This is a genomic window from Deinococcus aerolatus (genome assembly GCF_014647055.1).
Taxonomy (GTDB): domain Bacteria; phylum Deinococcota; class Deinococci; order Deinococcales; family Deinococcaceae; genus Deinococcus; species Deinococcus aerolatus.
In genome coordinates this window covers 115,343-170,952 of sequence record NZ_BMOL01000007.1, presented here as the reverse complement: position 1 = coordinate 170,952, position 55,610 = coordinate 115,343, and the positions used below count along the sequence as shown (strand labels likewise).

Annotated in this window: 55 protein-coding genes (2 of these 55 running past the window's edge); 27 read left to right on the top strand and 28 right to left on the bottom strand. The window is 67.5% G+C overall.

All coding sequences use genetic code 11. The features are described from left to right. Positions 1-186 carry the final stretch of a replication restart helicase PriA gene (gene priA / locus IEY31_RS09510; RefSeq protein WP_373289142.1) on the top strand. Its footprint begins 2,331 nt before the window's first position, so 186 of the gene's 2,517 nt are visible here — the last part of the coding sequence; the start codon falls outside the window, past its left edge; it ends in the stop codon at positions 184-186. A gap of 64 nt (positions 187-250) precedes the next feature. Here priA and ilvC read toward each other — a convergent pair whose 3' ends face one another. The 5 genes from ilvC to IEY31_RS09485 all read right to left on the bottom strand — a co-directional run bounded on the left by ilvC (position 251) and on the right by IEY31_RS09485 (position 7,316). Next, positions 251-1,261 (bottom strand): ketol-acid reductoisomerase, encoded by a 1,011-nt coding sequence (gene ilvC / locus IEY31_RS09505; RefSeq protein ID WP_188971287.1) that lies wholly within the window; start codon positions 1,259-1,261, stop codon positions 251-253. 152 nt (positions 1,262-1,413) lie between these two features. Further along, entirely contained in the window at positions 1,414-2,022 is a 609-nt protein-coding gene (gene ilvN, locus IEY31_RS09500; protein WP_188971285.1) for an acetolactate synthase small subunit, read from the bottom strand. After that, positions 2,019-3,728 (bottom strand): biosynthetic-type acetolactate synthase large subunit, encoded by a 1,710-nt coding sequence (gene ilvB / locus IEY31_RS09495; RefSeq protein ID WP_188971361.1) that lies wholly within the window; start codon positions 3,726-3,728, stop codon positions 2,019-2,021. The genes ilvN and ilvB overlap by 4 nt, the downstream gene beginning before the upstream one ends. Positions 3,729-4,076: 348 nt before the next feature. Next, complete coding sequence (locus IEY31_RS09490; protein ID WP_188971277.1) at positions 4,077-5,888, bottom strand: DEAD/DEAH box helicase; 1,812 nt, start codon at positions 5,886-5,888, stop codon at positions 4,077-4,079. 285 nt (positions 5,889-6,173) lie between these two features. Next, the gene (locus IEY31_RS09485; protein ID WP_188971275.1) at positions 6,174-7,316 is read right to left on the bottom strand and encodes a GTP pyrophosphokinase; all 1,143 of its coding nucleotides are present in this window, start codon (positions 7,314-7,316) and stop codon (positions 6,174-6,176) included. A 77-nt stretch (positions 7,317-7,393) separates the two neighbouring features. Here IEY31_RS09485 and IEY31_RS09480 point away from each other — a divergent pair, with 77 nt between their 5' ends. Next, complete coding sequence (locus IEY31_RS09480) at positions 7,394-9,340, top strand: N-acetylmuramoyl-L-alanine amidase family protein (protein ID WP_188971273.1); 1,947 nt, start codon at positions 7,394-7,396, stop codon at positions 9,338-9,340. Positions 9,341-9,409: 69 nt separating this feature from the next. Here the strand turns inward: IEY31_RS09480 and IEY31_RS09475 are convergent, their stop codons facing one another. Beyond that, positions 9,410-11,338, bottom strand: coding sequence for a heavy metal translocating P-type ATPase (locus tag IEY31_RS09475; RefSeq protein WP_188971271.1), 1,929 nt, complete (start codon positions 11,336-11,338; stop codon positions 9,410-9,412). A gap of 172 nt (positions 11,339-11,510) precedes the next feature. Here IEY31_RS09475 and IEY31_RS09470 point away from each other — a divergent pair, with 172 nt between their 5' ends. After that, positions 11,511-12,206 (top strand): DUF2259 domain-containing protein, encoded by a 696-nt coding sequence (locus IEY31_RS09470; RefSeq protein WP_188971269.1) that lies wholly within the window; start codon positions 11,511-11,513, stop codon positions 12,204-12,206. 16 nt (positions 12,207-12,222) lie between these two features. On the opposite strand, the gene IEY31_RS09465 is transcribed toward IEY31_RS09470, so the two are convergent. The 3 genes from IEY31_RS09465 to IEY31_RS09455 all read right to left on the bottom strand — a co-directional run bounded on the left by IEY31_RS09465 (position 12,223) and on the right by IEY31_RS09455 (position 15,907). Continuing rightward, positions 12,223-13,887, bottom strand: a complete 1,665-nt coding sequence (locus tag IEY31_RS09465; protein ID WP_188971267.1) for a VOC family protein — start codon at positions 13,885-13,887, stop codon at positions 12,223-12,225. A gap of 152 nt (positions 13,888-14,039) precedes the next feature. Beyond that, a complete protein-coding gene (locus tag IEY31_RS09460) occupies positions 14,040-14,546 on the bottom strand; it encodes a MarR family winged helix-turn-helix transcriptional regulator (RefSeq protein ID WP_188971252.1) in 507 nt (168 codons plus the stop codon). 50 nt (positions 14,547-14,596) lie between these two features. Continuing rightward, positions 14,597-15,907, bottom strand: coding sequence for a PLP-dependent aminotransferase family protein (locus IEY31_RS09455; RefSeq protein WP_188971250.1), 1,311 nt, complete (start codon positions 15,905-15,907; stop codon positions 14,597-14,599). Positions 15,908-16,140: 233 nt separating this feature from the next. Here IEY31_RS09455 and IEY31_RS09450 point away from each other — a divergent pair, with 233 nt between their 5' ends. Continuing rightward, on the top strand, positions 16,141-16,713 hold the full coding sequence (locus tag IEY31_RS09450) for a LabA-like NYN domain-containing protein (RefSeq protein WP_188971248.1): 573 nt from the start codon (positions 16,141-16,143) through the stop codon (positions 16,711-16,713). Between the two features lie 7 nt (positions 16,714-16,720). After that, positions 16,721-17,842: a tRNA preQ1(34) S-adenosylmethionine ribosyltransferase-isomerase QueA gene (queA, locus tag IEY31_RS09445; RefSeq protein WP_188971246.1), complete on the top strand. Its 1,122-nt coding sequence runs from the start codon at positions 16,721-16,723 to the stop codon at positions 17,840-17,842. Between the two features lie 3 nt (positions 17,843-17,845). Here queA and apaG read toward each other — a convergent pair whose 3' ends face one another. Then, on the bottom strand, positions 17,846-18,265 hold the full coding sequence (apaG, locus tag IEY31_RS09440) for a Co2+/Mg2+ efflux protein ApaG (protein ID WP_188971244.1): 420 nt from the start codon (positions 18,263-18,265) through the stop codon (positions 17,846-17,848). Positions 18,266-18,426: 161 nt separating this feature from the next. Between apaG and IEY31_RS09435 the strand changes: the two genes are divergently transcribed. Together IEY31_RS09435 and IEY31_RS09430 are read left to right on the top strand one after the other, a co-directional pair. Then, on the top strand, positions 18,427-19,500 hold the full coding sequence (locus IEY31_RS09435; protein ID WP_188971243.1) for a M42 family metallopeptidase: 1,074 nt from the start codon (positions 18,427-18,429) through the stop codon (positions 19,498-19,500). Positions 19,501-19,621: 121 nt separating this feature from the next. After that, a complete protein-coding gene (locus IEY31_RS09430) occupies positions 19,622-19,978 on the top strand; it encodes a GNAT family N-acetyltransferase (protein WP_188971241.1) in 357 nt (118 codons plus the stop codon). A gap of 30 nt (positions 19,979-20,008) precedes the next feature. Here the strand turns inward: IEY31_RS09430 and rnhA are convergent, their stop codons facing one another. Beyond that, the gene (rnhA, locus tag IEY31_RS09425; protein WP_188971239.1) at positions 20,009-20,563 is read right to left on the bottom strand and encodes a ribonuclease HI; all 555 of its coding nucleotides are present in this window, start codon (positions 20,561-20,563) and stop codon (positions 20,009-20,011) included. Positions 20,564-20,602: 39 nt separating this feature from the next. Between rnhA and IEY31_RS09420 the strand changes: the two genes are divergently transcribed. Both IEY31_RS09420 and IEY31_RS09415 read left to right on the top strand, forming a co-directional pair. Beyond that, positions 20,603-21,064 (top strand): DUF4870 domain-containing protein, encoded by a 462-nt coding sequence (locus IEY31_RS09420; RefSeq protein ID WP_188971237.1) that lies wholly within the window; start codon positions 20,603-20,605, stop codon positions 21,062-21,064. A gap of 55 nt (positions 21,065-21,119) precedes the next feature. After that, positions 21,120-21,875 carry a PIG-L deacetylase family protein gene (locus IEY31_RS09415; RefSeq protein WP_188971235.1) on the top strand — a complete coding sequence of 252 codons (756 nt, stop codon included), beginning with the start codon at positions 21,120-21,122 and terminating at the stop codon, positions 21,873-21,875. A 90-nt stretch (positions 21,876-21,965) separates the two neighbouring features. On the opposite strand, the gene IEY31_RS09410 is transcribed toward IEY31_RS09415, so the two are convergent. The 9 genes from IEY31_RS09410 to IEY31_RS09370 form a co-directional block, all read right to left on the bottom strand. Beyond that, entirely contained in the window at positions 21,966-22,370 is a 405-nt protein-coding gene (locus IEY31_RS09410; protein WP_188971359.1) for an acyl-CoA thioesterase, read from the bottom strand. 2 nt (positions 22,371-22,372) lie between these two features. Further along, entirely contained in the window at positions 22,373-22,660 is a 288-nt protein-coding gene (gene rbfA, locus IEY31_RS09405; protein ID WP_188971233.1) for a 30S ribosome-binding factor RbfA, read from the bottom strand. Positions 22,661-22,779: 119 nt separating this feature from the next. Further along, the gene (locus tag IEY31_RS09400) at positions 22,780-24,102 is read right to left on the bottom strand and encodes a LysM peptidoglycan-binding domain-containing protein (protein ID WP_188971231.1); all 1,323 of its coding nucleotides are present in this window, start codon (positions 24,100-24,102) and stop codon (positions 22,780-22,782) included. Between the two features lie 203 nt (positions 24,103-24,305). After that, positions 24,306-24,788, bottom strand: a complete 483-nt coding sequence (locus IEY31_RS09395; protein WP_188971229.1) for a hypothetical protein — start codon at positions 24,786-24,788, stop codon at positions 24,306-24,308. 89 nt (positions 24,789-24,877) lie between these two features. After that, positions 24,878-27,016 carry a vWA domain-containing protein gene (locus IEY31_RS09390; RefSeq protein ID WP_188971227.1) on the bottom strand — a complete coding sequence of 713 codons (2,139 nt, stop codon included), beginning with the start codon at positions 27,014-27,016 and terminating at the stop codon, positions 24,878-24,880. Between the two features lie 89 nt (positions 27,017-27,105). After that, on the bottom strand, positions 27,106-28,815 hold the full coding sequence (locus IEY31_RS09385; protein ID WP_188971224.1) for a M3 family oligoendopeptidase: 1,710 nt from the start codon (positions 28,813-28,815) through the stop codon (positions 27,106-27,108). Between the two features lie 106 nt (positions 28,816-28,921). Continuing rightward, a complete protein-coding gene (locus tag IEY31_RS09380; RefSeq protein WP_188971222.1) occupies positions 28,922-29,770 on the bottom strand; it encodes a PSP1 domain-containing protein in 849 nt (282 codons plus the stop codon). 184 nt (positions 29,771-29,954) lie between these two features. Beyond that, the gene (locus IEY31_RS09375; protein ID WP_188971220.1) at positions 29,955-30,332 is read right to left on the bottom strand and encodes a RidA family protein; all 378 of its coding nucleotides are present in this window, start codon (positions 30,330-30,332) and stop codon (positions 29,955-29,957) included. A 70-nt stretch (positions 30,333-30,402) separates the two neighbouring features. After that, the gene (locus IEY31_RS09370; RefSeq protein WP_188971218.1) at positions 30,403-31,506 is read right to left on the bottom strand and encodes a PP2C family protein-serine/threonine phosphatase; all 1,104 of its coding nucleotides are present in this window, start codon (positions 31,504-31,506) and stop codon (positions 30,403-30,405) included. Positions 31,507-31,717: 211 nt separating this feature from the next. Here IEY31_RS09370 and gatA point away from each other — a divergent pair, with 211 nt between their 5' ends. Further along, positions 31,718-33,181 carry an Asp-tRNA(Asn)/Glu-tRNA(Gln) amidotransferase subunit GatA gene (gatA, locus tag IEY31_RS09365; RefSeq protein WP_188971216.1) on the top strand — a complete coding sequence of 488 codons (1,464 nt, stop codon included), beginning with the start codon at positions 31,718-31,720 and terminating at the stop codon, positions 33,179-33,181. Between the two features lie 27 nt (positions 33,182-33,208). Here the strand turns inward: gatA and truB are convergent, their stop codons facing one another. Further along, the gene (gene truB, locus IEY31_RS09360; protein WP_188971214.1) at positions 33,209-34,135 is read right to left on the bottom strand and encodes a tRNA pseudouridine(55) synthase TruB; all 927 of its coding nucleotides are present in this window, start codon (positions 34,133-34,135) and stop codon (positions 33,209-33,211) included. A gap of 118 nt (positions 34,136-34,253) precedes the next feature. Between truB and IEY31_RS09355 the strand changes: the two genes are divergently transcribed. The 3 genes from IEY31_RS09355 to sdaAA all read left to right on the top strand — a co-directional run bounded on the left by IEY31_RS09355 (position 34,254) and on the right by sdaAA (position 36,485). Beyond that, positions 34,254-34,634, top strand: a complete 381-nt coding sequence (locus IEY31_RS09355) for a hypothetical protein (RefSeq protein ID WP_188971212.1) — start codon at positions 34,254-34,256, stop codon at positions 34,632-34,634. Then, positions 34,631-35,392 carry a pseudouridine synthase gene (locus tag IEY31_RS09350; protein ID WP_188971210.1) on the top strand — a complete coding sequence of 254 codons (762 nt, stop codon included), beginning with the start codon at positions 34,631-34,633 and terminating at the stop codon, positions 35,390-35,392. Before IEY31_RS09355 ends, IEY31_RS09350 begins: the two co-directional genes overlap by 4 nt. A gap of 202 nt (positions 35,393-35,594) precedes the next feature. Then, positions 35,595-36,485, top strand: coding sequence for an L-serine ammonia-lyase, iron-sulfur-dependent, subunit alpha (gene sdaAA, locus IEY31_RS09345; protein ID WP_188971208.1), 891 nt, complete (start codon positions 35,595-35,597; stop codon positions 36,483-36,485). Positions 36,486-36,591: 106 nt separating this feature from the next. Here sdaAA and IEY31_RS09340 read toward each other — a convergent pair whose 3' ends face one another. Next, entirely contained in the window at positions 36,592-37,209 is a 618-nt protein-coding gene (locus IEY31_RS09340; protein WP_188971206.1) for a helix-turn-helix domain-containing protein, read from the bottom strand. Positions 37,210-37,623: 414 nt separating this feature from the next. Further along, entirely contained in the window at positions 37,624-40,059 is a 2,436-nt protein-coding gene (gyrA, locus tag IEY31_RS09335) for a DNA gyrase subunit A (RefSeq protein ID WP_188971204.1), read from the bottom strand. Positions 40,060-40,595: 536 nt separating this feature from the next. Between gyrA and IEY31_RS09330 the strand changes: the two genes are divergently transcribed. The 4 genes from IEY31_RS09330 to IEY31_RS09315 all read left to right on the top strand — a co-directional run bounded on the left by IEY31_RS09330 (position 40,596) and on the right by IEY31_RS09315 (position 42,317). Next, positions 40,596-40,946 carry a roadblock/LC7 domain-containing protein gene (locus IEY31_RS09330; protein ID WP_188971202.1) on the top strand — a complete coding sequence of 117 codons (351 nt, stop codon included), beginning with the start codon at positions 40,596-40,598 and terminating at the stop codon, positions 40,944-40,946. Beyond that, the gene (locus IEY31_RS09325; RefSeq protein ID WP_188971200.1) at positions 40,943-41,284 is read left to right on the top strand and encodes a roadblock/LC7 domain-containing protein; all 342 of its coding nucleotides are present in this window, start codon (positions 40,943-40,945) and stop codon (positions 41,282-41,284) included. The genes IEY31_RS09330 and IEY31_RS09325 overlap by 4 nt, the downstream gene beginning before the upstream one ends. Beyond that, on the top strand, positions 41,281-41,601 hold the full coding sequence (locus tag IEY31_RS09320) for a roadblock/LC7 domain-containing protein (protein ID WP_188971198.1): 321 nt from the start codon (positions 41,281-41,283) through the stop codon (positions 41,599-41,601). Before IEY31_RS09325 ends, IEY31_RS09320 begins: the two co-directional genes overlap by 4 nt. Before the next feature lie 143 nt (positions 41,602-41,744). Further along, on the top strand, positions 41,745-42,317 hold the full coding sequence (locus IEY31_RS09315) for an RBBP9/YdeN family alpha/beta hydrolase (RefSeq protein ID WP_188971196.1): 573 nt from the start codon (positions 41,745-41,747) through the stop codon (positions 42,315-42,317). 53 nt (positions 42,318-42,370) lie between these two features. Here the strand turns inward: IEY31_RS09315 and trxA are convergent, their stop codons facing one another. After that, positions 42,371-42,730: a thioredoxin gene (trxA, locus tag IEY31_RS09310; RefSeq protein ID WP_188971194.1), complete on the bottom strand. Its 360-nt coding sequence runs from the start codon at positions 42,728-42,730 to the stop codon at positions 42,371-42,373. A 128-nt stretch (positions 42,731-42,858) separates the two neighbouring features. Here trxA and IEY31_RS09305 point away from each other — a divergent pair, with 128 nt between their 5' ends. From IEY31_RS09305 to IEY31_RS09280, 6 genes are all read left to right on the top strand, one after another. Beyond that, positions 42,859-43,194 (top strand): DUF309 domain-containing protein, encoded by a 336-nt coding sequence (locus tag IEY31_RS09305; protein WP_188971192.1) that lies wholly within the window; start codon positions 42,859-42,861, stop codon positions 43,192-43,194. Between the two features lie 100 nt (positions 43,195-43,294). Next, positions 43,295-43,903 carry a LabA-like NYN domain-containing protein gene (locus IEY31_RS09300; RefSeq protein ID WP_188971357.1) on the top strand — a complete coding sequence of 203 codons (609 nt, stop codon included), beginning with the start codon at positions 43,295-43,297 and terminating at the stop codon, positions 43,901-43,903. Next, a complete protein-coding gene (plsX, locus tag IEY31_RS09295; RefSeq protein WP_188971190.1) occupies positions 43,893-44,948 on the top strand; it encodes a phosphate acyltransferase PlsX in 1,056 nt (351 codons plus the stop codon). Before IEY31_RS09300 ends, plsX begins: the two co-directional genes overlap by 11 nt. Before the next feature lie 142 nt (positions 44,949-45,090). Then, positions 45,091-46,845 (top strand): circularly permuted type 2 ATP-grasp protein, encoded by a 1,755-nt coding sequence (locus IEY31_RS09290; RefSeq protein ID WP_188971188.1) that lies wholly within the window; start codon positions 45,091-45,093, stop codon positions 46,843-46,845. Further along, positions 46,845-47,801, top strand: a complete 957-nt coding sequence (locus tag IEY31_RS09285; protein ID WP_188971186.1) for an alpha-E domain-containing protein — start codon at positions 46,845-46,847, stop codon at positions 47,799-47,801. Before IEY31_RS09290 ends, IEY31_RS09285 begins: the two co-directional genes overlap by 1 nt. Before the next feature lie 98 nt (positions 47,802-47,899). Further along, positions 47,900-48,724, top strand: coding sequence for a transglutaminase family protein (locus tag IEY31_RS09280; RefSeq protein ID WP_188971184.1), 825 nt, complete (start codon positions 47,900-47,902; stop codon positions 48,722-48,724). Between the two features lie 68 nt (positions 48,725-48,792). Here the strand turns inward: IEY31_RS09280 and IEY31_RS09275 are convergent, their stop codons facing one another. Then, on the bottom strand, positions 48,793-49,359 hold the full coding sequence (locus IEY31_RS09275; protein WP_188971182.1) for a YIP1 family protein: 567 nt from the start codon (positions 49,357-49,359) through the stop codon (positions 48,793-48,795). Positions 49,360-49,809: 450 nt separating this feature from the next. Between IEY31_RS09275 and era the strand changes: the two genes are divergently transcribed. Both era and IEY31_RS09265 read left to right on the top strand, forming a co-directional pair. Beyond that, positions 49,810-50,715 (top strand): GTPase Era, encoded by a 906-nt coding sequence (gene era, locus IEY31_RS09270; RefSeq protein WP_229723455.1) that lies wholly within the window; start codon positions 49,810-49,812, stop codon positions 50,713-50,715. A gap of 283 nt (positions 50,716-50,998) precedes the next feature. Then, complete coding sequence (locus IEY31_RS09265; protein WP_188971177.1) at positions 50,999-51,208, top strand: hypothetical protein; 210 nt, start codon at positions 50,999-51,001, stop codon at positions 51,206-51,208. Positions 51,209-51,366: 158 nt separating this feature from the next. Here the strand turns inward: IEY31_RS09265 and recA are convergent, their stop codons facing one another. From recA to IEY31_RS09250, 3 genes are read right to left on the bottom strand one after another with little or no spacing between them, the layout of a single operon-like run. Continuing rightward, positions 51,367-52,458 (bottom strand): recombinase RecA, encoded by a 1,092-nt coding sequence (recA, locus tag IEY31_RS09260; RefSeq protein ID WP_188971175.1) that lies wholly within the window; start codon positions 52,456-52,458, stop codon positions 51,367-51,369. Beyond that, entirely contained in the window at positions 52,455-53,408 is a 954-nt protein-coding gene (thpR, locus tag IEY31_RS09255) for an RNA 2',3'-cyclic phosphodiesterase (protein ID WP_188971173.1), read from the bottom strand. Before thpR ends, recA begins: the two co-directional genes overlap by 4 nt. Further along, a complete protein-coding gene (locus IEY31_RS09250) occupies positions 53,405-54,610 on the bottom strand; it encodes a CinA family nicotinamide mononucleotide deamidase-related protein (RefSeq protein ID WP_188971171.1) in 1,206 nt (401 codons plus the stop codon). Before IEY31_RS09250 ends, thpR begins: the two co-directional genes overlap by 4 nt. 172 nt (positions 54,611-54,782) lie before the next feature. Here IEY31_RS09250 and IEY31_RS09245 point away from each other — a divergent pair, with 172 nt between their 5' ends. Beyond that, positions 54,783-55,196, top strand: a complete 414-nt coding sequence (locus IEY31_RS09245; RefSeq protein WP_188971169.1) for a DoxX family protein — start codon at positions 54,783-54,785, stop codon at positions 55,194-55,196. 269 nt (positions 55,197-55,465) lie between these two features. Beyond that, positions 55,466-55,610, top strand: the start of a protein-coding gene (locus IEY31_RS09240) for a phospholipase A2 (protein ID WP_188971167.1). Its footprint extends 566 nt past the window's final position; 145 of the gene's 711 nt are visible here — the first part of the coding sequence; the start codon lies at positions 55,466-55,468; its stop codon lies beyond the right edge, outside the window.

Sequence of the window (55,610 nt, the reverse complement as noted above, 5' to 3'; positions counted from 1 at the left end):
GCCACCGCCCAGGAAGTGCTGGGTCCCGCGCCCAGTCCGGTGGCCCGCTTGCGCGGCGTGTACCCGTACCACCTGTTCCTGCGCGCCCGCAACGACGCCCGGCTGGCCGAGTTGCTCAAGGTGCTGGACACCCGGACGTGGAAGGCGCGGGTGCGGGTGGACGTGAACCCACGCGGTGGGCTGTAGGCACCGGAGAAGCAGAAAAAACCCCCTCCAGACAGGAGAGGGTCATCCTTGAACCGCCGGAAGCCTAGACTTCCAGCTCTTTCTTGCTGATGAAGGGCATCATGTCGCGCAGTTCCTTGCCCACAGTTTCCAGCTTGTGGTCGCGCATCTTGCTGCGCTGCTCGTTCATGTAGGGGAACCCGCTCTCGGCGTCGTCGATGAAACGCTGGGCGAACTTGCCGGTCTGGATGTCGCTCAACACGTCCTTCATGGTGGCCTTGGTGTCGTCCGTGATGATGCGCGGCCCGGTCACGTAGTCGCCAAACTCGGCGGTGTTGGAGATGCTGTGACGCATGCCCTCGAAGCCCTTCTCGTAGATCAGGTCGACGATCAGCTTGACCTCGTGCAGGGTCTCAAAGTACGCGATTTCCGGCTGGTACCCGGCGTCCACCAGTGTCTCGAAGCCCGCCTGGATCAGGTGCGTCACGCCGCCGCACAGCACGCTCTGCTCGCCGAACAGGTCGGTCTCGGTTTCTTCCTTGAAGGTGGTTTCCAGCACGCCCGCGCGGGTGCAGCCGATGCCGCGTGCGTAGGCCAGCGCAATGTAGCGTGCGTTGCCGGTGGCGTCCTGCCCCACGGCGAAGATGCCGGGCATGCCCGCGCCATCGGCATAAACACGGCGCAGCATGTGGCCAGGTCCCTTGGGAGCCACCAGGAACACGTCCACGCCCGCCGGCGGCTTGATGCGCCCGAAGTGAACGTTGAAGCCGTGGCCGAAGGCCAGCGCCTTGCCGTCGGTCAGGTGCGGCTCGATGCTCTCGGTGTAGGTCTTGGGCTGGTTCTCGTCGGGGATGAGGAGCATCACCACGTCAGCTTCCTTGGTGGCGTCCTCGATGCTGGCGACGCGCAGTCCGGCCTGCTCGGCCTTGGCCCGGCTGCTGCTGCCGTCGCGCAGGCCCACCACGACATTAAAGCCGCTGTCCCGCAGGTTCTGCGCGTGCGCGTGCGCCTGCGAACCGTAGCCGATGATGGCGATCAGTTTGTTCTCGATGGGGGCGGTGTCCACGTCTCGGTCGTAATACATTTTTGCAGCCATTGGGGGATTCTCCTACAGGTGAGGGGTTGGGGGGGAATGTGGGCTAGGGGAGGAAGACAGTTCCCCTCAGCTTTGGCTCAGGGCAAGTCAGCTGCACAGGGGGGCTGACTTGAGAGGCACCCCTCCAGCATGCCGGTCAATTCAAGCGCCATTTAGAACAGATTCGGAACTCCACGCGCCCGTTCCTCACGCGCTTCCACACCCTCGACCACGGGGCGCAGTGTCTGCGTCTCGCCCTCATGGTAGATGTGGCTGGCGATCTCCGCGTTGCTGCCGCGCGTCAGGGCAATGCGGCCCGTCCGCATGGTCTCCAGGATGCCGAAGGGGCGCATCTGCTCGATAAAGGCGGTCAGTTTGCCCTCGTCGCCCGTGACTTCAAAGGTTAAGGCGTGGCGACCCACATCCACAATCCGGCTGCGGAAGTCCTCGGCGATCTGGCGCACCTCCACGCGGCTCTCGGGCGTGATGGCCACCTTGACCAGCACCAGCTCGCGGTCCACATACTTTTCCAGGCTGTGGTCGATGATCTTCATCACGTCGTGCAGCTTCTCCAGCTGGCGGATGGCCTGTTCCACCACGCCCCGGTCGCCGTGGACCACGATGGTCATGCGCGAGACGCCGGGGTGCTCGGTGTTGCCCACGCTCAGGCTCTTGATGTTGTAGCCGCGCCGCCCGAACAGCGCCGTGATGCGGGTCAACACGCGCGGTTCGTCGCGCACCAGGATGGACAGCAGTTGATCGTAGGGGACGGGATCGGTCATGCGTCGTTCACCTCGTTCATGGGGGCGTCGGCCAGTTGGGCTTTCAGTTCGACGGCCCGCCCGGGATCGGATTCGATCATCTCGTACAGCGCGGCCCCCGCAGGCACCATCGGGAAGACACCGTGTTCGTGCGGCACCACCACTTCCAGCAGGGCGGATTTGGGGTCGGCCAGCCACGCGTCAATCGCGGCGGGCAGTTCCTCGGCGCTGGACGCGCGGTAGCCCGGCACGTCGTAGGCGTCGGCCAGTTTCAGGAAGTCGGGGTTGCTGTCGCCCAGCCACACTTCCGAGTAGCGCTTGCCGTGGAACATCTCCTGCCACTGCCGCACCATGCCCAGGTACGAATTGTTGATGATGCAGATCTTGACGTTGCGGATGTCGTACATCTTCAGCGTCGCCAGTTCCTGCGCCGTCATCTGGAAGCCGCCGTCGCCCGCGATGACCACGCTGCGGACGCCGGGTTCAGCCATGCCCGCGCCGATGGCCGCCGGGAAGCCAAAGCCCATGGTGCCCAGCCCGCCAGAGTTGAGCCAGCGCCGGGGCCTCTCAAAGCGCGCAAGCTGCGCGGCCAGCATCTGGTGCTGCCCCACGTCGCTGCTCAGGATGTCATCGGGGGTCAGGCGGTCCACCACGGCCTTGACCGCGTAGCCTGCGCCCCAGTGTTCTGGCGTCTCGTTGCGGCCCTTCCATTCGGTGATCTGCGCGGTCCATTCGGGCCAGACGCCCTTCACGGCTCCCTCGGTCAGCCTGGCGGCGGCTACTTTCGCGTCCCCGCGCACCGGGACATGGGTGCGGATGATCTTGCCGATCTCGGCGGCGTCCAGCTCGATGTGGATGATGGCGGCGTTGGGCGCGAAGCCGTTGACCCGCCCGGTCACGCGGTCGTCGAAGCGCAGACCGATGCCCAGCAGCACGTCGGCCTCGCTGATGGCGCGGTTGGCGGCCACGCTGCCGTGCATGCCCGGCATGCCCAGCCACAGCGGATCGCTGGCGGGAAAGGCCCCCAGGCCCATCAGCGTGGTGATCACCGGGATGTCCCAGGCGCGGGCCAGCGCGGTGATCTCGGCCGACGCGTCCAGTGAACCGCCCCCGGCCATGATCACAGGCTTTTTGGCCGTCCTGAGCAGCTCCAGCGCCCGCCCAATGGACTCGTCGGTCGGGGCGGGAATCTCCGGGCGGGCGTGCGGCGTGGGAATCTCGCCTGCGTAGGCGGCCATCTGCACGTCCTTGGGAATGTCCACCAGCACCGGGCCGGGCCTGCCGGTGCGGGCAATGCGGATGGCCTCGGCGATGATGCGGGGCAGTTCCTCCACGTCGCGCACCACGTAGTTGTGCTTGGTCACGGGCAGGGTGATGCCGGTGATGTCAGCCTCCTGAAAGGCGTCGGTGCCCATCAGGTGGCGGGCCACGTTGCCGGTGATCGCCAGCAGCGGCACGCTGTCCATCATGGCGTCGGCCAGTCCGGTGACGAGGTTGGTGGCGCCGGGGCCGCTCGTGGCCATGCACACGCCGATCTCGCCCGTCGCCTTGGCCCAGCCCTCGGCGGCGTGGATCGCGCCCTGCTCGTGCCGTGCCAGCACATGCCGCACTTCCGGGTAATAGGTTAACGCGTCGTACACCGGCATGATTGCGCCGCCGGGATAGCCGAACACGGTGGAAATGCCGTGGTTGGCCAGCGTGGCCCACAGCGCCTTGGCGCCGGTCATCTCGCCCCTGTTTAAATCAACGCTGTTCAGGTCTTGCCCACCCAGTTCCTGTCCGTCTGCTCTACCCATAAAGCCTCCTAAAAAAAATCCCCCGCCTCGGCTGGGGCGGGGGTGTGCGGCATGGCGCGTTGCTCAGCCTCGGAAACCCCCGATGCTGAGAATTACGACCACGAGGTTCGCACTCATGCCGTACAGCTTACGGGTTTGGGGAGGGGGAAAGGCAAGAGGGCTAGATAAGGGAAATACAGGTCCAGGCCAATCGACTGTCGAACGCCGGACTTCTCGGCGGTGCAGTAGAACGCCCCCGCCATCAGGCAGGGGCGCTCTTTTATTTTTATTCCTTACCGCTCAGCGGTTGTTCACAAACTCGCGGTCGGCGAAGTCCTCGCGGCGGGGCTGGCTGTTGCCGCCTTCGTTACGGTCACGGCTCCAGCGGCCCTGGCCTCCGCCCTGTCCGCCGCCACGGTTGCCTCCGCCCTGGCCCTGGTAGCCTCCGCCGCCCTGGTTGCTGCGTCCGGCGTAGCCGCCGCCCTGGCCACGGTAGCCGCCCTCATCGCGCTGGCCGCGTCCACGGCCGCCACCCTGGTAACCGCCGTCACGGCGCTCACGGGTGGGCTGCTCGAACAGTTCAGGCAGTTCCTTGGCCACTTCGATCTGGATGTCGCCTTCCAGGGGATTGGCGGCCATCAGCTTGGCCAGGAACTCGCTGGGAATGTCGGCCACGGTTCCGCCGCGCCACTGGCGTACCTTGCCCAGACGGCGGGTGTCCACGTCGCCGTTGCGGGCCAGCAGGGCCACGGTGCGGGCCACGCTCAGGCGCTCGCCGTGGATCAGGATGGTGGTCAGGCCTTCCTCTCCGCTCAGCAGGCTGGCGGCCTTGGCGGGCTCGGTCACGCCGCTGATCTTGGCCAGGGCGCGGGCCAGGGCGTCCAGACCCAGTTCGTTGAACAGCATCTCGGCCTGTTCCTGGAAGCTGGCGGCCACGGTGGGGTCCACCTTGCGGATCATGTCGGCTCCGGCGCGGGCGCTGGCAGCGGCCACTTCGGCGGGGGTGGGAATGGTGCGCTCGATGAACCGCACGCCGGTCACGCGCTCCAGGCCGGACATCTCGCGGTTCTCGCGGTCGCCGTACATGATGATGGCGGTGCCGGTGCGGCCGGCGCGGCCCGTGCGGCCCGAACGGTGGATGTAGCTGTCAGGGTCCTGGGGCAGGTGGTACTGGACCACCAGATCGACTTCTGGGATGTCCAGGCCTCGGGCAGCCACGTCGGTCGCCACCAGCACGCTGGCGCGGCCGCTGCGGAACGAGCCCAGGGCACGCTCCCGCTGGCTCTGCGCCAGGTCGCCGTGCAGCGCCTCGGCTTCCAGGCCACGGTGAATCAGCTCGTTGGCCAGTTCATCGGCTTCACGCTTGGTGCGGGTGAAGACAATCGCCTTTTCCGGGTTGTAGACGGTCAGCAGGTCGGCCAGCACGCGGGTGCGGCTGCGGCCCACGCGTACCTTAAGGTGCTCGACGGTCTGCGCGGCCTGGTTCTTGCCGGAACCCACCATGTCCACCAGCACGGGATCGGTCATGTACTTCTGACTCAGGCGGCGGACTTCGGGGCTGATGGTCGCGCTGAACAGCATGGTCTGGCGGTCAGCAGGAGCGTTCTGCAAAATGGTCTCGATCGCCTCGGCAAAGCCCACGCTCAGCATCTCGTCGGCCTCGTCCAGCACGGCAAACTGAATGCCGGTCAGGTCGATGTTGCCGCGCTCCAGGTGGTCGATCAGGCGACCAGGAGTGCCGACGATCACGTCGACGCCGCGGCGCAGCGCGTTTTCCTGCGGGGCGTAGGCCGCGCCGCCGTAGACGGTCACGGTGGTCAGGTCCACGCCGGTCTTGGAGAATTCCTCGGCCACCTGCTTGGCCAGCTCACGGGTGGGGGTGATCACGATGGCGCGGGGCAGGCGGCCACGCTCACGGCTGCCTTCCAGCTTGCTGATGATCGGCAGGGCGAAGGCCAGGGTCTTGCCGGTGCCGGTGCGGGCGCGGCCAATCAGGTCGCGGCCTTCCAGGGTCTGGGGCAGGCTGCCTTCCTGGATGGGGCTGGCTTCGGTGATTCCACGTTCGGCGAGACGCGCCGCGAGTTCGGGCGCAATCAGTTGGTCAAAGTTCATTTGTAGTCCTTTCGGGAAAGCACGTTGCCCCAGTGACCACCAAATGCCTTTGTCCCAACGAGCGCGTGGCTCCGAACAGCATATCCGTGGATATTGAAAATGGGGGTACCTTCCGGCTGCCAGGCCCTTCCTGGTCAGCGCACGAAGAAAAAGAATACAGGAAATGCGGAAGGAGTGCAAGGGGGACTGGGCGACAGAATACGGACGCGGCCCGGAGCCTGCCAGGGCCCATCAGCCCTTTCGGCTCAATCTGCTCCCAGGCCCTGTTTCACTCCGAATGGTCTACTACGAATGGCGAGGATCAAGCTCGGTCTCGCCCGCCACCTCGGCGTAGGTTTCCAGCACGGTGTCCACCATCTGGCGCGTGCTCAGGATGCCGGACATGTCCAGCGCGTTGATGATTTCCTGCGGACTCAGGCTGGGGTTGGCGCAGGCGCGCAGCAGGGCGTGATTCACCAGCCCGGTGCCGGGGCGGGCGCCGCCGGCGGGCAGCCACGCCTGTGGCAGACGCGGCAGCAGGCGGACGGCGAAGTCCAGAATGTCGCGCCTGTTGCGCCGCAGTTCGCCCAGCAGCCCGCCCACCGAATGCACGCCGACGTAGTGCAGCAGCGTGGCAAGGCGCTGGGGCCGTTCCGGATCGGGCCAGCGGGTCAGCAGCGGCACGCCCAGCGCGTCGGCCACCGCCTCATCCAGATCGCGCACCGGCGAGACTTCCAGCAGGTGACCGATGCTCTGGGCGTCAATGAACACGCTGTCCGGCTCGGTCCGGACGCGCTCGGGCAGGGTGGCGGCATAGTCGCGCGACAGCCGGTCCAGGGCCATGAACTCCTCGTCGGCCATTTCCAGCAGTCCGGCCAGCCGGTAGAAGCGGCGCTGAACCTCGCGCGGGACGGCCTCGCGGTTCTTGTAGCCCAGGTCATGCTCGATCTCGGCCCAGGCGTGCTGGAGAATCGAGCGGATCTGTACCTCGTAGTGCTGACCCGCAGGGATCAGATCAGGCATGGGCGGCGCTGCCCCGGTGGCGGGCGGCATCACCTGTTCCAGTCCCGGCGGCACCCGCACCACGTAATGCACGCCCATGTATCCGAAGCGGTCCGGGTCATGCATCATGCTCTTGTCCACCGAATGTTCCCAGTTGACCTCGTGGTGGGCCTCCAGCAGCCTGGACACGGCGGCCACGTCCGACTCGAAATAGGTGATGACGCGCACGGCCACCAGATCGGTCACGTCCTCCAGGCTGCGGTAGCGCCCCGGCTTGCGGCGCAGCTTGTCCGCCAGACTCTCGGGGCGTTTCAGCCGGCCTGTGATGTTGTGAACCTTCAGCCCCGCTTCCTCGATCAGCCGGGTGGTGTGCGCCAGCGCGGCGTCCCGCAGCGCAGCGTACTGAGCCTCGCGCGCCCGGTAGGTGGTGACCAGGGGATCAGTCATGGATGGGCGCAGGATACGTCGGGCGCGCCCCGGCGGCGTGAAGTTTTGCCTCATGCCCGCGTGCTACACCTTCGCGTATGCGTTCCCGCCGCGTTCTGCTTGCCCTCGCCGCGCTCTCCCTGGCCTGCGCCGCACGGGCCGCCCTGGACGTGTTCGTCGCCTACCCGGAAAACGGCCACCGCGTCGCCTTTGGTCACGTCATTCTGGAAGGCAGCGTCACCCCCGGCGCGAGCCTGACCGTGGACGGCCGCAGCGTCAACGTTGGGCCGGACGGCCTGTTCATGGAGTGGTGGCCGCTGAAACCCGGCATCAACGACCTGCGGCTGGTGGCCCGTCAGGAGGGGCAGTCGGGCGTGACTGTCCTGAAGGTGATCCGCACCGTGGCACAGGCGGCGGCGGCCCGGCCCACAGTGATTGACGCGCAGAGCGTCCAGCCCAAAGCGGTGCGCGAGTTCTGGGATCTTGCCGGAGACTCGCCCGCCGAGCGCAGCGTGGAGCTGAGTTTCCAGGGTTCACCGGGGGGCCGGGCCGCCTACCGGCTGGGCCGGGCCGCTCCCGCCCCCATGCGCGAGGGGCCAGCCGGGACGTACCGCGCCACCTTCGTTGTGCCCACCGCGGCGCAGTTTCAGCAGGCCATCTTCACCTTCACGCTGACGGGTCAGGATGGCAAAACCGTGACGGCGGTGGCCCCCGGACGCCTCAGCACCGGGGGCGGGGCGCGGCTGGGCACGCAGAAACCCGGCAGCGTGGAGGGGCTGGGCCTGAACCAGTCCAACCTCGCCGTCACCACGCTGGAAGGCCGGGCGCTGGTCTACCCGCGCGGCGGCATGACGTTTGTGCTGATGGGCCGTCAGGGCGGGGACGTGCGTGCGCGCCTGGCCCCTGGTGTGAGCGCCCTGATCACGGCGGAGCAGCTGATTGTAAGCCCCGGCGCCGCCGCACAGGCAGCCGGCGGGGCCATCACGCTGGACCGTCCTGCCCTGCCGGAACTGCCCGCCGGGCCGCCCATGCTGGAGCCTGCCGAAGGGGTGCCGACCCTGCCGCCCGAAGAGATTCCGCCCGTTCCTGCGCCGGCTGTTGGCGTGACTCTGGGGCCTGTCTCTGTGCCCAGGCGCGAGGCAGAGCCCATTCCGGTTGCCCCTGTTGCTGACCTGCGTGTCCGGATTCCGCTGGGCGGCGTGCGGCTGCCGTTCCGGCTGGAGCAGGAGGAGGGGGGCCGCCGGCTGGCCGTCACGCTATACGGCCCTTTCGCGCAGCCGCTGACTGTGCTGGAGGACCGGGACCCACTGCTGGGCGGCGTGGAGGTGCGCCCGCTGGCCCTGGGCGTGACGCGGGTGGCGCTGAACCTGAACGGAACACAGGCCTGGGGCTTTACCGCCAACTACGACGGACCGGATCTGGTGCTGAGTGTCCGGCGGCCCCCGGTGCTGAACCCGGCGCGTCCGCTGGAGGGGCGGACCATCACCCTGGATGCCGGGCACGGCGGCAGCCAGAACGGCGGGGCGGGCAGCCTGCGCGTGCCGGAAAAGGCGCTGATGCTGCCCATCACCCTGCGCGCCGCCGAGGTGCTGCGCAGCCTGGGGGCCAACGTCAACCTGACCCGCATCTCCGACATCACCGTGGGCCTGTACGAACGCGGCCTGAGCGCCGAGGCCAGCGGGTCCGATCTGCTGGTGTCCATCCACGCCAACGCCCTGCCGGACGGGCGTGACCCGCGCGGCGTCCGTGGCCCGGAAATCTACTTCACCCATCCGCAGGCAGCGGCGCTGGCCGGCAGCATTCTGGGGCAGTTGCGCGCCCGGCTGCCGGACCTGGGGCCGGGCGCGGGCCTCAAACCCGGCGCGGATCTGGCCCTGACCCGGCCCACCACCCAGATCAGCCTGCTGGTGGAAACCGCCTACCTGACCGACGCGGGCAACCTGCGGGCGCTGGGCAGTCCTGAGGGCCGCGAACGCTTCGCCCAGGCTATCGCCGCCGGCATTGCGGAGTTCTACGCCGGGCAGGTGGGGAAAGCCGCAGGATAGGGGGCAGGCAGCCAACAGCAAACAGGCCCTCTCCACGGCGGACAGGGCCACCTGGGGTGGCCGGGGGTCTTACAGCCGGTGCCCCAGCAGGCGCAGCCCCATGAACACCACAAATACGGTGCCGCCCTCGTGCGCGATGACACCCAGCGGCAGCGGAATGTGCCCGGCCACCGCCAGCGGCGCGATGATCAGAATGACCCCGAAGGCAAAGGCCAGGTTCAGGAACACGGTGCGCCGGGCGTCCTTGGCCAGCCGTACTGCCCCGGCCAGCTTGCCCAGATCATTTTTCATCAACACCACGTCGGCGCTTTCGATGGCGACGTCGGTGCCGCTGGCCACGGCAATCCCCAGGTCGGCGCGGGCCAGTGCCGGGGCGTCGTTCACGCCGTCGCCGACCATGGCCAGCGGGCCGGGCAACTCGCCCATGATGCGCAACTTGTCCTGGGGCAGCAGTTCGGCGCGGTACTCGGTCAGGCCGATCTGGGCGGCCACGGCCTGGGCCACTTCCGCCTTATCCCCGGTCAGCATCACCTGATGCGCCACGCCCGCCGTCCGCAGGCTGGAAATGGCCTCGGCGATGCCGGGGCGCAGCGTGTCAGACACGCCCATCACGGCCACCACGCGCTTGCCCACGCCCACGATCACGGTGCTGCTACCCTCGGCGTTCAGCTCGCGCAGGGCGGCGTCCTGGGCCGGACTCAGGCTGGCCCCCTCACGCGTCATCAGGCGGAGGTTCCCGGCCCAGGCCAGCTCACCGCTGTCCAGCGCCGCCGTAATGCCCATGCCCGGCACGGCCTGCGCGCCCTGGACAGGGACGGGAAGCACGCCCCGCTCACGCGCCAGCGTTACCACCGCCTGCGCGATGGGATGTTCGCTGTGGCTTTCCAGCCCGGCGGCCAGGGCCAGCGCCCCCGGTTCGTCGTCGGCCACCACGCGGGCCACCTTCATCCTGGCCTGGGTCAGCGTGCCGGTCTTGTCGAAGGCGATGGTATTCACGCGGGCCAGGGTGTCCATCGCCGCGCTGCTCTTGAACAGCACGCCGCCGCGCGCCGCCGCCGCCATGGCGCTGAGCATCACGGCGGGCGTACTGATCACCACCGCGCAGGGGCTGGCCACCACCATGAAGGTCATGGCGCGGTACCACGAGTCGTCCACCGACAGGCTAAACCCGTAGCGCAGCAGCGCGAACACCAGCGGCACCAGCACCAGCACCGCCGTCGCGTAGGGGCTTTCCCAGCGCTCGGTGACGGTCTCGGTGCGGCTCTTGGCGGTCTGTGCCTGTTCCATCAGCGCCACAAGCCGGGCCAGGGTGCTGTCTCCGGCGGGGCGCAGCACCTCGGCCTCCACGCTGCCGTTCAGGTTGACGGTGCCGGAGGCCAGTTCCGCGCCCACCACCTTGTCGATGGGCAGGCTCTCCCCGGTGATGGGCGACTCGTCCACGGCGGTCTGTCCGCGCGTCACGCGGGCGTCGGCGGCGATGCGCTCGCCGGGCTTGAGCACCAGCACGTCCCCGATGCGGATGTCGCCCAGTTCGCACCAGCGTTCGCGCCCGTCACGGCGTACGGTGGCGCCGGCCGGGTTCAGGTCCATCAGGGCGCTGATGGCGTGCTTGGTGCGGCCCATCGCCCAGTCCTGCAGGGTGTTGCTCAGGGAGAACAGGAACAGCAGAATCGCTCCGTCAGCCGCCTGCCCGATGCTCGCCGCGCCCAGGGCCGCCAGCACCATCAGCAGATCCACGTCCAGCTTCTTTTCCACAAACAGGCTGTGCAGCGCCTCGCGCCCGGCGGGAATGCCCCCCGCCAGATACGCGACGAGGTAGCCGCCCCACATGACGGCGGGCTGCTGCAGGAGGTACTGCCCCGCCGCGCCCACCAGCAGGCCCAGCAGGGTCAGGCTGGTCATGACCACGGCAAAGCGCAGCTGCGGCGAGAGGTTAAAGCGCGGTGGGCGGCTGGGTTCGGCAAAACGGGCAGGTGATGCTGCGTTGGGGGTGGTCATGGAGCCTCCTGAGCGAGAATCCTTAACAGGAATTATTCTCAATAAGCTATTCTAGTCCCTGGCCACGCCAAACTCAACGCTCCATCCTGACCGGAGAAGTCGGGATGGAGCGCTGTTTTCCGCCGTTGGCCCTCTTCGGCTTTGCGACGTGGCGCAGGGTGTACGCTCAGTCATGAGACGACTGCCGACGTTGCTGCTGGCCGCCACCGTCACGTCTGCCGCCGCGAACGAGCGCATTCCGGTCAATCAGGTGCGCTTCTCCACCACCTCGGCGCGGGTGATGGTCCTGAGTTCGGGGGAGCGGGATGGCTCGGGTTTCGGCACAGCCAGTCTGAAAGTGTTCAGCACGGCGACGGGGGCGCAGCTGTACAGCCGCCAGAAGACGGGAGACGAGCTGCCCAATACGCTGCGCTGGGGCCTGCTGACCACGCCGCCCACCCCGGCTACCCTGTCGGCCTACGGGCTGACGCCGGGGGCCGTGTCGGCCGCAAAGTACAACCGCGTGTACCCTCAGCCGTTCCCACAGTGGAGTGACGGCCTGGGCGCGGGGCAGACCGGCGTGACCAGTGTGGCGCTGTGGTCCGTTCCGGTGCCGATCACCCTGAACGTGTACGCCCTGCCCTCCACCTGTCCCTATGGCGATCTGCTGGAGCCGGGCGCTGTGCCGGTGGGGTTCAGGCTGACCGTGAACACGCAGACCATCCACCGTGACCTCAGCCTGCCTGCGGACCGCACTTGCGCGGCCCGGTACGCGCTGGAGCGGGTGGACGTGCGCGGCAACCGCGTGCTGGTCACCGTGCGCGCCTACGGCCCGGGCTTCGAGGGGCCGGACGCCACCCCGGTCTTCATCGCGGCAACGCTGCGCTGAAGACCCGTTTGAGGCTTTACGCCTGCGCCGTGATCGCCTGCATCAGCGCCCGCATGGCGTCGAGTTCCTCGGCGTTGATGGCGTGGCCCAGGCCCGGAAACACGCGGGCGTCCACCGCTGCGCCGCGTGAGCGCAGGGCGTCGGCACTGGCCTCAAAACGCTTCAGCGGAATGTGCGCGTCGTCCGGGGCCACGCCCATGAACACGGGCAGGCCACCCAGATCACCGGTGTCCTCCAGCGTGATCAGCGCGCCGCTCAGGGCCACCACGCCGCCCAGCCGCGCCCGACTGCGGCTGACGTATTCCAGCGCCAAGCAGGCCCCCTGGCTGAAGCCGCCCAGCACCACGTTCTGCGGCGGGATGCCCTGTGTCTCCAGTTCGGCCAGCAGGGCGTCCACCGTCGCCAGAGCGGCGTCCAGATGGGGTTGATTCTGCTCCACCGGGGCCAGGAACGACTGCGGGTACCAGCTGTTCCCGTTGGCCTGCGGGGCCAGGTAGGAAAAGGCACTCAGGTTCAGGTCCGCCTCCAGCGACAGGATGTCCTGCGCTGTACCACCCCGTCCGTGCAGCAGGATGGCCGCCACCCGCGCCTCGCCCAGTGGCCGTCCGGCAGTGAACACCTGAATGCCCGGGGCGGCCGGCTCCTCCCGGGCCACGGGGGTGTGGTCCAGCACCCGCGTGCCCAGCGTCACGCCATATTCGGGACTGACAATGCGCGGCAGGTGCGCCTCAATGGTGGGGCGGCGGGCCTCGTACCATGCGGGCAGCTTGAGGTGCCGGCCCAACTCGTCCACCGGCTCGTCGTCAGGGAACCCTGGGGCGTCGGTTGCGATCTCGAACAGGATGCCGTTGCTCTCACGGAAGTAGATGCTGTGGAAGTACTGGCGGTCCTGCACGGGCGTGGGCCGGAAGCCCGCCGCCGTCAGCTGGCCCAGGTACGCGGCCTGCTGGTCGTCGTCGCGGGTCCGCAGCGCGACGTGGTGCACGCTGCCGGCCCCGAAGGAGCCGCGTGCCCCACCGGGCCGTTCCACCACGTCCACGAACAGGCCCACGCCCGCACCACCGTCGTCATCGCCGCTGCCCCGGAAACGGGTGCGCTGGCCCTCGGCATCATCCTCGGTCCCCACTTCTGTAAAGCCCAGCTGACTCACCAGCAGCTCGCGCACGGCCCCGGTGTCCCCGCCCCAGCCGGTGACCGAGTGAAAGCCGCGCAGCGCGTGTTCGTGCGGCACCGGCGAGCCGGCCCAGTTCTCGACAGGCGCGCCGTCCCCGAACACCAGTTCCACCCATGTGCCGTCCGGATCATCTACGGTCAGCACCTTTTGCCCAAAGCGCTGGCCGCCGCGCACCTCCAGTCCCTGCGCGGTCAGGTGGCCCAGCCAGAAATCGTAAGACGAGGCGGGGGCGCTGTAGGCCGTCGCGACCACCTCGCCGTTGCCGCGCACGCCGCGCGCCGCGCCCGGCCAGGGAAAGTGGGTCATGACCGTGCCGGGCTGTCCGGTACGGTCTCCGTAGTACAGGTGGTAGGTGCCGGGATCGTCGAAATTGACCGTGACCTTGACCATACGCTGTCCCAGCACGCGGGTATAGAAGTCGATGTTGCGCTGCGGATCGCTCGCCATCACGGTGACATGGTGCAGGCCCTGCACCGGGGAAATCTGGCCGGAAGAGGAGGAAGTCATGGCCCCACAATAGATTAACGTTAAACGATTTGCAAGCTGAATTTTGACGTATTCCGAGGGGAGATGAGGCCTACTCTGACTTTCCTACCGAGTCAGCGAGGCAGCGCGGACCGTGCCTGAGTCCAGGACGCTGTCTGGCCCTTTGACACGGCCTAAACTTTGCCCCGGCGGGACGATTGTGGGCCGCCGCCCGTGCGCTGGGCGTCCACACGCTGGGCCTCGATGCCCAGCTTGCGGGTCAGGCTGCTGAGCTGCTGCAACTCGTCCGGGTCTAGCACGCCGAACAGCGCCTGGATGCCCTGCACGTGGCCCGGCAGAATGCGCTCGATCAGGGCGCGCCCCTCCGGGGTCAGGCAGATCTGAAAGGCGCGGCGGTCGGCGGGATTGCGCTCGCGGCTGACCTGTCCGTCGCGCTCCAGGTTGTCGATCACCATGGTCAGGTTGCCGCTGGAACGCAGAATCTTGTCGGCCAGCTGGCGCTGGCTCAGCGGTCCCAGGTGGAACAGGGCCTCAAGCACCGCGAACTGGCTGAGGGTCAGGCCATGGTCACCCAGGTGTCGGTTGGCGGCGGCCTCGACGGCATGCGCCGCCCGCCAGAGTTTGATGTAGGCGTCCAGCGCGTCGCGTTCGGCGGCCTTGCCTGAAAAGCGGTTGGGCATGGCAGGCATCCTGACCCACGCGCCGGACCGAAATCAAGCCAGGGGACGGTTCAGGAGCGGACCTGCCCTCCTGCCTGCTGACCCTGCCTGGCGCGGTGCTCCTCGGTGGCCAGCCGGATGCACGCGGCGACGGCCCCCATGGCGGTGTAGACCTCGCCGATCGGCGGACGGGTGGGCGCCAGCCGGATGTTGCGGTTGCCGGGGTCCTTGCCGTCCGGGTAGGTGGCCCCGGCGGGGGTCAGGCTCACGCCCGCCGCGTCGGCCAGCTCCACCACGCGGGCGGCGACGGGGGCGGCGGTGTCCAGGCTGATGAAGTAGCCGCCCTGCGGGCTGGCCCAGGTGGCGAATTCGCCGTTCTCGCCCAGTTCGGCGCGCAGGGTCTCGTCCACCGCGCGGAACTTCGGCGCAATCAGGGCGGCGTGATCTCGCATCAGCCCCTCGATGCCGCCGGGGTAGCTGCCCAGGAACTTGACGTGCCGCGCCTGCTCGGGCTTGTTGGGGCCGATGCTCTGGGCATTCAGGTACCGGGACATCCAGCGGACGTTGTCCTCGCTGGTGGCCACGAATCCCAGGCCCGCCCCCGCCAGCGTGATCTTGCTGGTGCTGGCAAACACGAAGGCCCGGTCGGGGTGGCCCGCGTCGCGGCACAGGGTCACGAAGTTGACGGTCTCGGCAGGCGTGCCCAGGTGATGGACGCGGTAGGCATCGTCGGCCAGAATGGTGAAATCGGGCGCAGCGGCCTGCACGGCAGCCAGCCGTCGGGCCTTGTTGACGCTGATGGTCTCGCCGCCGGGGTTGCTGTAGGTGGGCACGAACAGGACGCCCTTGATCCCCGCGTCGTCCCTGACCAGCCGCTCGATGGCGTCCAGGTCCGGGCCATCGGCCTGCATGTCCACTGTCACCAGCTCAAAGCCCAGCGTCTGCAACAGCAGGAAGTGCCGGTCATAACCGGGAACGGTCACGATGAATCTGGGTTTGGTGTCTCCCTTCACCCAGGGCTGGGCGCTGTTTCGCATGCCGTGCAGCAGCGCGAAGGTCAGGACAAAGCCCTGCAGTTCCAGCGAGGCGTTGTTCCACACGATCATGTTTTCCGGCTTCACGTCCAGGTAGTCGGCGAACAGACGCCGCGCGCTGGGCAGGCCTGTCACCCCGCCCGGGTAGTTGCGCAGGTCAATGCCGTCCATGCTCAGATCGGCCTCTCCCAACGTGGTCAGCAGCCCGTTGGACAGGTCAAAGTCCGCGTCCGAGGGCTGACCGCGCTGCATGTTCAGCTTCAGGCCACGGGCACGGATGGCGTCGTAGGCGGTCTGGGCCGCAGCCAGGGCGTCGGTGGAGCCAACAGGGGAGCCGTCACGGGTCATGCCTGTACGTTATCCGCTGGGCAGGCTGGAGAGGCCAGGGTTGTTTGGCGGGGTGTCTTTCGGGACCCTGCCCGCTGAAGCTCCCGCCCTTCCTCCGTATTCCGCGAAAGCCGGCCCGGTGTTAGACTCGGCCCGGCGAACCCCGGCCGTGCGGCCGTCAGGGAACCCGGATTTCAGGCCCACCATTTCCCGCAACATCCCTTTTTGCCCCATCCACAACAGGAGAACTCTCAATGCACTACGTTGTTCACCGCCCCCGCGTGGGCGTGTTTATCGATACCCAGAACCTGTACCACTCGGCGCGCGACCTGCTGGAGCGCACCGTCAACTTCGAGACCATCCTGAATGTTGCCACCGCGAACCGCGAGTTGCTGCACGCGATCTCGTACACGGTGGAGCGCGAGAACGAGGCCACCGCCCGGCCCTTCATCTACAAGCTGTCCACGCTGGGCTTCAAGGTGCGGCGCATGAACCTGCACCTGCACCACGTGACCGACGGCGGCAAGCCCATCTACGAGGGCAACTGGGACATGGGCATCGTGGCCGACATGGTGCGGCTGATGGACCATCTGGACGTGGTGGTGCTGGGCAGCGGCGACGGCGATTTCACCGACATCGTGGAGGTCTTGCAGGAGCGCGGTAAGCGGGTGGAGGTCATCGCCTTTCGTGAGCACACGGCCCAGCGCCTGATTGACGCGGCGGACCGCTTCTTTCACCTGCCCGACATTGAGGACGCCCTGATGCCTGCCCGCCAGCGCGGGAATGCCAAGGCCGACGAGTCCAAGCCGGAAGAAGCCGTCCAGTAATCCGGAGATGCCCAATCCAGAACTCAATCCAGCACTGGACTGTCCCGGTCCGGACCCCGCCAGCCTGTGCGACGCGGACGCCGTGCTGGCCCGCCTGAACTTCACCCTGCCCCCTGAGCGCATTGCCCAGACCGGGGCCGAGCCGCGAGACGCCTCCCGCCTGATGGTGGTGGGCCGCCCGGACCTCACGCACCGCACCTTCCGTGAGCTGCCAGATCTACTGCGCTCCGGCGACCTGCTGGTGTTCAACGAGAGCCGCGTCATCCCCGCCCGCGTGATGGCCCGCAAGCCCGTCACGCCGGACGGTCACGGCGGCGGCGCGGTAGAGGTCATGCTGCTGCGGGAGGAACAGCACAACGTCTGGAGCGCGTATCTCAAGCCTGCCAGACGCGCCGGCAAAGAGCTGTGGCTGGGCGGCCACCGGGCCGAAGTGGTCGGTGTGCTGGACGACGGTGCCCGCCTGCTGCGCTTCGAGCACGACCTCAAGCCTCACCTGGACGAGATCGGACGGCTGCCGCTGCCCCCATATATCGACGCGGGTGACGACGACGCGGTGTGGCGCGAGCGCTACCAGACCGTCTACGCCCGCGATCCGGGCAGCGTGGCTGCCCCCACCGCCGGACTGCATTTCACGCCGGAACTGCTGGCCCGGCTGGACGCCCTGGGCGTGGAGCGCTGCGCCGTGACCCTGCACGTGGGCGCAGGAACCTTTCGGCCCATCCAGGGGTCAGCAGCGGACCACACCATGCACGCCGAACGGTACGCGGTCAGCGCGTCCACCGCCGCCGCCATCAACCAGGCCAGGGCGCAGGGCCGCCGCGTCGTCGCGGTGGGCACCACCACCGTCCGCACGCTGGAAAGTGTCTGGAACGGGGAGGCCGTGCGGGCCGGCGAGGGCGACACCCGCATCTTCATCACGCCCAGCACGCCCGTACATGTGCCGGATCTGCTACTCACCAACCTGCACCTGCCTGGCAGCACCCTGCTGCTGCTGGTGGCCGCCTTTGCCGGCGAGGGGCGCGTCCGGGCCGCCTACGACGCGGCGCTGGCCGGCGACTACCGCTTCTACTCGCTGGGCGACGCGATGCTGCTGGAAAACCAGAGGAGCGGCGGGGCGGGGCAGAAATAAGGCTCAGTTCAGGGTCCGTTCTCCGGACACGTCGAGCATGAAGGTGGGAATGGGCACCTGCGCCCGCGCCCCCCAGGCGTCTTGCAGCACGTAATAGCCGCCCATGCGGCCCGGCGTGGCCTCCACCGTCACGAAGGAGTCGTAGACGAACAGGCCGCCCGGCGGGAGCATCGGTTGCTCGCCCACCACGCCATCGCCGTCCACGCTGATCTCGTGGCCCAGGGCGTCCACGATGTCCCAGTGCCGCGCCAGCAGCTGCCAGGTCTGATCGCTGCGGTTCTCGATCTGGATCACGTAGGAAAAGACCCGCCGTCCGGGCGTGCTCTGCGCCGGCAGGTGCGTGACCTGCACGCTGACCTGCACATCCGGCGTGGCCTCCGGGCCGGGCGGGTCCGGGCGCTCTGGATCGGGAAGACGGCTCATGGCTTCACAGGATAGCGGAGGCCCTGCGGGTGCGGGCGGGCGCTGTGCAGGGGGCTGTACAGGGAGGCGGCGTTCAGCGTGGGTACGCACCGGGTGACTTGCGCCGCCGCCAGGTCATTTTTGCTAACAGCGCACCAGGGGTCTGCTCTACACTGCCGCGCGTGACTCCGCATACTGATCCGAACACCAGCATCAACAAGGACTTTTTGTTCGCCCTGCTGTCCGAGGCGGCCCCCAGCGGCCTGGAGCGCCGCGCCGCCGATGTCTGGAAGGCCGAGGCCAGCGCCTTTGCCCGCGTCTCCGAGGATCACTACGGCAACGTGTACGCCGAACTCGGCCCCGAAGACGCGCCGGCCATCGCCCTGATGGGTCACCTCGACGAGATCGGGTTGATCGTGTCGTACGTCGGCGACGAGGGCCTGATCAGCTTTCTGGGCGTGGGCGGCTGGGACCCGCAGGTGCTGGTGGGCCAGCGCATCCGCCTGCTCGCGCCGGGCGGCGACGTCCTGGGCGTGATCGGCAAGAAGGCCATTCACGTCATGGAGGCCGAGGACCGCGCCAAGGCCAGTAAACTCGAGGACCTGTGGATCGATGTGGGTCTGGGCAAGGAGGAGGTGCAGCAGCGCATTCCGGTGGGCACCTACGGCGTGATCGAACAGGAACCGCTGATGGTGGGCGACAGGATCGTCAGCCGCGCGCTGGACAACCGCGTGGGCGCGTTTATCGTGCTGGAAGCCCTGCGGGCGCTGAAAGACACGGACCTGCGGCACCGTATCGTGGCGGTCGGCACCAGCCAGGAAGAGATTGGGGTATTCGGCGCGACGGTCAGCGGGCACCGCCTGAATCCCATCGCGGGCGTGGCCGTGGACGTGACGCACGAGACCAAGCAGCCGGGCGTGAGCGAGAAGAAGTATGGCGTGGCCCCCTTCGGCAGCGGCGCGAATCTGGCAGTGGGTCCCATGACCAGCCCGGTGGTGCTGCGCCAGATGACCGAAGCGGCCACAAAAGCGGAGATTCCCTATACCCTGAGCGCCTCTGGCCGCTACACCGGCACCGACGCCGACGCCCTGACCCTGGTGCGCGGCGGCGTGCCGTCCGCCGTGGTGAGCATTCCCAACCGCTACATGCACAGCCCCAGCGAGATGGTGGACGCCCGCGACGTCAAGGCCTGCATCGACATCATTGCCGCGTGGGTCGGGGCGCTGGAAGAACAGCCGGACTTCACGCGCCTCTGACGCGTTGGGGCACTGCCGGGAGCAGTGTCGTGGTGCGGGGCTTCCACCAGTGCTGAGCCCGGCCCCTGAGCTGACACCGGAAATCGCCGCCCTGCTGCGCCGCGCCATGTTCCCTGACCCCGTGAGAATCGCCCTTGCGCTGGAGGCGTACCGCACACACTCGGACCGCCGCATCTTCGTTTGGGACGTTGATGGAAGGCCGGTGTGTGCGGCGGGCGTGCAACTGGCTGGCCGCGAAGCACAGGTGCTGCACATCGGTACGCGGCCGGAGCAGGCCGGGCGCGGCCACGGGCGAAACCTGCTGCACGCCGTCGCCGCGCAGCTTGGGCTGACGCGGTTGACAGCGGAAACGGACGATGACGCGGTGGGTTTCTACCGCCGCAGCGGCTTCGAGGTGGCCGAGGTGGCGGGCAGGGGAGGCCAGCGCAGATATCTCTGCACCTTGAATCTGGGGGAGACGGGCAATCCTGGGGGCTAAGGGTTTCCGGCTTTGCCTTGCCCGCTGCCCCTACCTTGCCCGCAGTTTCTTGCGCTCCTGCACCGCCAGTTCGTCCACCCGCTCGTTCTCACCGTGCCCGGCATGGCCCTTGACCCACACGAAGGTCAGGGCGTGGGTTCTGGCCTGCTCGATCAGCGCCTCCCACAGGTCCTGATTTTTCACCGGTTCCTTGCCTGCTGTTTTCCAGCCGTTGCGCTGCCAGTTCAGAATCCAGCCGTCGGTGAAGGCTTTCCGCAGGTACTGGCTGTCGGTGATCACGCGGATCTGGCAGGGCCGCTTGAGACTCTGGAGCCCTTCCAGCAGGCCGCGCAACTCCATGCGGTTGTTGGTGGTGCCTTCCTCGTGGCCGCTCAGGACCAGTTCGTGCCCGCCCGAACGCAGGATGCAGGCCCAGCCGCCGTGCCCCGCCGCCGTGTCGCACGCGCCGTCGCTGAACAGGTCCACCACGTTGCCGGCCACCGGCGTTTCCGGCTGAATGCCCGCTTTCAGGGGCAGCAGGTCACGCGCCCGGTCCTGCGCCTTGCGGGCGGCCGTTTTCGGGAAGGAGGTTCGGGGGCGCGTCACGCCCGGAACTGTAGGCAGGCCGGGCGCGTAGTGTCAAGTATGAGCCGCACCGCCCTCGCCATTCCCGAAGCGGACCGCACCCCGGCGGTGCTGGTCCATCTGTCGCCGCTGGCCGGCTTCGTGCTGCCCACGCTGGGCAATGTGCTGGGGCCGCTGGTGGCGTGGCTGGCCCTGCGGGACCGCAGCCCGGCGCTCAACCAGCAGGGCAAGGAGGCGCTGAACTTTCAGCTGAGCATGTGGGTGTACGGCGTCGTGATCGGCGTGCTGGCCTTCATCCTGTTCAGCATGGGCATCATCGGCGGGGCGCTGGGCACGGCGGCCGGCGCACAGGATCTGGGGGCTTTTGCCTTCCTGGGCACCTTTGCGGCCTTTTTCGTGTTTCTGGTGCCGCTGCTGCTGCTGCTGAGCATCGTTCCATTCATCTTCATGATCGTGGCGGTGGTCCGGGTCAGCGCCGGGCAGCCGTACCACTACCCGCTGAGCATCCGCTTCGTGCGCTGATCGCCCCAGTCTCCTGAGTCGCCCCGGCACCCGGGATGGCTCTATGCTGTCGCACATGCGAATCATGGCTGTGTTTGCCCACCCCGACGATGAGATCGGCTGCGCTGGAACCCTGGCGAAGCACGCGGCGCGCGGTGACGAGGTGATGCTGGTCTGGACCACGCTGGGCGAACTTGCCAGCCAGTTCGGCGACGCCTCGCACGAGGAAGTCACCCGCATCCGGCGCCAACACGGGGCGTGGGTGGCCGACAAGATCGGCGCGCAGTACCACTTCTTCGACATGGGCGACAGCCGCATGACCGGTGGACGCGACGAGGCCCTGCAACTTGCGAAGCTGTACGCCTCCTTCCGGCCCAACGCCGTCATCACCTGGAGCGACGATCACCCGCACCCGGACCACCGCATGACGGCCAAGATCGCCTTCGACGCGGTCACGCTGGCGCGCATCCCCAAGATCGTCAACGAGCAGGGCGGTGGTCAGGCCATGCCGCCCGCGCCCGATCTGAGCGGCGACGACGCCGTGGAAAGCGGCGAGGATGTGCGCCGCCTCTCGGCGTGGCGCGATCCGGTCCGCTTTTACCAGTACTTCGCCCCGGCCAGCCCCTACCCGGAGGTCTTCGTGGGCATCGACGACACGCTGGAGACGGCGGCGGCCATCGCCTCGTACTACCGCGACTTCTACAAGTGGCAGTGGACCGACGAGCTGTTCCGCGAGGGCCGTGCGGGCGCGGGCCGTCTGGCGGGGGTCAAGTACGCCGAACGCTTCAACCTGCGTGCCAGCCACCTGCGGGCGCGGGATTACCTGGACTGAAGAGGATGGCAGGGGGCTGTGAGCTGTGGGCAGAAGGTTAGGAGCAGTAAAAGAGCCTTCTGCCTCAGCCCTTCTCCACCCTGTTCTCTCTCAATCCGCCCCCTTTTCGCCTCCCAGCGCTGCCAGCACGTCCTGGGGCATGCGGGCCGGACGGTAGGCCTTGTCGGTGGCGATGTGCCGGGTCTCCCCGGTAGCCACCAGTTCCTCGCCGCGCCGGACCTCGTAGACAAAGGTCACGGTGCGGCTGCGGAGAGCCGAGATTCGGGTGGTCACGGTCAGGTCATCATCGTAACGGGCGGCGCGGCGGTATTCCACGTTCAGACCCGAGAGCATGAGGTAGTAGCCGCGCGCCTCAATCTCGGTGTAGGGCAAGCCCAGTTCCCGCATCAGGTCCGTGCGGCCCACCTCGAACCACACCGGGTAGGTGGCGTGGTGAACGACGCCCATCATGTCGGTCTCGGCGTAGCGCACCCGGATGCTGGTCTGGACCGACACGCTCACAGCAGGTTGTCCTCTGCCGAGCGGAATTCCAGCGTGGGCGTGCGGCGCATGCGGACCTGCTGCGCGACCTGACGTTGCAGGTGGCCGCGGGCGTGGTCCAGGGCTTCAAGCAGCTCGGGCATGTCGGCCCCCAGCGCGCTGACATACACGCGCGCCAGACCGAAGTCGGAGGTCAGGGTCACGCGCTCGACGGTCACGATCAGCGGCACGCGCGGGTCACGCAGGCCGCTGATGGCCTCGCTCAGGACGCGGGTGATCTGGGACTGCACCTGTTCGGGCTTCATGCCCGGAACCGGGAGGAGGGGAGACAGGAATGGGTCATTGCGCCATGCTAGAGCAAGACGCGCAAAGCGGATGGCTGGACGCTGAAGGTTCTGACAGGGAAGGGCCCCCGGCCGGCCTGTCAGCGGATGTACCGCCGCCCGGTGTATTCGGTGAATACGCCGATGCCGTAGCTGACCTTGCGGACGCTGTCCAGCACCGGCTTGCCGTTCCAGGCCAGACCGGTGGAACTGCCGCCGTCCAGCAGCAGGGCGTCCCGGATGCCCAGGCGCGACATCACCTTGGCCATCTCGGTGGTGGTCAGCCGCGACCGAGTGCTCACCATCACCAGATCGCGGTTGCTGACCAGCCCGATGGCGCTGCGGGCGGCGCGGCCAAACAGCGCCGGATCGCGGAAGGCGGCGCTGTAGCTGGACTGCACCCGGCCACCCACCAGGATTCGCGGCCCGCTGGCGATCACGGTCTCCATGCCCTGCCACGCGCTGTCCAGCGGGATACGCAGCAGCCCTGTAGTGCTGGCGCGGATGGAGGCGCGGTTGTCGGGTGTGATGGCCAGCGCCTGTGGAATGCGGCCCCAGGTGAGCATGCGCCCCTGCATCACGATGTCCCCGGCCGGCGCGTAGCTGTGCGGGTGGAAGTACGAGCCGTTGATGATCGCCTGCGCGCCGCTGGAGCGGGCCAGCTGACCGATCCGTGCGCCGGAACCGAACTTCAGGCCACCGCTGGGTAGGACAGGCGCGATCAGCACGTCCCGGTACCGCAGGTTCACGTTGATGATCTGCACCGGAATGTTCAGGGGCCGCAGGTGCTTGTGGCTGGCCGCGCGGCCCTGAGGTTTGGGGGGAATAGGCACCGGGATGTGGGCCGGCACCAGCACCTTGGTCCCCGGCACGATGTACTTGTGGCTGGCCAGTTTGTTCAGGCGGCGCAGTTTGTCCACGCTGATGCGGTATTTGCGGGCGATCTTTGCCGCCGTGTCGCCAGCGCCCACGTGAATGTAGGTGTAGAGCGTCCGCACCTCGGTGGTGGGACGGGGGACCGGGGCCGCGCCGCGCACCGGGATCTTCAGGCGCTGCCCCGGGGTGATCAGCGTGCCCTGGATGTTGTTGGCCGCTTGGAGGGCGCCGACGCTCACGCCGTAGCGGCCCGCGATCTTGCTCAGAAAGTCGCCGCGCTGCACGGTGTAGGTGTCCTGAGCGGGCGGCTTGCGTGGTGTGGGCGCAGCGCGGCTGGCCGCCGACCTGTTCAGGCGCAGAACCTGCCCCGCCCGGATGACGTCGCTGCTCAGGCCGTTGGCCGCCTTGAGCTGCGCCACGCTGAGGCCCGCGCGGGTGGCAATCTTGGACAGGGTGTCGCCGGAACGCACAGTCACTGTGTTGGCGGCAGCGGCGAAGGCCGAGCCAGCCAGCAGCACGACGATGAAGAATAGGGAACGAGGAGACATCAGCCTTCCAGCTGAACACATCTGAGAGGCTGGCGGATGAGCTGGGCTAACCGGAGTCAGGGGATGACGGCGTTTTACCGCAACGAGGGCTAGGCCGGGGGGTGTGTTTCAGCGGCTGGCACGCGAATGGAGGACAGCGGACCCGAGGGGCCGCCGCGGTCTACATGGCCTGGTTTTTGCTGACCGTCCTCTGACGGTTCAGGTCAGCTGCCGGGGGTGCTGCCGGGCAACACTGCCACCCGCCCGATCATGTAGGCGACGCCGTACAGAAACAGCGTGGCGACCGGCAGGAATTTCAGGCCACTGCGGTATGGGATCATGCGGCCCCGGACCAGCACTTCAATAACGTACAGGCTCAGCAGCGCGAAGGCCGAGTACATCCAGTGTTCGAGGTCACGGCTGGAGTCGTAGGGCAGGCCGTACCTGGTCAGGCCGCCGCCGACGTCGACGGCGCTGGGCACCTTTGCGCCGCCCAGCGCCAGAATCACCCCCGTCGCTGCCGGAATCAGGGTCAGTACCCAGACCACCCGCAGCCACACCAGAAACGAGCGGCTCACCACCCCCTTGATCGCCGGGGCGACGCTCCAGACCAGCAGGATCAGGGTGGACAGGGCGTAGGGCGTGGGAAACAGCAGGGTCAGCGAGGAGCCGAACTGGTAGCCGTGAAGGGCGCGGAGCAGATCCATATGGGCAGCAGCGTAGCGCGGCGCGGCGAACTTTTCCTGTCGTCCCGCTTTCGGTGAGACCAGAGGCACCGGTGTTCAGCCGGCAGATCTTAACTATCCGGCAGGTCCACCAGGGTCAGGTCCGGAAGGTAGCTGCCGGGTTGCAGCGGAGCCGTCTCGCCGCTGCGGCGCAGGCGCAGGCTGGGCGGAGTTGCCACCAGCAGGAGGTTGGAGCCGCTGAGGGTCACCTTCAGCCCGTCCAGCGCAGGGGCACGGAAGGCGGTGCCCAGATCGCTGGGCCCGGCCGGCAGAATCACGGTGTGCTGGCCGTAGGGTCCGGCGGCCCGGACGCTGGCGGCGTCGTGGCGCAGCGTGAGCGGCAGCCCCAGCCCGGCCAGACTGCCCAGCGGGGGCTGGGGGGCACGGCCCACGCGCCCTACCGCGACGCCCAGCAGCGTGCCGGGCCGGACCACGTCCCCGGCCCTCACCAGCCGCGTGCCCTGACTGACCTCCAGATCGGCGGGAATCCGCAGAATCTGGAGCCCGTCCCGGTGCTGTTCGGCGCGCAGGCCGCTCAGGTGCGGGACGCGTGCCAGCTGGCCCAGGTCAAAGAGGCCGCCCAGTGGAATGGGCACGCCAGTCACGTCGCCGCCCGACGTGACCAGCGACAGCACCCGGCCCCCGCTGTACTCGATGCCTTCCACCGCAGGCGGCTCGGCATGGGCCACCGGACGCTGAAGGGTGGGCCGCCGGCGCCGCAGCGGTCCGGCGGGGCCGGACCAGCGGGTGGGTGCTGCCCCGCTGCGCCCACCCGGACGGCGCCCCGCCCGCCCACGCCGCGCCAGCAGCCAGGCCGCCAGGCCGGCCAGGGCCAGCACGCCCAGGCCCGCCAGCCAGCCCAGCGCAGCCCCGGGCGTGTCGCGGCCCCCCGCGCCCTGCGGTCGGTTCTGCTGGGGCGGCTTTGGCGTTGTTACGGTGGCCGTGCCCCCACGCCCGGAGGCGGAGACGACGGCGTACGGCGCCCGCCCCCCCTTGCGTCCCTGAATGGCAGGCAGTGCCATCTGCGTGTTGCCGGGCAGCGCCAGCTGCGGCCTGACCGTCTGACTGGGAGGCAGGAACCGGTTGGTGATCCGGACGGCGAATTCACGTGCGCCGGGCAGGCCCGAGATCTGGGCGCTCAGACCCGCGGGCAGGCCGGTGACCCTCAGGCCCCGGAGGGACACGCCACGGGCGGCCCGGTAGCGCAGCACGGCGTCCTCGCCTCTCCTCAGCGCGGTATCCGCGCCGGGATTGAGCAGCGTGAGTGGCGACTGCGTGTTCAGGCGCAGCAGCACGCGCTGTGGCCGGGTGCCCACGCTGCCGGCAGCCGGGGTCCCTGGGCCGCTGGCGCACAGCAGCGCCGCCGCGCCGTGGGGCAGGTCACCACGTGCCCGGAGGGTCACCGTGCCCCCGGTCACCACTGCCGGCTCTGGCCGCAGGCCCCAGCGGCGGTCCTGGGCCGAGACCTCGACCCGCGTGCCCTCGGCCAGCGGCACAGCCACCGCCCCCAGACCATTGACGCGCAGCAGGCCGCTGCCCAGCCCCGGCCCGTCCAGTGCCGGGACCCGGTTCAGCGGCAGGGTCAGGCCGTCGGCGTAGTCGCTGGCCTGCAGCGCCTGCCGGGCATCGGCGGGAATCTGGGTGCCCAGGGCCAGGTAATGCAGCCGGTCAAACGGGCCGCGCCCCGTGAAGGCCGCCAGCGCCTGCGCCGCCGTGAAGGGCCGCAGGCCGTCGTTGTCGATGCCGTCGGTCAGCACGAACACGGTGCTGGCGTACTGCGCGCCGTCCCGCAGCGGTTCGAGGGCGGCGCGCAGGCTGCGGTACAGATAGGTGTTGTTGCCGTCGGCCTTTAGGGCGCCCAGGGCCGCGTTCCAGCCGGCGGTTCCGGCGGGCCGGTCAAAGCCCTGGCGCGTCCTGAGCCCCGCGTCGAAGGTGAGCAGTTCCACCCGGTCAGGCCGCGTCTGACGCACGTAGCGGTTCAGCTCGGCCTTGACCCGCTCGAAAATGTCGGCCCTGCCGTCGCCCAGGCCGCGCATGCTGCCGCTGGTGTCCAGCACGAACACCGCCCGCGTGCGCGTGGGCAGGGGGCCGTCCGGCAGGGCGCAGGCGGCGGGAGGTGGGACGGGGGACGACGGCGCCGTGGCCGCCGCTGGACTGAAGGCGGCGGCGCTGAGGCCCAGCGTGAGGGTGAGGACGGTGGCGGGCTGCATCTCTGCCCATTGTGCCCCGAGATTGCGCTGCGCGGACGGCACGGAGTGACCGGGGCCGCGGCCCGGCTGGGCTGGCGGCCCTGCCCCGGCTATGCCAGCTGCTGTTTCAGGAAGTCCATCCGGCCACGGATGTACTCGCGGTCAAAGCGGAACGCCACGCCTGCGGCGCGGTACAGCTCCGGCACGCCCGCCGCGTTGCCCAGGCGAAGCGCGGCCTTGTAGCGTTCCAGGGCGCCTGCCGCGTCGTCCCTGGCCCCCTGCCAGACGCCCACCGCCGCCAGGTAGCACATGGCGTACTCGATGTAGTAGAAGGGCACCTGAAAAATGTGGTAATACTGCCAGCCCTTGGCCCGCACGCCCTCATCCAGCCCGTCCCAGTCGACAAAATTATGGAAGGTCCGGTCCAGTTCCAGCCATTTGGCGTCCAGTTCGGCAATGCCCACCTCCTCGGGGGCTTCGGCGTACAGCCAGTGCTGGAAGGCGTCCATCTGTGCGGCCCACGGCAGAAAGGTCACCACGCCCTGCAACAGGTTGCGGCGGTAGCGGGCCAGTTCCTCGTCGTTGAACACGTGGCCCAGGTGGTCCAGGGTCAGGAATTCCATTGCCATGCTGGGAATCTCAACGAATTCAATCGGACTCCAGCGGTTCCACAGCAGCGGCTGGGCGTCACCGCTGTAAAAGCCGTGGAAAGCGTGGCCCACCTCATGAAACAGCACCCGCAGGTCCTCGGCGCTGCCCACCACGTTCATCAGCACGAAGGGCTCATTGTTCACCGGAAAGTACTGGCAATAGGCGTGGGTCATCTTGCCGGGGCGCGATTCCAGGTCCAGCAGCCCCCCGTCCCGCATCTGGCCGAAGCGGGCGGCCAGATCGGCGTCCAGGCCTGCAAAGGCTGTCTGTGCCAGTGTCTGCAACTGCTCGCCCGTCTGGAATGGCCTCAGCGACGCCCGGCCCGAGGGGTCCAGCAGGTTGCTGCGGTTGTAGTCCCAGGGCCGCACGCTCTCCAGCCCCAGCTGCCGCGCAATGCCGCGCACGATCTCGCCTGCCAGCGGCACCACCTCGTCCTGCACCGCCCCGTGGAAGGCGCGGCAATCGGCGGGGGTGTAGTCCACGCGGTCCAGCTGTTTCCAGCGGAACTCGCGGTAGGTGGGCTCGTCGGCGTTGCGGGCCAGCTGCCGGCGGGTGCGGATCAGGTCCAGCATCACGGCGTCCAGCTCGGGGGCCACCTCCATGTGGCTGACCGTCAGCGCCGTCCACGCGTCCTCGCGCGCCGCCCGGTCCGGGCTGTCCAGGCGCTGCCTCGCCTGGGGAATGGTCAGGCTCTGACCGTCCAGGGTGACCTTCTGGTTGCCGGTGATGACCGAGTACCGGTTTTTCTGCTGCTCGTGCGTTACGCCCAGGTCCACGTTGGCCTCGCGGAACAGCGCGGCGGCGTCGCGGAAGCGGCGGTAATTCAGCGCAAAATCCGCTGCGGGCGTGTAGCCGGGCACTGCCAGCAGCTTCTCGGTCAGCGCCTGACCCATCCGGGCCGCCGGGGGCATGACACCTGCCACGAAGGCCTGGTGGCGTTCCTGCACTGCCGCGTCATCGGTGTGAAGGTCGGCGTGGGTCGACAGTTTGGCTCCTACCTCGCCCAGTTCGGCGTCCAGGGCGCTCCAGCGTGCCAGCCACGACGGCACGTCCGCCGCCGTCAGTCTGGCGTTCAGCAGCACCTCATAGCGCGGACGGTAGGCGTCCCAATGCGTGGCCTGCTGGGGAACGTGCAATTTGTGCTCAACCCTGTCCAGTGGTGCAGTCATGCCGGGGAGTGTAACGTCTGTCCAGCGTCTGGCCGCTGTCCAAATGGCTTAGTGTCCTTCTCCTGTCTGCCTGCAGCGCTGGGCCAGATCGGGGGCGGGCATGCCCTCAGCTGGACGCGTCGGCCCCGCCTTTGCCGGCTCCGGTCCCGCCCTTGCCCTCGGTGTCGGAAGCGCGGCGCAGTTCGCCCGCGGGCACGTTCAGCAGCATGCCCTGGTCGCTGTACACGTCCACGGTTCCGGCCAGCGGGTGCAGCTTGGTGACCTTGCCGCACGCGCCTGTGCCGGTGTGGCAGACCTTGGCGTTCTTGCGCGGCAGGTCGCGCAGCAGATCCTGGTACTGGGTGTGTTCGAACTGCAGGCAGCACAGCAGCCGCCCGCACGGCCCGGACAGTTTTTCCGGGTTCAGCGGAAGCTGCTGGTCACGCGCCATGCGGATGCTGACCGGGGCGAAGTCCTGCAGGTGGGTGCTGGAGCAGTTCTCGCGCCCGCAGGCGCCGAGTGCCCCGATCATCTGCGCCTGCTCGCGCGGGCCGATGGCCGCGAAGTTCACGCGGGCGGTGGTGTGTGCCCGCACCTCGCCGACCAGCCCGCTCAGTTCGATGCGCTCGTCGGCGCTGTAGCTGACCGTGACCAGGCTCTCGTCCAGCGTGAATTCCACCGCCACCAGCTTCACTGCCAGCCCCCGCTCGCGCGCCCGCGCCCGCAGCAGCCACTTCAGGTCCTCGCCCGTGCGGTGCAGGTCGTCCCAGCGCGTCAGATCGTCCGGTGTGGCCGCGCGCAGCACCGCGCCGTAGCGCTCATTGTTTTTCGCCTGTCCCGGCTCGCCGCGCACAGTCGCCACCTCCGGCCCGCGCTTGCCCTGCACAACCACCCGCGTGCCCACGGGAAACGTGTCCTCACTGAGCATGGGGTGAAGGCGGGGGCTGCGCTCGAAGCGGACGGGAAGGACGACCATTGGCCGCAGCATGTCACGCCCGGTGCCGGGGCGTCGAGAGTTGAGGCACAAAGGGCCCAGGGCATTTGCCTGCCGGCCAGAGAGCGAAGGACGGACCGCCAGGAGGAACATCTTCTGGCGGTCCGTCCCTGATGGCTCCGGCTCCCTGGACCCCGGGCGGCTCTCGGTGATCCTCTATGCGGCCTCAGTGCAGTTCGGCCAGAACCTCGATCTCTACCCGCACGTCGCGGGGCAACCTTGCCACCTGAACGGTGCTGCGGGCCGGGGCGGGCGCGAGAAAGTGACGCTCGTAGACGGCGTTCATTTCGCCGAATTCGTTCATGTCCGCCAGAAACACGGTGGTCTTGACCACGCGCTCCAGATCAGTGCCCGCCGCGCGCAGCACGGCCCGCAGGTTCTGCAGAACCTGTTCGGTCTGCTCGGCAATGCCGCCCTCCACGAGCTGGCCATCCGGCGTCAGCGGAATCTGCCCGCTGGTGACCACCAGGTTGCCGAACGTGACGGCCTGGCTGTAAGGCCCGATGGCGGCGGGGGCGTCGGCGGTCTGCACAATCTCTTTCATACCCAGAGCATACCTGTCCGCCTGCGCTGGTCCCAGCTGTCGGGGAAGAGGACCGCACTTCTCAGGTGCCTCAGCTGCCGCCGGTGCCGGTATCAGGGTCACGGGGAGAGTATTTGGCGGCGGTTCCATGCCCTGGACGCGCCCCACCCAGCAGATGGGCCAGCACCGCACTGGGCGCGTCTAACGGGCGGCTGGCCCGGCGCACCAGATTCAGGCGCTGAAACAGCAGAATGCCCAGCAGCAGGGTGGTGCCGGTTACGGCCAGCATCAGGCGCTGGGCGGGCATCAGCATCACCCCCAGCAGGGTAAAATACGCGATCATCAGCAGCAGGTAGGTGACCAGGCTGCTGCCGCGCTGCAGACTGAGCACTGCGTCCACGTATTCAGGGCCCTCGTGCGCTGGGCTGGGCAGGGGGTAGACGGGCAGCCGCAGGTTCTGGCGAACGTCCACCACCAGCGCCGTGATGTTGTCGGGACCGCCCGCGTCGTTGGCGGCATCGATCAGGCAGCGGGTGCAGGACGCCGGGGCCAGCGGACGGGCCAGCAGCTCCAGCAGCCGCTGGTCACTGACCACGCTGCTGAGGCCGTCGCTGCACAGCAGCAGCCGGTCCCCGGCGCACAGCTGCAGCCCGAACAGTTCCAGCCGCACGCGTTCCTCGCCGCCCAGCGCGTTGCTGACCACGCTGCGCCACTGGTGATTGCGCGCCTCGTCCTCGGACAGGTGGCCCAGCCGGACCTGCTCGCTGACCCAGGAATGGTCCTCGGTCAGCCGGTACAGGGCGCCGCCGCGCAGCAGGTAGGCCCGCGAGTCACCGACATGCGCGATCAGCAGTGCGCCGCGGTCAATCAGCGCGGCGATCAGGGTGGTGCCCATGCCCACGTACTCGCCCACCGCGTGCCGCAGGACGGCCACGTTGGCGGCCTGCACGGCCTCGGCCAGCCGCGTGGGCGGGGAGGAGCGCTGCGACAGGTAGTGCAGGCTCAGGGCGTCCAGTGCCAGGGTGGCAGCCAGCTCGCCCGCCGCGTGGCCCCCCATGCCGTCGGCCACCGCGAACAGCCCGCCTTGCGGAAGGTCCACGGCCATGGCAGCGTCCTGGTTCACCCCACCTTGTCGCTGACGGCCCACGTCCGTCAGCAGGCCGAAAGGCCAGTTAGGCGTCCCCGCTGCCTGCATGCCGCACACTATATGTCACCCTTACTTACACAACTCTATAAAACTTCTCATCTTGACTGCTGACCCCGCCCCAGCGCAGGGCAGAAAGACGCAAGTGGAATGTGTCGAGGCGGCGGTGCCCGTCTGCCCAGTGCTTGCTGGGTAGAGCTGGGTGCCAATATCTCAGGCAGGTCCTCTCCGGTACATGGCCGCCCCGCTACACTGGCCCGGTATGTCGCTGCCGCCCACCCATGCCCACTCTGCTTCCGAATTTATCCGCGCCGTGCAGCTGGGTGAAACCACGCCCGCCGACCTGCTGGACGCGGCCCGGACCCGTGCCGACGCGGCAGGTCAACTGAACGCACTGATCAGCCTGAATGATCAGGCCGGGGTGCAGGCGGCGGCGGTGCAGAGCCGGCTGGAGGCGGGGGAAACCTTGCCTCTGGCAGGCTTGCCGATCATCATCAAGGACAACCTCAACCTGACGGGCACGCGCACCACCTGCGGCAGCCGGATGCTGGAACACTACGTCAGCCCGTACACCGCCACCGCCGTGCAGCGCCTGATGTCGGCGGGTGCGGTGATCGTGGGCAAGGCCAACATGGACGAGTTCGCAATGGGCAGCTCCGGCGAGAGCAGCGCCTTCGGCCCGACGCTGAATCCCTGGGACACAGCGCGGGTGACCGGCGGCACCAGCAGCGGCAGCGCGGCGGTGGTGGCGGCGGGCCTGACCCCCGTCAGCCTGGGCAGCGACACGGGCGGCTCGGTGCGGCAGCCGGCGGCGCTGTGCGGCGTATACGGCCTGAAGCCCACCTACGGGCGGGTCAGCCGCTACGGGCTGGTGGCCCACGCCAGCAGCCTGGACCAGATCGGGCCGCTGGCCCGCCACGCCACTGATCTGGCGCTGCTAATGAACGTGATTGCCGGACACGATCCGCGTGACGCCACCAGCCTGGACGCGCCCCCCGTCTTCACTGCCGGAACACCCGAGGATCTGCGCGGTCTGCGCGTGGGCGTGATTACCGAGAGCCTGGGCGGCAACACAGTGGGGGTGGGTGCCGTGCTGGACGCCACGCTGGACGCCCTGCGAGGCGCGGGGGCCAGCGTGGGCGAGGTCAGCCTGCCGGCCCTGAAACACGCCATTGCCACGTATTACCTGATCTCCATGCCCGAGGCCAGCAGCAACCTGGCCCGCTATGACGGCATGGTCTACGGCACCCGTGAGCCGGGCGGCGACGTGCTGGGCAGCATGACCCGCACCCGTGAGCGCGGCTTCGGACGCGAGGTGCAGCGCCGCATCATGATCGGCACCTACGCCCTGAGCAGCGGCTACTACGACGCCTATTACAGCAAGGCCACCCGCGTGCGCCGACTGATCGCGGATGAATTCCGCGCCGCCTTCGGTCAGTTCGACGTGCTGGTCACGCCCACCAGCCCCTTTCCCGCCTTCCGCCTGGGCGAGAAGATGAGCGATCCGCTGACCATGTACGCCGCCGACGTGGACACCGTGGCAGTCAACCTCGCGGGGCTGCCGGCCCTGAGCGTCCCTGCCGGATTCGAACAGGTGGATGGCAAGCGGCTGCCCGTGGGGATTCAGTTCATCGCCCCGGCGTTGCAGGACGAGTTGCTGGTCCGGATTGCGGGCGGGCTGGAAGGCATCGGCGCGGTGCAGGCAGAGGTGGCTCCACCTCAGTAATGCCCAGGAATGTCTTGTGTGGGGCGCTCAGGCCCACGCCCGCACCACCTTCAACTGCTCCCCGTCGCCGTCCACCACGGCCACCAGCTCGCCGTCCAGCGTGACCACATGCCGCCCGACTTCTGACCGCCGGGGGCGCTTGCCCTGGCGCAGCTCGCGGGCCATCTGCACGTCGGCCTCGATGCGTGGGAAGTCCAGCGCGGCCAGATCGGGGAGGCCGGAAGCCTCTGCCAGATCTTCCAGCGTCACTGCGTCCGAGAGGCTGTAGCGGCCCACCCGCGTCCGCACCAGACCCGACAGGTGGGCGGGCAAACCCAGCGCCGTGCCCACATCCCGTGCCAGCGAACGCAGGTACGTGCCGCTGCCCACGCTGGCGCGCAGCAGCATGGTGGGAAAGTCGCCCAGCGCATCGGGCAGGGTGAAGGTCAGGCCTGTTTCGGCGGGGTTCCAGCCCTGCGGCTCGAAGGTGCGCGGGGCGTCCTGCACGCGGCCATAGACGCCCAGCAGGTCCAGCGAGTGGATCATCACGTCGCGGGCGGGCAACTTCAGCTCGCCCCCGGCCCGCGCCACCGCGTAGGCCCGCTGTCCCCCCACCTGAATGGCGCTGTACTGTGGGGGAATCTGCTGCTGGGGGCCGGTAAACTGGCCCAGCATGGCCCTGATTTCTTCAGCGTCCAGCGGCGGCACGTCCGCCGTTTGATTGATCGGCCCCTCGGCGTCCAGCGTCGGGGTGCCTGCGCCCAGGCTGATCCAGGCCAGATAGTCCTTGCTGTCGGCCTCCATGAACTGCACCACCTTGGTGCTGTCGTCCACGGCCAGCACCAGCACCCCGGTGGCCAGCGGGTCAAGGGTACCGGTGTGCCCCACCCGCTTGGTCTTGCGGGCGCGGCGGGCGCGGTTCACCACGTCGTGCGAGGTCAGGTGCAGCGGTTTGTCAACGGCAATCACGGGCATGGGCGGAGTGTAGAGGTTGCAATGTGGCGGGTGAAGGTGAGTGGCGACAGGCAGCAGGTTCGCCGACTGTTCCCCCCCTGCTGCACTGCACGACTGGCAACCGCCTAAACTACCGGGTGTGCTGCGTGCCTCGTTCTGGTTGACCGCCCTGCTGTTCATTCCGCTGGGGCTGCTGTTGTACTTTCTGCCACCTGTTCTGGCCGGTACGCTGGGGGTTGCGCCGCTGTGGCTGCCGCGCGTGGCCGGCGGACTGGTGCTGGCCTGGGGCGCGTTTCAGGTGGCGGCGGGATTCGCGCCGGACGCAGTCAAGGTGGGCGGGCTGGCCGGGGGCAACCTGCTGACCGTGGCCGCGCTGCTGCCGGCGGCCCTGCGGGACGGGGCCCTGCCCCCCACCGTGCGCACGCTGATGCTGGCCCTCTCGGGTGTGCTGTTGCTGCTGGCGGTGGTTGCGATCCTCGCGGCACCATCGCGCCGCAGGTCCGCTAAGGTGGAGCCATGAGCGGCGAGAGACTGCAAAAGCGGCTGGCCCGCGCCGGGGTGGCCTCGCGCCGCGCCGCAGAGGAACTGATCAGGGCGGGCCGCGTGCAGGTCAACGGGGTGGTGGCCGCGCTGGGCCAGACCGTGACCGACGCCGACGATATCCGGCTGGACGGACAGCTGCTGGACACGGGCGCGGTGCAGAAGGTCACCTACGCGCTGTACAAGCCGCGCGGCTACGTCACCACGGCCAGTGACGAGTACGGGCGCAAGAACGTGCTGGATGCCATGCCTCCTGTTCCAGGCCTGCACCCCATCGGACGGCTGGACCGGGATTCCGAAGGGCTGCTGCTCCTTACCACCGACGGGGACCTGACCCTGACCCTGACCCACCCGCGCTACGGCCACGAGAAGGCCTACCGCGCCTGGACGCACGGCGAGATGCCCCCCACGCAGGCTGAGCTGGACAAATTGCTCAAGGGCGTGATGCTGGAAGATGGGCTGTCCACGGCCCTCAGCGCCACTCCGGCCAGCGACGGCGCATTCATCACGCTGGGCGAGGGCCGCAAGCATCAGGTGCGCCGCATGCTGGAGGCCATCGGCCACCCGGTGGGCCGCCTGATGCGCTACCGCGTGGGCGGGTACTGGCTGGGCAATCTGGATGTGGGCGAGTACGCTGAACTCAGCGAGCGCGACCTTCAGGGGCTGCTACATCCGGACAGCATCCCGGCCGGCATCTGGGAAGGTAAGTGGGACCTGATGGGCCGGCGCTGGGGCTGACGTCAGGCTTTGCTGCATACAGCCTGTTAAATGCCTCCTCTGGGTCAGGGAATCGGACAGGCCCTGCGCTGCTGAACCCGTCCCTGGAGACCGGACGATAGTGAGGCAGATGCCTAGGGGACTTGGCAGGGCGCGTTAGACTGTCCTGAACGCTACTTTTTGTAGACCTGACTCGCCCCTTGCCGCCCTGGAGGTGGATGCCATGACGACCCTCGAAGCCCTGATGAACGCGCCTGCTCCGGCCTCGGCCTGGGTGCTGGAGCGCGACTGCCAGGAAACCGGCCTTGACCCCCAGGACATCCGCGACGAGATGGCCCGCCGCATCCGCGAGATGCGTGACAGCATCGAACGCGGCCTGAACAGCAGCGCCAAAAGCATCACCGGCATGGTGGGCTGGAATGCCAAGGGCCTGTGGGACGCGCCTGACGCCCTGAACGCTCCGCTGATCCGTCGCGTTCAGGCCTACGCGATGGCCGTCAATGAGGAGAACGCCCGCATGGGCCGCATCGTCGCCGCGCCCACGGCAGGCAGCGCGGGCACCATTCCCGGCGCGCTGCTGGGCGTGGCCGATCATCTGGGCATCAGCGATGACAAACTGGTGGCCCCCATGATTCTGGCCGCCGGCGTGGGCAAGGCCATCAGCAAGCGCATGTTCATTTCCGGTGCGGCGGGCGGCTGCCAGGCCGAGATCGGCTCCAGTGCGGCGATGGCCGCCGCCGCGGTTGTGGAGTTGCTGGGCGGCACCCCCCGCGCCGCCGTGCAGGCCGCCAGCATGGCCCTGATGAACACCATCGGGCTGGTCTGCGATCCGGTGGGCGGCTATGTGGAAGTGCCGTGTGTTAGCCGCAACGCCTTTTACGCCGTCCACGCCGTCAGCGCGGCGCAACTGGCACTGGCGCAGCTGGAATCCTTCATCCCCCCCGACGAGGTGCTGGGCGCGATGGCCTCGGTGGGCCGCATGATGCCCGCTGAACTGCGCGAAACGGCAGAGGGCGGGCTGGCGCAGACACCGACCGGGCTGGCGGTCACGGCGCGTATGGAAGGTAGGGGCGAGGAAAACGCAACGGGAATGGTTGAACTGCCGATGGCGTAAGGCTGAATGGGCACCCAACGCAGTGCTTCGACACGACTGTAAAGCGAGTGCCGCAAGACAAAAAAGCCGCCCTGGAATCTATCCAGGGCGGCGCAGTTTGCGGGGGTTACGCGGCAGCGATGGTCGCCAGCGCCTTCTCATCCTTGAGGGTGATCTTGCCGTAGCCCGCGCTGATCACGCCTTCGCGGCTCAGCTCGCCCACCACCTTGGTGACGGTCTCGCGCACGCTGCCGACGGCGGCGGCCAGTTCGTCGTGGGTGGCGTAGATCATGGTCTCGCCGTTCTCGGTCTGCGTGGCGAGGGCCGTGTCCCTCAGCTCCAGCAGCTCGCCGGCAATGCGGGCACGCAGTCGCTTGCCGACCAGACGGTAGATGCTCTCGTAGGCCCGTTCCAGCGTCTTGACCAGATGCGTGGTCACGACGAGGTTGTCCTCGGCGCTCATCAGGGCGGGATTGATCACGTCGATGCTGCTGTCGGTCACGGCTTCCGCGAAGTAGGCGCGGTTCACGCCGGCCAGGGCTTCCTCACCGAAGTACTCGCCGGGCTTGACGTAACGCAGGGTCAGGCCGTTGCCGTCGTCGTCCATGGTATGCACGCGCACCAGGCCACTGGCGACGCGGTACAGCATGTCGCTCTTGCCGGGGTACAGAATTACGGCGCCGGGGCGGTAGGTCACGGTGTCGACGAAGGTGCGGGCAGTGTTGGTCAGTTGGGTCTGGGTCATTGTGGTCGCCTCCTGAGGCGGGCTGGGAAGATGGGGAGGTCGGGGCCATTCCCGACGTGCTTACAGTGTAACCCATCTCTACAATTTTGTAAACACTTTTGTTTCTTTAAACAGTGTTTAGCTGACAAAGCCTGATGTGCGGCTGACGCTCAAAAAACCCCTCCTGTACGCCCACAACCTCGTTCCTAGCCTTTCAGGTGCTCTCACTCCGGCTTCATTGACGGTACGGCTGGCGCGTCGAGAAGGTTCAATGGGCAGGGTGGATCGCGCGGAAAATATGGAGGGGACCGACTGATGGGCGGAATTTCCGAGACCGGGAACCGGAAAAAGCGTCCGGAGCTGGGTGCCCCGGACGCCTGTTCTCCCGTCTCCCGGTAAACTGTGGGTTAAATCCCTAGTGGCCCGAGCTGCGGCTCAGACCTCATCTTCGCGGCGGATGGGGAAGGCGCTGATCACGCTGTCCTTGTCGCCGATGTTGATGACCTTGACGCCCTGGGCGTTGCGCCCGGTGACGCGCACTTCCTCGACGCGGGTTCGGATAACCGTGCCCTTCTCGGTCAGCACCATCAGTTCCTCGTCGCCTGCCACGCGGGCCAGGGTGACCAGTCTGCCAGTCTTGTCGGTCACGTCCAGCGTGATCACGCCCATGCCGCCGCGTCCCTTGGCCGGGTAGTCGCCCACCGGCGTGCGCTTGCCCAGGCCGAACTCGCTGACCGACAGCAACTCGCTGGTGTCGTCGCCGCCGGGCACCAGGGCCATGCTGACCACGGCGTCGTCCTCGCCCTCACGCAACCGGATGCCGATCACGCCCTGGGTGGCGCGTCCGGTGTCGCGCACCTCACCGCTCTGGAAGCGCATGGCCTTGCCGTTGCGCGTGGCCAGGACCACATGGTCATCATCCTGCACGATGCCCACGCTAATCAATTCGTCCCCGTTCTGCAGATTGATGGCGATCAGTCCGGCGGACGTGATGTTGCCGTAGTCGGTAATCATGGTCTTCTTGACCACACCCTTGCGGGTGGCGAAGATGAAGCAGCCCTTCTCCTCGAAGCTCTTCACGCTCAGCACGCTGGCGATGTTCTCGTCGTCGCGCAGGCCCGGCAGCAGGTTGCGGATGTGGGTGCCCTTGGCGTCGCGCCCGGCTTCCGGCAGATCGTAGATCTTCTCGTGGAACACGCGGCCCTGATCGGTGAAGAACAGCAGGAAGTCGTGCGTGCTGCCCACGAAGACGCGGGTGTTGATGTCCTCCTCGCGCAGCTTGCCGCCCGAGGCCCCGCGCCCACCGCGTTTCTGCTCACGGTACGAGGTCAGGTTAGTGCGCTTGAGGTACCCGGCCTTGGTCATGGTGATGACCATGTCCTCGACCGCGATCAGGTCTTCCTTGGAAATGTCGTCTTCCAGCACGCTGATGGTGCTGCGCCGCTCGTCGCCGTAGCGGTCACGGATGTCGCGGATCTCCTTCTTGATCTCGCGCCACAACAGTTTCTCGTCGCCCAGGATCGAGCGCAGGCGGGCAATGGTGACGCTCAGTTCGTCGTACTCACCCTGGATCTTCTCGCGCTCCAGACCCACCAGACGCTGCAGGCGCATGTCCAGAATCGCCTGTGCCTGAATCTCGGACAGGGTGAAGCGCTGCATCAGCGCGTCTCTCGCCTCGGCGCTGGTGTTGCTGGCGCGGATGCGGGCAATAACCTCGTCGATGTCGTCCAGCGCTTTCAGGAGCCCTTCCAGAATGTGGGCGCGTTCCTCGGCCTTCTTCAGTTCGTAGACGGTACGGCGCGTCACCACGTCCTGACGGTGGGCCAGGAAGTAGCGCATGGTGTCCACCAGCGGCAGCACGCGCGGCTCGCCGTTCACGATGCTCAGGTTGATCACCGTGAACGTGCCCTGCAGCTGCGTGTATTTGTACAGCTGGTTCAGCACCAGCGTGGGAATGGCGCCGCGCTTGAGCTCGATCACCACGCGCACCGGGTCCTTGCGGTCCGACTCGTCGCGCAGGGCCGAGATGTCGGGAATCTTGCCCGCCTTGTACATTGCGCTGATGGTCTGGATCAGGTTGGTCTTGTTCACCTGATACGGAATCTCGGAAATGATGATCTGGTTGCGCCCGTTCTTTTCCTCGATGCGGGCCTTGCCGCGCACCTTCAGGCCCGAGTGCCCGGTGGCGTAGGCCTCGCGGATGCCCATCTTGCTAATGCGCCCGCCCGTGGGAAAATCCGGTCCCTGAACGTGTTCCATCATCTCATCCAGCGTGATTTCCGGCTTGTCCACCATCGCCAGCAGCCCGTTGCAGATCTCGGTCAGGTTGTGCGGCGGAATGTTGGTTGCCATCCCCACGGCGATGCCGGTGGCGCCGTTGATCAGCAGGTTGGGCACCGCCGAGGGCAGCACAGAGGGCTGAACCGTGGTGTCGTCGTAGTTGGGGCGCATGTCGACGGTTTCTTTCTCGAGGTCCGCCAGCACTTCCTCGGCCACCTTGGTCATGCGGGCCTCGGTGTAGCGCATGGCGGCGGGCGGATCGCCGTCGATGCTGCCGAAGTTGCCCTGCGGATGCACCAGGGGATAGCGGATGTTCCACCACTGGCCCAGGCGCACCATGGCGTCGTAGATCGACGAGTCGCCGTGCGGGTGGTACTTTTTCATGACCTCGCCGACCACGGAGGCGGACTTGGCGTGCTTCTGGTTGCTGTACAGCCCCTCGAGCATCATGGCGTACATGATCCGGCGCTGCACCGGCTTGAGGCCGTCGCGGACGTCGGGCAGCGCACGGTCCACGATTACATTCATGGCGTAGGTGATGAAGTTGGTCTTGACTTCGCTGGTGATGTCAACAGGATGAATTCCAGTCATGTGGCTCCAGTCGGGGCGGCGAAAGATCCGCCCGGCAGTGTTGGGGTGATGGAGGCCTGGCGCGGCTGCCAGGAGTGAAACAATTCTAGCATATTATGTCATATGCGTAATGAAAATCGCTCCGCCGAAGGGCTTCCCTCAATGCCCCCATTGTACCCGAAAATACCGGCAAAGACGGTGATTCGCCTGGCTGGATGGGCGGCCTTCCGGTCGGCATTGGCGGGGTGCTGTGCGTCTGGGGTCAACGGATGGCCTCGCCACTGAATTGCCTGACGGCAGCAGGAAATGGAAAAGAGGCGGGCGGCCAGGGCTGAGTCTGTGCGGCGTCAGATTGCGGCCCACGCTGTCCTCTGCCTTGCGGGGAAAGAAGAGGTGACGCAGTTCATAAAGGAGGGAATTCGCCTATGGAGAGACAGATGTCTGAGCTGCGGTTTCGCCGTCCTGTACGCCCGGTATCCGCGCATGGTCCTGCCTGTCTCGGCAGTGTGTGCACTTGTGCGTGATTTGAAAGGGACCGTTCCTATCATGGGTTCAGAATGCTTGCTCACCTCACCCAACTGGTCAAAGATGTGGACGGCGCGTGGGCGGCGGCCATCGGTGGGCTGGACGGCCTGCTGATCGAGGGCCACGCCACCACCGACACGGATCTCAACCTGCTGATTGCCGAACACGCCGGCCTGCTTCAGGCGGCCGGCCACGCCTACACCCAGACCCTGGGCGCCGGGCAGCCCCGTGAACTGTACCTGCGCGGCGAACGCCTGAGCGTGTACCTGCAACCCATCCATGCCGACTACTTTCTGCTGCTGGCTCTGGACGCCCGCAGCAACCTGGGTCAGGCCCGCCTGTATGGCCGTGAGGCCGCCCGCCGACTGGAGCAAACGCTGTGAAACTTGATGCCCTGAGCAGTCTTCCTGGCGTGGTGGCCAGCGCCCTGGTAGGCCCCGATGGTCTGCCGGTGGAGTCCTACGGCGACGGCGGCGAGGTGCTGGCCGCCGAACTCGCCTCGCTCAGGACCAGCCTGGACCGTACGGGCCGCCGCCTGGGCTCCGGCGAGGTGACCCGGCTGGCATTTACCACTGACCGGATCGAGGTGGTGGCGCTAGCCGTGGGCGACTTCATGATGGGCCTGGCCCTGATCCGCAGCAGCGACACCCGCAGTGCCCAGCAGGCGCTGGCGAAGCTGGCCCTGGACATCGACAACTTGCCGCGCGTGGACCGCTCGTGATCGCCTCGCTGCTGAACGTGCGCGGGGTCCGCCATTCCATTCTGGTGGGTCAGGCGGGTGAGGTGGTGGCCAGCGCCGGCATTCAGGAAGGGCACCTGGGCGGCGAGGTGGGGCTGGTGGCCGCCGGTCGCGCCGTGATCGGCAGCCTGCAAAGCCAGCTGGACAGCGACACCTGGCAGGAGATGGTGCTGGACGTGGACAGCGGCCCGGTGCTGCTGACCCCCCACGGCAATCAGGTGCTGCTGACCGCTTTCGATGAGGTTGCCAACCTGGGCCGTGTGCGCTTCGCAGTGCGGAAGTTGCTGGGCCAGAGCTGACCCCTTGAAGGAGAAGCACCCTACCTGAAGCCCTGACCACGCGCTGAGGCTTTTCAGATGGAGACGGCCCGACTTCCCAGTCCTTTCGCCTCAGTCTCTATTGCATCCTGCGTTTGCCTGCCCTGCCTGCTACGCTCTGCCCCATGACGCCTACCCTGATCATCGTGCCCGGCCTGGGAGACAGCGGCCCTGGGCACTGGCAGACGCTGTGGCAGCACAGGTTCGGTGCCGGGCGCGTGCAGCAGGATGACCCGGACCATCCGCTGCCGGAGGTCTGGGCCGCTCGCCTGCACGAAGTGGTCGGAGCCACGCCGGGCGAACTGGTGCTGGTGGCGCACTCGGCGGGGGTGGCGACAGTGGCCCACTGGGCGCGGCTGTTCGGCGCCGAGGACCGGGTGCGCGGCGCCCTGCTGGTGGCCCCCGCCGATCCGGGGCAGCCGGGCATGGCTGACCTGCATCCCGAGCTTCTGGCCCTGGCCCCGCTGCCGCTGGAGGCCCTGCCGTTCCCGGCACTGCTCGTCTACAGCGAGAACGATCCGTACTGCACACCAGAACGCGCTGAGGCGCTGGCCGGGGCCTGGGGAGCCTCTGCGGTCTCGGCGGGCGAGGCGGGACACATCAACGTGGACAGCGGCCACGGCGAGTGGCCGGACGGCGAGATCCTCCTGAGCGAGGCCCTGCACGCCTGGACCCCGCCCGCCGTCGTCCGCTTCTGAGACCGCAAAAAGCCACCCTGTTTTCGCGGGTAGCTTTTTGCTGAATGGGGGTTTTAGTTGGCGCTGACGGCGTTGCTGTCGCTGGTGGCGGCGGCCGTTCCGATGTGCTTGTCCAGCAGGGTTTCAAACGCGCGTTTGGGCTGGGCGCCCACCACGCCTTCCACCGGCTGGCCATCCTTGAACAGGATCAGCGTGGGGATGCTCATGACGCGGTACTGGCCCTGGGTTACGGGATTCTCGTCCACGTTGACCTTGCCGATCTTGACCCGGCCCTCGTACTGCCCGGCCAGTTCCTCGATCACGGGGGCGATGATGCGGCAGGGGCCGCACCACGGGGCCCAGAAGTCGACGAGCGTCAATCCGCTGGCGATCTCGTCGTTAAAATTGGTATCAGTCAGTTCCAGAGGCTTCATGAAAAAAACTATACCCCTCCTGGCCTCGGGATGGATTTGCCGGGCATGGGCAGCGGCTAAGGCGTTATTCATCCGCAGTGGGCTGGGCCACGTTCGTGCGCGGCCCCCGGTCGGGGTAGGCTGGGGCCATGTTCACCGCCGCCGACCAACAGGCCTTCGAGGCCGGGGCGCGTCTGTTCGATGCCGGGCAGTGGTGGGAGGCGCACGAGGCCTGGGAGGAGCCGTGGCTGGAGGCCGGCGGCCAGGACCGCGCCTTTTTGCAGGCGCTGATTCTGCTGGCGGCGGCCCTGCACAAGCGCTGGCACCACGGCAGCCTGACCCACCGCAACTTCCACAAGGCCGTCCGGTATCTGGACCGGCTGCCGGACGACTACCGGGGCGTTCAGCTGGCCCGGCTGCGTGCGGAGGTCTGGGAGGCGCTGCACACCCCCGGCATCTTTCCCCGGATTCCGCGCCAGGGGTAGGCGGCGGGTGCGTTGAGCGGGCTGCCCCCCGTCCGGTATTCTGCCGGGATGCCGGGGCAAGACCGCCGGACATATTGAGCAGTACGGATCGGGAGACATGATGATGGAACATTCAAAACGGATTGCACTTTTTATTGACGGGGCCAATGTCTACGCGGCGGCCAAGCGGCTGGGGTGGAACTTTGACCACCGCAAGATTCTGGACCATTTTGCTGGACAGGGCACCCTCTACAACGCCTTTTATTACACGGCCGTGCCCATGCCCATCGACGACAAGCAGCGCCGTTTCACCGACGCACTGACCTACATGGGCTACACCGTCCGCACCCGTCCTCTGCGCGAGAGCACCGACGAGAACGGTGACCCGTCCCGCCGCGCGAGTCTAGACATCGAGATCGTCACCGATCTGCTGACCACCACCGCGCTGTACGACACCGCCGTCCTGCTTACTGGCGACGGCGATTTCGAGCGCCCGGTGGAGGTGTTGCGGGCACGCGGCAAGCGGGTGATCGTGGCCAGCATTCCGGAGATGACCAGCTACGAACTGCGCAACGCCGCTGACCTGTACGTGGACCTGGGAGACCTGCGCGCCCAGATTGAGCGCCCTGGCTACCGCCTGCCCAGCGAACAGCGGGGAGCAGAGGTCAAGTCACCCGAAACCCGGCCCTTTTACCTGACCGCCGCACTGGCCGAAAACGATGAGCGCTGAGGCCGGGGCTTCTGCGGCCAGTCTGCCCATCGCGCTGGACGCGGCGGGCGGGGACCACGGCGCGCCGCCCAACGTGGAAGGTGCGGTTCTGGCCGCACGCGGCGGGGTCCGGGTGCTGCTGGTGGGTGACCGGGTGGCCCTGCACGCCGAACTGGGCAAGTTTCAAGGCAGCGCGGGCCTGCCGCTGGAGATCGTGGACGCCCCCGACGTGGTCGGCATGGACGAACACGCCACTGACGTGAGGGGCCGCAGCGGGGCCAGCATCAACGTCTGCACCCGGCTGGTCAAGGACGGACACGCCGCCGCCGCTGTCAGCATGGGCCACAGCGGCGCCACGATGGCCTCGGCGCTGCTGACTTTCGGGCGCATCCGGGGCGTCGAGCGTCCGGCCATCCTGACCCACATGCCCGCGCGCGGGGGCATGACCACGCTGCTCGACGCCGGGGCCAACGCGGATGTGAAGGCCAGCTACCTCGTGCAGTGGGCGCGGCTGTCCACGGTGTACCTCAAGGTGCTGGAAGGCCGGGACAACCCCACGGTGGGCCTGCTCTCGATTGGCGAGGAGGACCACAAGGGCAGCGCCCTGGTGCTGGAGGCCCACGCCCTGCTGCGCGCGCTGCACGGCAACGGCATCAACTTCCACGGCAATGTGGAGGGCCGAGACATCTTCCTGGGCACCACCGACATTGTCGTCACCGACGGCTTTACCGGCAACGTGGTGCTCAAGCTGGCCGAGGGCGAGGCCAGGGTCATGTTCGGCTGGATCAGGGACGCCCTGAACAGCGGCCTGAAGAGCAGGCTGGGCGGCCTGCTGGTCCGCACGTCGCTGCGCGGCCTGGCCGACCGGTTGGACCCCAGCACCTACGGGGCCAGCATCCTGATCGGCGTCAGGGGGCTGGCGTTTATCGGGCACGGCAGCGCCGACGCCACCGCCGTCAAGAATGCCCTGCTGCGTGCCTCCCGCGCCCACGAGGGCCGGTTGCTGCCGCGCCTGGAAGCGGCGTTCGGGGAGCAGGGCGCCGTACCTGCGGCTGCGGGTGAATAGAGAGGCGAGGCCCGCGCCGTTCGCCCGTCTGACCCAGCTGCGCTGTTTCTAAGGGGTTCACCTAGCCCCACGGCCTTTCTCTTGTGCGCCCAGCCGCTATCCTGCGGGCATTCAACGGCACGACATAAGGGGGACAGGGCGCGTGAAATATGAGCCAGGTGACAGCTTTTTTGACGAGATGTACGCGGCGGACGGCAGGGTGCGTCCGCACTATCAGGGTCTGGAGCAGTACATCGATCTGCTGGGCGTCCCCGAGTTCCAGCGGCGGCACGGCATGCTGGACCTGGCCTTTCGCAACCAGGGCATCACGTTCACCGTCTACGGCGACTCCAAGGGCACCGAACGAACCTTTCCCTTTGATCCCGTGCCGCGCGTTATTCCGGCGTCGGAGTGGGCGCACGTCGAGGCGGGGCTGACCCAGCGCGTCAGGGCACTGAACCTCTTTCTGAACGACATCTACGGCGACGCGCAGATTCTCGGGGACGGCGTGATTCCCAGCGAGCTGGTCTACACCTCGGCCCACTTCCGGCGCGAGGTCCACGGCGTCACGCCGCCCGGCGAGCTGTACACCCACATCGTCGGCACGGACCTGATCCGCGACGAGAAGGGCGAGTACCTGGTGCTGGAGGACAACCTGCGCTCGCCCAGCGGCGTGTCGTATCTGCTGTCCAACCGCGACGCCATGCGCCGCATCTACCCGCGCATGTTCGAGGGCCAGGGCGTGCGTTCGGTGCAGCATTACGCCACCTCGCTGCTGACGCTGCTGCAATCGGTCAGCCCGCGTGACAACGGCACGGTGGTGTTGCTGACGCCGGGCATGTACAACAGCGCGTACTTCGAGCACGCCTACCTCGCCCAGCAGATGGGCGTGGAGCTGGTCGAGGGCCGCGACCTGTTCGTGGATTCGGGCCGGGTCTGGATGCGGACCACCGGTGGTCGACAGCAGGTGGACGTGATCTACCGCCGCATCGACGACGACTTTATCGATCCGCTGGCCTTCCGCCGCGACAGTTCGCTGGGCGTGTCAGGGCTGATCGAGGTCTACCGCCAGGGTCGGGTGGCCATTGCCAACGCGGTGGGCACCGGGGTGGCCGACGATAAGGCCGTGTACGCCTACGTCCCGGACATGATCCGCTACTACCTGAACGAGGACCCGCTGCTGAACAACGTTCCCACCTTCCTGGGCACCGATCCGGATCACTTCGAACACATCATGGCCAACGCCGCGAACATGGTGATCAAGGCGGTGGGTGAGGCCGGCGGCTACGGCATGCTGATCGGCCCCTCGGCCACCGAGGAGGAGGTGGCGGACTTTCTGGTCAAGGTGCGGGCCAATCCGCGCGACTTTATCGGGCAGCCGGTGGTGGGCCTGTCGCGCCACCCGACGTTCTACCCCGACAGCAGTGAATTTGAGGGCGCGCACATCGACCTGCGCCCGTACATCCTGTGCGGCAAGGATGAGGTGACCATCGTGCCCGGCGGTCTGACCCGCGTGGCGCTGCGGCGCGGCAGTCTGGTGGTCAATTCCTCGCAGGGTGGCGGCAGCAAGGACACCTGGGTGCTGGACCACGACGGCCCGGTGGCCCCGCAGGGCCTGAGCCAGATCATGCACGGTGACGGTCAGCACGCCCAGACCCAGTTTCAAGGCGGCATCGGTGTGGTGCCCATCGACCTGCCGGTGCCGGACGACGTGGTGCTGGAGGTTATGCCGGATCCCGATCCCACGCTGGCGGGCACCCGTGAACCGGTGCAAATTGACGATGCGGACCTGTCCCACCCCCGCCTGTCCCAGGAGCAGGCGGGCAGCAGCTCGCAGACGCAGCGGCAATCCCAGTCGCAGGCCCAGACGTCGTACCAGCAGGAACTGGAAAAGACCGAGCTGGAGGGAGACAAATAATGCTTCTGTTATCTCGCCTGGCCGAGAACCTGTTCTGGATCGGACGCTACATGGAACGCGCCGAGAATACCGCCCGCCTGCTGAACGTCAACTATTACGCGGGCCTGGAAGTTTCGGGCCGCGCCCGCGAATACTGGACGCCGCTGCTGGAACTGACCGGCGGCGAGGCGCAACTGCGCGCCAAGTACGGCCGCCTCGACGCCCGCAGCGTCAGCTCATGGATGGCCTTTGACCGCGACAACCCGTCGAGCATCGCCAGCAGTCTGGCCCGCGCCCGCGAGAACGCCCGTGGCCTGCGCGACCGCATTCCCAGCGAGATGTGGGAGACCCTGAACCGCTCGTATCTGACGCTGTGCTTCGAGAACGGCGACGTGCTGGACCGCGACGGCCTGTTCGAGTACTGCGCGGCGGCCCGCGACGCCTCGCAGTTTTTCTTCGGCATTGCGTTTGCCACCCTGCCGCGCGACGAGGGCTGGTCCTTCCTGCGCGCCGGGCAGACCCTGGAGCGCGGCGACAACACCCTGCGCGTGTTGCAGAGCCGCTTCAAGGATGCCGACGCCCTGGCCGCCCGCAAGGACCCGGCAGAACGCGCCCTGCAGGACCAGCGCTGGGTCAGCGCCCTGAAGGGGGCCAGCGCCAACGAGGCCTACCGCAAGCGCGTGCACACCGGCATCACGCCCATGCGCGTCACCGAGTTTCTGTTGCTGGACGACTACTTTCCGCGCAGCGTGCGTTACAGCGCAGTGAACCTGAACGACGCGCTGGAGCAGATTGACCGCTTCCACCCCGGCGCGCACCCGGAAATTCTGCGCCTGTCGCGCTGGCTGGTGGCCCGGCTGCAATACGCCCGCGTGACCGACATCATCGAGAGGGAAGATCCCGGCATCGAGGCGCTGCTGGAGGACTTCAACCGCGTGGGCGCGGCGATCACCTCGGCCTACTTCGAGGAGGAATGAGCCTGTTCGTGGCTCCGAATTCGTCTGCCCTGCGCTGCACCCGCTCTGCCCGGGCGTGTCAGACTGCCCGGCAGAACCGCTAGAGGGTTCTCCGACTTATGCACTGCGAAATCCGGCACACCACCGAGTATCACTACCCCAAACCCGCCTGGAATTCCTTCAACCAGGTCAGGCTGCATCCCTCCAGCGAGACGCGCCAGAGCGTGCGGCTGTTTCACCTGAACGTCACGCCGGACGCCGAGATCACCTCGCACAAGGATTACTTCGGGGCGATCGTCCACCACGTCCACGTGCACGAACACCACCGCCACCTGCTGATCGAGGCGCAGGCCATCGTGAACACCCACGCGGTCACGCTGCCGCTGCCCGTCCCGTTTTCCGAGTTGCGGCCAGAGCGGGGGCGCAATACCGAGTTTCTGGTGCCCAGCCCGCGTGTGCCGGGCGGCCAGTGGCCGGAGCTGTTCGGCGTGGCCCGGCCCGGCCCCGGCGACGACCTGCCCGGCTTTCTGCTGGAGCTGACCAGCCACCTGCGCCGCCGCTTTACCTACGACGCTGACGCCACCGATGTCCGTACCCCGCTGGCCGAGTTCGCACGGACCGGACATGGGGTGTGCCAGGACTTCACGCACGCCATGCTGGGCATCACGCGGCAGCTGGGCATTCCGGCCCGCTATGTCAGCGGTTACCTGTACAGCGGCGGCGAAATGCGCGGCGCGGAGGCCACCCACGCCTGGGTGGAATGCCTGATTCCCGGCTACGGCTGGCTGGGCTATGACCCCACCAACGACTGTCTGGCCCTGGAAAAACATATCAAGATCGGTCACGGGCGCGAATACAGCGACGTGTCTCCGGTGCGTGGCACGTACTTTGGCGGCGGCCAGGGCAAACTGGAGGTGGCGGTGCACGTCTACGGGGACCAGTAGCCGGTGCAGACGGCAGCAGGAAGGGGGCGAAGTCAGTTCGACTTCGCCCCCTTCTGGTTGTCTCGTTTCTAGAACAGGGCGAGAAGGACGAGTCCCACCGCAAAGTTGGCAATGCCCGCCAGCACCAGCGTGGCAATCGCGGGCACCTGTTCGCGCAGGTTCATGCTGGACTGCACGGCCAGATAGCCGAAGTAGATCATCACGAGGCTGATCACAAACGACACCAGCCAGCCCAGAATCGGGATGATGCCGATGATGGTGCCGATGATGCTTAGCGGCACGAAGAACAGCGCGAAGGTGTAGGCGACCTCCGGGTAGGTGCCGGTGCCTTTGAACAGACTGCCGCCGATCAGGTACACCGCGCCCGTAAAGATCAGGAACTGCACTGGAATGGTAATCAGGCGCGAGAACAGTTGCCCGAAGAAGGTCACGTCCGAGTGGAAGAACGAGAACAGGGCGGCGATCAGGGCCGAGACGACGGCGGCCACCATCACGTAGATGAAGGCGCTCTGGAGGCCGCCGCGTTTCTCGTAACGCTCGAACGTGGCCACGCTGGGCTGGGTGATCACGGCAGTGCTCTGCGCGAACATATCCTGAAGGCTGACTTCGGGGCCGGAAGTGACAGGGGCTCTCATGCCCTACAGTACGCGGGGACTGTCATGTTCGTTTCTTTAATCAAGTCTTAATGTTCTTTGGGAGTCACAGTGCGGCGCTCTGTCATCCTGGGTCAGAACACGCCCCGCTGTCCCCGATGCGGACTTTGGTGCCGTGGCCTTTCAGCACACGTTCATGCCCGCCCCGCTGGTGTGGGCGGCAGCAGTGAGGCCTTCGCCGGGCAACCGAGACCCCGCCGCATGAACAGGTTGTGGTGGCGGGCGAACTCCCCGGCCACTATAGGAACGGCGCCGATGAGGTCGCCGCCGGTCTGCTCAGGCGGGGCGCGCTGCGCGGCCACCACCGCTGGCTCCCTTTTGCAGCGGCCCCGGCGTGAGATAATGCGCCGGATGACTGATTCTTTTTTTCCACCCGATCCGGTCGAGGATTCCCCCTCGCACGATGCCACCTCCTCCAGCGCTGAGGCTGCCATGACGGACGGGGACCAGACCCGCTCCGGCTTCGTGGCGATTGTCGGCAAGCCCAACGTGGGTAAGAGCACCCTGCTCAATTCGTTCCTGAACACCAAGGTTGCCCCCACCAGCCCGCGCCCGCAGACCACCCGGCGCGGCGTGCGCGGCATCCACACCACCGACACGCATCAGATTGTTTTCGTGGACACGCCGGGCCTGCACAAGGCCAAGGACGCGCTGGGCAAGTACATGAACCACGAGGTCCACAGCGCCCTGAGCGACGTGGACGCCATCTTGTGGGTGGTGGACCTGCGTCACCCGCCCGGCGACGAGGACGGGCTGGTGGCCCGCCAGATCCGCGATCTGCCCAAGCCGCTGTTCCTGGTGGGCAACAAGCTCGATGTGTCCAAGTACCCGGAAGAGGCCATGAAGCTGTACCGCGCCCTGCTTGAAGGCCGCACTGGCCAGACCGGCGAGATCATGCTCAGCGCCCAGAACCAGCCCGAGGCAGTGGCCACCCTGCGCGAGCAGATTCTGGACGTGTTGCCGGAAAACCCGTTCTTCTACCCGCGCGGCGCGGCCAGTGACCAGACCCGTGAGATGTGGGCGGCCGAGATCATCCGCGAGGAGGCCATGAAGAAGCTGCGCGACGAGCTGCCCTACGCTGTGGCCACCCGTGTCAACCGCTGGACCGAGCGCGAGGACGGCCTGCAACGGATCGAGGGCGAGATCGTCGTTGAGAAGAACGCCCACAAGGGCATGGTGATCGGCGCGGGCGGCAAGCAGCTGCGCGAGATTGGTCAGGCGGCCCGCAAGCAGCTGGAAGTGTTCCTGAACCGCAAGGTCTTTCTTGGCCTGGAAGTGATCGTGATCAACGGCTGGCGCGAGGACCCGGAAGCCCTGCGGGAACTGGGCTACGAGTAAAGCCGGGGCGCGTCCCCTGCGCCCTGTCTGAGAACCCCCATCCATTGATTTGGTGGGGGTTTTTCGTCCTGGCAACCGCACGAACTGTCCCTGCTCCGCCCTTCTGGTTCCCACAGGCCCGCTGCCTCGTCTGCATCAGGGTTTTTCCACAACATCCAGGTTTCCTGGAACACCCAAGTTCCTGTAGAGAAGGGCCGGAGCATTCATCCCCTGCGCTCACTGTGCAGGCCAGCACACCTTTACTGGACAATTGCGCTGAATCTGGTGTCTGGGAGAAGGTGTTGTGGATGATTACGGTTCGGGACCGTCCAGGGGATTTGTCTGGGGCGCGGCCATTGCCACCCGGATTCACCCGCAGGCCGGGAAGGAATTCGACGACGGCGTCAGCGTGGGCTGGCACCGCGTGCCGTGGGCGCTGGGCTGCTACGGCCTGTACACCGACGAGACCCGCGAGAACGAGTCCCCGGTGCTGTACGCCCGGCGTGGAGCCTGATGCTGGCAGACGAGCACACCTCGTACTGGAAAAGGGTGCGCTGCTGGCCGCCGCCACCGCTGTCGAGGAGATGCACACCTTCGCCATGAGGAATTGACCCTGCACAGCACAAGAACGCCCCGGCCAGTTTGAAGGCCGGGGCGTTCTTGTGCTCGCGGTTATTCCGCCAGTGCGGTGATCTTTTCCTCGGCGGGCACGGGGGCCTTCTCGGAGGCGCCGCCGCTCTTGATGCTGGCCATCACGCGGTCGCGGATCTGCTGCTCCATCTCAGGGCGCTCGGCGATGTAGGCAATCGCCTTTTCCTTGCCCTGGCCGATGCGCTCGTCGCCGTAGCTGTAGAAGCTGCCCGCCTTCTTGATGATGTCCATGTCGGCGGCCAGACCCACGAGATCGGACAGCTGATCAAAGCCCTTGCCGAAGACCAGCGCCAGTTCCACTTCCTTGAACGGTGCGGCCACCTTGTTCTTGACGGTCTTGATCTTGACCGTGTTGGCCACGGCGTCGTTGCCCACCTTGATCGGCTGGCCGATCTTGCGGACATCCAGGCGGACGCTGGAGTAGAACTTCAGCGCGCGGCCCCCGGTGGTGGTCTCGGGGTTGCCGTACATCACGCCGATCTTCTCGCGCACCTGATTGATGAAGATGGCAGCGGTGCCGGTCTTGGACAGAATGGCGGTCAGCTTGCGCAGCGCCTGGCTCATCAATCTGGCCTGCAGGCCGGGCAGGCTGTCGCCCATCTCGCCCTCGATCTCGGCGCGGGGGGTCAGGGCGGCCACGCTGTCCACCACCACGACGTCAATGGCGCCGCTGCGCACCAGCAGCTCCATGATTTCCAGCGCCTGCTCGCCGTTGTCGGGCTGCGAGACCAGCAGTTCGTCGGTGTTGCAGCCCAGCGCTCGGGCATACACCGGGTCCAGGGCGTGTTCGGCATCAATGAACGCGCACGTGCCGCCGGCCTTCTGCGCCTGGGCCACGATGCTCAGGGCCAGCGTGGTCTTGCCGCCGGATTCGGGACCGTAGATCTCGGTCACGCGCCCGCGCGGAATGCCGCCCACGCCCAGCGCGAGGTCCAGCGACAGGCTGCCGGTGGACACGACCTGAATGTCGAGCTTGCTCTCGGCGCCCAGCTTCATGATGCTGCCCTTGCCGAAGGCCTTCTCGATCTGGCTCATGGCCGTCTCGATGGCCTTGGCGCGTTCCTTGCTGTCGGTGGGGGCGGCGGTGACTTCTTTGGGATTTTCCTTGCTCATGCTGGCTCCTGTGCCTCGGGGGGTGCTGCGGAAGAGGGTGAATGGTCTGTATTGGTTGCGGTATCGGGCGTGGGTGGAGTGGAGGTCTGTTCAGCGGGTGAGGGGTCAGGCGGGGCTGCGGGCTGTGTCTGCTCCTGGAAGCGGAAGGTGCTGACCTGCTCGTAGACCGGCCCGGTTTTCTGAAGGTGAGAACGCTGCAACGTGGCTCCGCCCGCCGTCCAGCCCAGCTCGAACAGCAGCGGCTGCAGACGCGGCGCCGGCCCCTTCTTGCGGGCCAGGGTGATGTGGGCCTTGAAGCCCATGTCCTCGGTTTCAAGGCCCAATTCATGCACCCCGGCCCGTAGGGCGGCGGCCAGCTCGTCCAGGCCCTCGGCCTCCACCTTGACGAACCACACGCGCGGGCTGCCCTCGTTGGGAAAGTAGCCGGTGCCGCGCAGTTTGACGTCCATCGGTCCCAGGTTCTGCGTCAGGCGCGCGCCCAGCGCCTTGAGTTCGGCGACGCGGGCCAGCGGCACGGACGGCAGGTAACACAGGGTGACGTGCATCTGGTCGCGCCCGGTGGTGCGCCAGTTGCCTTTGAGTTTGCGCTGCGCCTCGGCCAGCGGGCCGGTAACGCTGGCAGGCACCTTCAGCGCGTAGAAGAACCGCCCGTTGGTGGGGGTGTGTTCCTCGGGGGCGGGTCTGCCCCGGCTGCCCGGCGAGGGGCGCTTCTCCTGGCGCCGGTTGAACTCTGCCGAGGCCTTCTGCTCCTGGGCGCGGCGGGGTGCGGCGGCCCGTTCCGGCGCTCGTGGCCCATCCCGCTGGGGCAGGGGGCCTTCAGGCGTGGCCTTCGGGGCCGGTGCGGGGGCGGCGGGCAGGTTGCCCTCCAGCCGGATCTTCAGGGCGGCGTTCAGGTCGGACCCCTGCGGCTTTTCTGCCTTCTGCCTAGTCTGCGATTTGCGGATCTTCATGCCAGCTCACCTCCTGCCCGCAGCGCCCGGTAGGCCAGCGCCAGCGCGGTCACGGCGGCCCGCTCCCGGATCTGCGCGGCGTCGCCGGGCCAGTTGACACTCACGGCCTTGTGGCCCCTCTCGCTGCTGATGGCGGCGTGGGCCTGCCCGGCGTTCTCGCCGTTCACGCTGACCACCACCGCCAGGCCCACGTCCGCGCCCAGATGCTCACGTGCCCCGGCAGCCAGCTCCAGCGCGGCCCCCTCGCTCACCAGTCCGGCGTCGCGCAGGGTCACGGGGGTCAGGCCCAGGGTGATCAGGCGGGCGTGGTCCTGGGTCACGGCGGCGTCCAGAAAGCCCGCCTCGTCGGCCAGCAGGCCGCACAGCGCGCCCGCGCTGCCGGCCTCGATCACGCCCAGGCTGCGGCCCGAGAGTGCAGCGTCCAGTGCCCCGGACAGGGTCTGTGAGTCCTCGCCCCAGGTCCAGCGCGACAGGTGGGCACGCACGGTGTCCAGCAGCGGGGCCAGCAGCGCCCGCGCTTCGGCCTCGGTCGCGGCACTGGCGGCGACGCGCACGTCCACGCCAGTCTTGCGGGCGTAGGTGCCGACGCTGGGATTGGCGTGCTGGGTCAGCCCCGAGAGCAGCTCGGCGACGTTGCTCTCGCCGATGCCCTGGGTATGGACGGTGGTAGACACCAGCGCGTGGTCCGGCAGCGGCAGGCGCGGCAGCACCTGTTCGCGCCACATCCGCTGCATCTCGCGCGGTGGGCCGGGCAGGGCCACAACGTATTTGCCGCCTGTCCGCACAAACCAGCCGGGCGCGGTGCCCACCGGGTTGGGCAGGGCCTCGGCGCTGGGAATCAGCCAGGTCTGCTTGCGGTTCACCTGCGGCATCTCGCGCCCACGGGCGGCGTACAGGCCCTCAAGCCACGCCAGCAGTTCGGGGTCCTCGGTGGGCGTTTCACCCAGGGCGTCGGCAATCGACTCGCGGGTCAGGTCATCATCGGTGGGCCCCAGTCCGCCGCCCAGAATCACCAGATCGGCGCGCGACAGGGCCAGCTTCACGGCGTCGCTGACGCGCCCCAGGTTGTCCCCCAGCACCGTCTTGCGGTGAAGGATGACCCCCCGTGCGCCCAGTTCGCGTGCGAGGAAGGCGGCGTTGCTGTCGACAATCTCGCCGAACAGCAGCTCCGTTCCCACACTGATGATTTCTGCTAGCAACATAACAACACCGCCGAAGTATAGGCGAATGCGAAACGAACGTCTAGTCCTGGAATGGCAGGTGAGGGCATCTCCAGAGTGTATGTCGAGTGCCGGGAAGGGGGCGGCGGCACCCGCTCTGAACAAGAACAAGAGGAACACGTGATGCCCGGACGCAAGTGTCAACCTGACGGCCATGACGTCAACGCCTGCTCCTGTCCAGAATCTGGCCCGCGTGCTGCTTGGTTCGGCCCTCGCCTTGGCGGGCCTCGGCCACCTGAGCTTTCTGCGCCGCGACTTCCAGGCCCAGGTGCCTGACGGCCTGCCGCTGAATCAGGATTTCGTGGTGCTGGCGTCCGGCGTGGTGGAAGTCAATTTGGGCGCGGCGCTGACCGTCCTGCCGTGGCAGCACGTCCTTCCGGGCTGGCTGCTGGCCACATTCTTTGTGACGATGTTTCCCGGCAACATCTCGCAGTACCTGACGCATGCGAATGCCTTCGGCCTGGATACAGACCGCAAGCGCCTGATCCGGCTGTTCTTTCAGCCGCTGCTGGTGGTGTGGGCGCTGTGGAGCACCGGGGCGTGGGCGGCGCAAAGAGAGCACAGATGACAGGAGGTGGGTAAGAAAGTCCTGACTGACCTGCCAGATGAATGAGAATAGATGAGAAACTGGTAAATCTCCCTGGAACTGCCTGCTAACTTTCGGCAGTGGGCAGGAGAGGTGAAGCCGCTTAAGCTCTGTTCAGTTCCACAGTTCCGTTCTTCCTTACTTCCCTCGCAGACGCGATTCACCGCGCCTCCGGGTAGGGAAGAGACTGTCGGGCGTCATTCCGGCCCTTTCATCGAGAGGCGCCCGGTCCTGCTTCAGGAGGCTGCACTATGAAAACCCCCACGTTCAACTTTGGTCTTGGTGCTCTGCTGATGGGTGCCTTCATCCTGACCTCCTGCGGGTCGCAGGGCGAGACGGCCAGCACGCCGCCCACGCCCGCCGCTGCAGCCGCCACGGCTGGGCCGACGGTGGCTG

Bases quoted from the DNA above. Each gene is read 5' to 3' on its own strand.
- ilvC (WP_188971287.1), bottom strand. From the start codon at position 1,261: ATGGCTGCAAAAATGTATTACGACCGAGACGTGGACACCGCCCCCATC.
- IEY31_RS09350 (WP_188971210.1), top strand. From the start codon at position 34,631: ATGAGCGGCGAGAGACTGCAAAAGCGGCTGGCCCGCGCCGGGGTGGCC.
- IEY31_RS09480 (WP_188971273.1), top strand. From the start codon at position 7,394: ATGCGTTCCCGCCGCGTTCTGCTTGCCCTCGCCGCGCTCTCCCTGGCC.
- IEY31_RS09380 (WP_188971222.1), bottom strand. From the start codon at position 29,770: ATGGTCGTCCTTCCCGTCCGCTTCGAGCGCAGCCCCCGCCTTCACCCC.
- IEY31_RS09275 (WP_188971182.1), bottom strand. From the start codon at position 49,359: ATGAGAGCCCCTGTCACTTCCGGCCCCGAAGTCAGCCTTCAGGATATG.
- sdaAA (WP_188971208.1), top strand. From the start codon at position 35,595: ATGACGACCCTCGAAGCCCTGATGAACGCGCCTGCTCCGGCCTCGGCC.
- IEY31_RS09340 (WP_188971206.1), bottom strand. From the start codon at position 37,209: ATGACCCAGACCCAACTGACCAACACTGCCCGCACCTTCGTCGACACC.
- IEY31_RS09370 (WP_188971218.1), bottom strand. From the start codon at position 31,506: ATGCAGGCAGCGGGGACGCCTAACTGGCCTTTCGGCCTGCTGACGGAC.
- IEY31_RS09305 (WP_188971192.1), top strand. From the start codon at position 42,859: ATGTTCACCGCCGCCGACCAACAGGCCTTCGAGGCCGGGGCGCGTCTG.
- ilvB (WP_188971361.1), bottom strand. From the start codon at position 3,728: ATGACCGGCGCCAAGGCGCTGTGGGCCACGCTGGCCAACCACGGCATT.
- recA (WP_188971175.1), bottom strand. From the start codon at position 52,458: ATGAGCAAGGAAAATCCCAAAGAAGTCACCGCCGCCCCCACCGACAGC.
- thpR (WP_188971173.1), bottom strand. From the start codon at position 53,408: ATGAAGATCCGCAAATCGCAGACTAGGCAGAAGGCAGAAAAGCCGCAG.
- trxA (WP_188971194.1), bottom strand. From the start codon at position 42,730: ATGAAGCCTCTGGAACTGACTGATACCAATTTTAACGACGAGATCGCC.
- plsX (WP_188971190.1), top strand. From the start codon at position 43,893: ATGAGCGCTGAGGCCGGGGCTTCTGCGGCCAGTCTGCCCATCGCGCTG.
- IEY31_RS09465 (WP_188971267.1), bottom strand. From the start codon at position 13,887: ATGACTTCCTCCTCTTCCGGCCAGATTTCCCCGGTGCAGGGCCTGCAC.
- IEY31_RS09490 (WP_188971277.1), bottom strand. From the start codon at position 5,888: ATGAACTTTGACCAACTGATTGCGCCCGAACTCGCGGCGCGTCTCGCC.
- IEY31_RS09415 (WP_188971235.1), top strand. From the start codon at position 21,120: ATGCGAATCATGGCTGTGTTTGCCCACCCCGACGATGAGATCGGCTGC.
- IEY31_RS09390 (WP_188971227.1), bottom strand. From the start codon at position 27,016: ATGCAGCCCGCCACCGTCCTCACCCTCACGCTGGGCCTCAGCGCCGCC.
- IEY31_RS09485 (WP_188971275.1), bottom strand. From the start codon at position 7,316: ATGACTGATCCCCTGGTCACCACCTACCGGGCGCGCGAGGCTCAGTAC.
- IEY31_RS09375 (WP_188971220.1), bottom strand. From the start codon at position 30,332: ATGAAAGAGATTGTGCAGACCGCCGACGCCCCCGCCGCCATCGGGCCT.
- queA (WP_188971246.1), top strand. From the start codon at position 16,721: ATGCCCAATCCAGAACTCAATCCAGCACTGGACTGTCCCGGTCCGGAC.
- IEY31_RS09245 (WP_188971169.1), top strand. From the start codon at position 54,783: ATGACGTCAACGCCTGCTCCTGTCCAGAATCTGGCCCGCGTGCTGCTT.
- IEY31_RS09475 (WP_188971271.1), bottom strand. From the start codon at position 11,338: ATGACCACCCCCAACGCAGCATCACCTGCCCGTTTTGCCGAACCCAGC.
- IEY31_RS09300 (WP_188971357.1), top strand. From the start codon at position 43,295: ATGATGGAACATTCAAAACGGATTGCACTTTTTATTGACGGGGCCAAT.
- IEY31_RS09385 (WP_188971224.1), bottom strand. From the start codon at position 28,815: ATGACTGCACCACTGGACAGGGTTGAGCACAAATTGCACGTTCCCCAG.
- IEY31_RS09460 (WP_188971252.1), bottom strand. From the start codon at position 14,546: ATGCCCAACCGCTTTTCAGGCAAGGCCGCCGAACGCGACGCGCTGGAC.
- ilvN (WP_188971285.1), bottom strand. From the start codon at position 2,022: ATGACCGATCCCGTCCCCTACGATCAACTGCTGTCCATCCTGGTGCGC.
- apaG (WP_188971244.1), bottom strand. From the start codon at position 18,265: ATGAGCCGTCTTCCCGATCCAGAGCGCCCGGACCCGCCCGGCCCGGAG.
- IEY31_RS09450 (WP_188971248.1), top strand. From the start codon at position 16,141: ATGCACTACGTTGTTCACCGCCCCCGCGTGGGCGTGTTTATCGATACC.
- IEY31_RS09315 (WP_188971196.1), top strand. From the start codon at position 41,745: ATGACGCCTACCCTGATCATCGTGCCCGGCCTGGGAGACAGCGGCCCT.
- IEY31_RS09330 (WP_188971202.1), top strand. From the start codon at position 40,596: ATGCTTGCTCACCTCACCCAACTGGTCAAAGATGTGGACGGCGCGTGG.
- truB (WP_188971214.1), bottom strand. From the start codon at position 34,135: ATGCCCGTGATTGCCGTTGACAAACCGCTGCACCTGACCTCGCACGAC.
- era (WP_229723455.1), top strand. From the start codon at position 49,810: ATGACGGACGGGGACCAGACCCGCTCCGGCTTCGTGGCGATTGTCGGC.
- IEY31_RS09250 (WP_188971171.1), bottom strand. From the start codon at position 54,610: ATGTTGCTAGCAGAAATCATCAGTGTGGGAACGGAGCTGCTGTTCGGC.
- rbfA (WP_188971233.1), bottom strand. From the start codon at position 22,660: ATGAAGCCCGAACAGGTGCAGTCCCAGATCACCCGCGTCCTGAGCGAG.
- IEY31_RS09280 (WP_188971184.1), top strand. From the start codon at position 47,900: ATGCACTGCGAAATCCGGCACACCACCGAGTATCACTACCCCAAACCC.
- gatA (WP_188971216.1), top strand. From the start codon at position 31,718: ATGTCGCTGCCGCCCACCCATGCCCACTCTGCTTCCGAATTTATCCGC.
- IEY31_RS09470 (WP_188971269.1), top strand. From the start codon at position 11,511: ATGAGACGACTGCCGACGTTGCTGCTGGCCGCCACCGTCACGTCTGCC.
- IEY31_RS09395 (WP_188971229.1), bottom strand. From the start codon at position 24,788: ATGGATCTGCTCCGCGCCCTTCACGGCTACCAGTTCGGCTCCTCGCTG.
- gyrA (WP_188971204.1), bottom strand. From the start codon at position 40,059: ATGACTGGAATTCATCCTGTTGACATCACCAGCGAAGTCAAGACCAAC.
- IEY31_RS09285 (WP_188971186.1), top strand. From the start codon at position 46,845: ATGCTTCTGTTATCTCGCCTGGCCGAGAACCTGTTCTGGATCGGACGC.
- IEY31_RS09455 (WP_188971250.1), bottom strand. From the start codon at position 15,907: ATGACCCGTGACGGCTCCCCTGTTGGCTCCACCGACGCCCTGGCTGCG.
- IEY31_RS09420 (WP_188971237.1), top strand. From the start codon at position 20,603: ATGAGCCGCACCGCCCTCGCCATTCCCGAAGCGGACCGCACCCCGGCG.
- IEY31_RS09400 (WP_188971231.1), bottom strand. From the start codon at position 24,102: ATGTCTCCTCGTTCCCTATTCTTCATCGTCGTGCTGCTGGCTGGCTCG.